Consider the following 57671-nt stretch of genomic DNA (forward strand, 5'->3'; position numbering starts at 1 on the left):
CAAAAGCAGCTGTTTAATTTTCAAAAGTTCAACAATCCAAAACGATTCATCCTCCTATTTGACCAATTTAAATTACTTATTACAACAAGTAATTTTACCCAAAACAGTTAAGCTTATGAATTGAAAGAACTATCAATGGGAAATTATGAATTTCTTTGAGTCCTTCCTATTTATCTCAAAATCAGGACAATTCGCGCCATAGAAGAGGCCGCTCTTGTCAAATAAGATCATTGAGGAAAACACAAATGTTACGCAAAATTACACATGGATTTAGTTATCTTTTAGTCGGCGCAGTACTTTTATCATCACAAAATGTATTGGCTTGGGGACAAAATGGCCACAGAATTGTCGGTAAAATTGCCGAAAATCACATAACAGACGCAACTAAAGCAGAGCTTAAAGAACTTTTAGAAGGGCAAAGCCTAGCGCAAATTGCTACTTGGGCTGATGAAATGCGCTCTGATCCGAGTCCTTTTTGGCAAAAAAAATCTTCTCGTTGGCATTACATCAACGCGCCAAGCAACTCAACTACATTTACTCACAACCACGATGAAAATTTAAATAAAGATAATGTAAGCAACATTCTTGAAGGGATGTATTTTGCCATCGATACACTAAAAAACAAAAACAGCTCAATAGATGCCAAACGTTTTAGCTTACGCTTTCTTGTTCATTTAGTTGGCGATAGCCATCAGCCGTTTCATGCCGGACGTGCAGAAGACAGAGGTGGTAACCGTGTTAACGTTACCTTTTTTGGCCAGCCAACCAACCTGCACTCATTGTGGGACACTAAATTAATCGAAAATGAGAACCTATCATTCACTGAATTCGCGCAGTTTATTGATACTAATAATGCAGAAATAATTGCTGAGTACCTAGCCAGTTCACCAGAACAATGGGTAACAGAGTCACACAATTTAGCTGACAAACTATACAAGCTAAATAATGACGAGATTGGCTTTAGCTACATTTACGAAAACACACCGATTATTAAAACTCGCTTACAACAAGCCGGTATTCGATTAGCAGGATTATTAAATACGTTATTTGATAGTTCAGCAAAACCGTTAGCAAAGGCACTTAAGATGTCAGCTAACACAAACAAGTAATAAACCTTAACTTTCCACGGGAATCAACAAAATGAATAAGCTTCGCCTTTCGAAATTAACTGGGGCTGTGATCCTAGCCTTAGGTGTTTCTACAAGCGTAATGGCAGCAGATACCTCATCCGCTATGCGTGGTAAAATTACTACACCTTCTGGCACTGCAGCTGCAAATGTGAAAATTAAAGTTATTCACCAACCAACTGGCACTGTAAGCGAATTAACAACCAATGAAAGCGGTACCTTTATTGCCAATGGTTTACGTGTTGGCGGCCCTTACACTGTGTTTATTGATTCAGACCAATTTACCGATACCATGCTTGAAAATATATATTTAGAACTGGGCGATACATATCGTCTTAATTCTCAGCTTCAAGCAGCTAACATCGAAAAAATTGAAGTATCAGGCTATAAAATTATTCAGCAATCTGGTGGTTCAAGCAGTACCTTTGGCGAAGATACAATCAATAACATGCCAAGCTTTAACCGTGACATTAAAGATATTGCCCGTCTAAATCCTTTAGCAAGTATCAATGGTAATGGCGAGTTAACTTTTGCGGGGAGCAACCCTCGTACTAACGGTCTAACTGTTGATGGTATTGGTCAAAACGATGACTTTGGTTTAAATTTTGGTGGCTACCCGACGTCTCAACCTCCCGTTTCACTTGACGCAATAGAGCAAGTTTCAGTTGACGTATCGCCTTTTTCAGCTTCTAAAGGTAACTTTGGCGGCGGTACAATAAACGCCGTAACGAAGTCTGGTACTAATGAATTCAAATTTTCAGGTTTCTATGAAACATCTACACCGGATATGGCCGGCGATGTTCAAACAATTAAAGAAGAAGATACTGATAAAGCCGGTTATAAAACTTATTCAACGAATAAAGTAAAACCGATTCAAACTGAACAACGTTTTGGTTTTAATGTCGGTGGCGCAGTTATTAAAGATGAACTATTTTACTTTGTAAACTACGCACAGTGGTCAAGTGAGCAGGATTTAGATTATGGCTTTAAGGATTCTGGTGCTGCAAATGAATTTAAAATAACAGAAGACAGCTACAATCGTTTTATTGCTATTTTAAATGACGAATATGGTTTAACCGATTCATTAGCAGGCGCGCCTGAAGACACCAACAAAAATTTATTAGTTAAACTTAGCTGGAATGCCAGTGATGAGCATCGCCTAGATTTCACATATCAATGGCAAGACGATCAAGCTGAGAAAAATGAGAGTAAAGGTGGAAATAGAGTAGTCTTAAAATCAAATACATATGCATATGTTACTAAGTTTAATAATTTTGCCACTAAACTTTATTCTGATTGGACTGAAGACTTTTCAACAGAGATTGGTATTGCCTATAAAGATGTGACCTCTGACAGTATTACTCGCTCAAACTTAGGTAGCATTACCGTAGAAGAAAATGGCAGAAAGGGCCCTAACTTTAATTTTGGTACTGATAGATATCGCCATGCGAACAAATCTGAAACTGAAAACTTAACACTGACACTTGATGCAACTTATCTAATGGACGAGCACGAGATAAACTTTGGTGCTCAATATGAATCACTTCGTTTATATAACTTGTTTGCTGAAAACTCATTAGGTACATGGAAATTTACTAGTCTAGAAAATTTTGCAAACCGCGAAGTAGGTGCTTATGATTTCTCTTATCAAAATGCGTACACTAATAATTCAGCAGATACCGCCTATGATGTAACTCGTAGTCAATTAGCTTTATATATTGAAGATACCTTTTACTTAAATGATGACTTAGAAGTGACAGCTGGCCTTCGCTATGAGCGCTTATCATCTGATGATAAACCGACTCTTAATGAAAGCTTTCTAAGCACCTATGGTTTTAGTAATCAAGAGAACCTTGATGGTTTAGATATTATTCTACCTCGCGTTGGCTTTAAATATTATGCAACTGAAGCATTAACTATTAACGGTGGAATTGGTCGTTTCCAAGGCGGTATTCCAAATGTCTGGTATAACAACTCATTTCAAAAAGATGGTATTACCCTCGTTTCTGCACCAAATAGTGTAATAAACGACTACTACCAAAATAACCCAGCAGATATCACTCAGGTCCCTGATGTTATTAAAAATTCGTTAGAGCAAGGCGCAGGAAGTACTGCTTACATTGATCCTGATTTCAAGTTACCTTCAAGTATTCGCGCTCAAGTTGGCTTTGAATATGAATTTGATTCTGAACTATTAGGTAATGGCTTTAAATGGCAGGCCGAAATTGCTTACCACAAAAAAGAAAATGAAGCTGTATGGCATAATACCTCTATCCGTCCTATCGGTTTAGCGGCTGACGGCGAGCGTGTAATTAATGAAACCATCTACAGTGGTGCATTGAAAGATAATGTTGATATTGCAATGACTAATTCAACCGACGATGGTCGCTCTATCATTATCTCTACTGGTATTGCTAAAGAATGGGATAACGGTTTATTTGTTTCTGCAAGTTATGCTCATCAAGATGTTACTGAGTCTTCTGTTGGATCAGCGTCGCAAGCCGAAGGTAACTATAAGCACAATATTACTGCTAATCGTAATCAAGATGTGGCAGCACGTGGCTTTTATGAAGTTGAGCATAGTTTCAAAATTAACTTAGGCTACAATGCTGAATTTATTGCCGGTTATGCGACTAAATTTAATATGTATTTTGAACGCCATTCTGGTCGTCCATTTAGTTATACAATGAATATGCATAAAGATGCTCACTTAGGTGACACAAGTTCTTTATTTAGTAGCAGTGCTTATTTGGCCTATATTCCAACGGGTGCTGATGATGCGAATGTCAATTGGGCTGATTCTGAAATGAATTGGGCACAATTAGCAGAGCGTTTAGATCGCGCAGGTATCTCTCAACGTGGCGGCATTATCGGTAAAAATACTGGAACGCAGCCTTGGGTTACCACCATGGACATCAGCATTAAACAAGAAATCCCTGGCTTTGCTAACGGCCATAGTGGCGAGCTATACCTTATGATTGATAATTTCGCTAACCTACTTAATAGCGATTGGGGTATAGAAAAAAGCTTGGGCTATTCAGACCAATCTATTTATGATTTTGGTGGTCTTGATGACCAAGGACGCTATATTATTGATAATAGCTTTGGTGGAGCTGATGTAAGAAACTATAGCCAAATAACGAGCTCATCAACATGGCAAGCTAAGATTGGTATCAGCTACAAGTTCTAATTTTTAAAACTCTATGTAAAACCCGCTTTTAGCGGGTTTTTTTATGCATAAAGCACTGGGTTTCATACTTTTGTCATATTTAATGAGTAAATTGACCCATGGGTACTAAATTGCTCGAAAAACCGCAATTTTGTTCTAAACTACTTTTATTACAAATTTATGTGCAATGTAACTTATTTGTAATGAAATAATAGGGTACAATTTAGCTGCTTGGAAAATCCGAGCAAATTAATACCAAAACTAAAAAATATTACACCTTACACGGGAAATAAATAATGAAAATTCAACTCCGCAAAACAGCACTTTCACTTGCTATCGCAGCTTGTGTTGGCGTAAGTGGCGCAGCGTTTGCAAATGAAACTGCATCATCTGTAAAAGGCCAAATCACAGGTCCAAATGGCAACCCAGCCACTGGTACTCAAATTACTATTATCCACTTACCTTCTGGTTCAACAAAAACAACAACAGTAAATGAACAAGGTAACTTTTCTACAAAAGGTTTACGCGTAGGCGGCCCATATAAAATCATTGTTGATTCTGATAAATATGAAGATACTCAACTTGATGATGTTTATTTAACTCTTGGTCAAACTTACCCAGTAACTGTTGCACTTCGCTCGCAACAAATGGAACAAATCGTTGTTAGTGGCGCACCAATTAGCGCTCAATCAGGCAGCACAGGTCCAGCTGCTTATTTCACTTTAGATGATTTAGAAAACAAACCAGCTATTAACCGTGACTTAAAAGATATTATTCGCGCTGATCCACGTATCTATATCGATGAAACAAACGCTGGTGCTATCAATTGTGGCGGTGGTAACCCACGTTTTAACAGCTTAACTGTTGACGGCGTTCGTATGAACGATAACTTTGGCTTAAACTCAAGTGGTTACCCTACTGAAAGAATGCCTTTCTCGTTTGATTCAATTGCACAAGTTGCAGTAGAACTTGCACCATTTGATGTTCAATACGGTGGTTTTACTTCATGTAACATTAACGCCGTAACAAAGTCAGGTACCAACGAAATCACTGGTGGTTTCTTCTATGATTATACCAATGACTCAATGTCAGGTGACTCAATTGAAGGCGAGAAACAAGAGCTTGGTGATTACTCAGAAAAACGTTACGGCTTTAACGTAGGCCTTCCTCTTATTGAAGATAAGCTATTCTTATTCACTTCTTATGAGAAGCTTGAAGGCGCTGAGATTTTCGAATATACGCCATTTGTAAACAAAAGAATTGACCAAGCAACTATAGATCATATTACCCAAATCGCTAAAGACACGTATAACTATGATCCAGGTACTATGATACCTAGCATGCCCGTTGAAGATGAAAAAATCTTAGTTAAACTAGATTGGAACATAAACGACGAACATCGTGCAAGCTTTGTATATAACTACAATGATGGCTTCTCAATCGCTCAATCGGATGGTGGTTCAAGCAGATTATCTCTGTCTAATCATTTTTATGAACGTGGCGCAAAACTTGAGTCATATGTAACGTCATTATACTCAGATTGGACTAATGATTTCTCAACTGAAGTACGTGTAGGCTATTCAAAACTTGATAACCGTCAAAATTCACTTGATGCAGCATCTGGTTTTGGTGAATTTAATGTGTTTACTGGAAGTGTTAATGTTTACTTAGGTCCAGATGATTCTCGCCAATCAAACGTATTAAGTTATGATAATTTATCACTCAAATTAGGTGGTACATATTACCTTGAAGACCATGAGCTATCATTTGGCTATGAGCGTGAAGAACTCGATGTATATAATTTATTTGTAGCGCATTCGGAAGGGGAATATCAATTCTTTTCAATTAAGGATTTTGAAGAAGGTCTAGCTCGCGTTTATTACGGCAATGCCGAAAGTCAAAACCCTGACGATGCAGCAGGTGAATTTAAGTACGCATTAAATACGTTATACTTCCAAGACAAATTTGATCTAATTGATTATGATGTAACATTTACTGCAGGCCTTCGTTATGATTGGTATACAAGTAACGATAAACCTACCCATAATCAAAACTTTGAAGACCGTTATGGCTATTCGAATAGCCAAAACCTTGATGGGGTTGACTTACTTCAACCACGCTTAGGTGTTAACTGGATATATAATGATCAGTTAGAATTGCGCGGCGGTATTGGCTTATATTCAGGTGGTAACCCTAACGTATGGATTTCTAACAGCTATTCAAACGATGGTGTTCGTAATGTCCAAGTTAATCAAAAAAATATGCAAATCCTTGGTCCGGATGCTGTCGCATTCAATGGCACAGGTCAACCTGGTTACGATATTCCACAAGGCTTATATGATAAAGTAGGTCAAGGTGGCGCAGATGCTCCAGTAAATGTGACAGATCCTAACTTTGAGATTCCATCAGAATGGAAATTCTCACTAGGTGGTACTTATATCACTGAAAGCGATTATGTGTTTAATGTTGATTATCTTTATACCGATAAGCAAGACTCAGCCATTGTTAAAAACATATCGTATAACAAAACTGGCACAGCACCAGATGGTCGCCCTATTTATAATGGTGGTTCTGACTTCTTGCTAACCAATGTTAAAGGTGATGATGCTTACTCGCATATTCTGTCTCTTGCAATGAATAAGTCATTTGATAATGGCATTGACTTTGCTCTTTCTTATGCATATACAGTGTCTAAAGATGTTAACCCGATGACTAGCTCTGTAGCATTTTCTAACTATCATTACGTTGCGGTGTCTGATTCTGAAAACCCAGGTGTGGCAACATCTAACTATGAAATTCCGCACCGCTTTACAATGAGTTTAGCGTATAGCCATGAGTTATTTGATGGTTACGAGACTAAGTTCAACTTATTTGGTCAAGCTCAACAAACCACGCCGTATTCTTATGGTTTTGATGACAACAATAACTATGCTCTTGGATATAATGGTGCTGCGCGGCAATTATTATATGTACCAACACTTGACGACAGCCAAGTTGTGTATGGTGCTGACTTTGATCAAGCAGCCTTTAATGAGTGGGTTGAAAGCGAAGGCCTAACTCGCGGTAAAATCAATAACCGTAATAGTATTGATGGTGATTGGTGGGTTACGTTCGATTTCAAAGTTGAGCAAGAATTTATGGGCTTTACTGATGATCAAAAAGGCTCAGCATACTTTGTTATCAAAAACATCGGTAACATGCTAAATGACGATTGGGGCGTGCTGAAAAGCGGCAGTGCATTACAAAGTGCTGTAACGACTGAAATTGTTAATGGTCAATACGTTTACACCAGCTTTAATGATCCAGCAGGTGCAAGTGTGGAAACTAAGCCGTCACTTTGGGAAATGCGTGTAGGTGTTAAATACACATTCTAATTTGCTAAGGTAACTTACAAATTAAATTAATTTTAAAGCCCATCTTTTGATGGGCTTTTTGTTTTATTCATCTAATTTACTAGTTAACTTATCTAAACAACTAAGCAAGGTTTGATACTCGGCTTGAGTTAAAACATCCAACAGATTCTTCTCCCACGCTATAGCAGCTGAGGCTAATTGCTGATACAAGCCCAACCCTTGCTCACTCAACGCTAACAAGCTGGCGCGTTTATCTGCTGGATCGATTAAGCTCACTACATAGTGTTTATCTATCAATCCCTTAATAGCCCGCGATACCGTGGATTTATCCATTGCTGCTTGCTCGCACAATGCTTTCGCGTTGCTTTGTCCAAACTGGGCTAAATTAAACAAAATACGCCACTGAGGAATGCTTAAATCACTTTGTTGTTGATACACGGGTGCAAACTGTTCACTCATTTTACTGGCTAAGTTAGCCAGACGATAAGGTAAAAATGTCTCTAAATCGAGAGCCATAACGGCTATGTCCTGTTAATTTACAATCATGTTTAAGTGTCCATAAATATGTACAGTGGCAAAAAGCATGATGTTTGAATTTAGTCTCACTTGAGAGTATCTTACAGTAAAACATAAAGGAGTCGAGTGATGACCAGCGAATTAAAATATATGACAGGATTTGGCAATGAGTTTGAAACCGAAGCTCTGCCTGGCGCATTGCCTATTGGGCAGTTTAGCCCGCAAAAAGTAAAATACGATTTATACGCTGAACAATTTAGTACCACCGCATTTACCGCGCCGCGTGCTGATAACCGCCGCACTTGGATGTACCGTATTCGCCCATCGGTTGTCCAAAGTGATTACAGCGCAATTGATAACGGTTTAATTCGCACCGCTCCAATTACCGAAGTCCCAACTCCACCTACTATGCTTCGTTGGGATCCAATTGATATTCCAACCACGCCAACCGATTTCATTGATGGTTTGATCACTATGGCTGCAAACGGCAGCGCCAATGGCCAAACAGGAATTGGCATCCATGTTTATGTAGCGAATAAATCAATGACTGATCGTTATTTTTATAATGCCGACGGCGAAATGTTATTTGTGCCGCAGCAAGGTCAGTTACTGCTGAAAACAGAATGTGGTAATTTAACGGTTAAAGCGGGTGAAATCGCAGTGATCCCGCGTGGCATTAAATTCCAAGTCGTTTTGCTCTGTGATACTGCTCGTGGTTATATCTGTGAAAATTATGGTCATGCTTATGTGTTAGCTGAGCGCGGCCCAGTGGGAGCCAACGGCTACGCTAACGACCGTGATTTTCAATACCCTGTTGCTGCCTTTGAAGATAAAGAAGGTGAGTTTGAGTTGGTTGCTAAGTTCAACGGTAATATGTTCCGCTGTGATATAGGCCACTCCCCTTTAGATGTTGTAGCCTGGACGGGCAACAGTGCACCCTATAAATATGATTTAGCACGTTTTAATGTAATGAATACAGTGAGCTTTGATCATCCGGATCCGTCTATCTTCACAGTACTGACATCCCCGTCAGGCACAGAAGGTGTTGCTAATATTGATTTTGCAATTTTTCCTCCACGCTGGATGGTGGCTGAAAACACCTTCCGCCCACCCTATTATCACCGCAATATTATGAGTGAATTTATGGGCTTAATTGAAGGCGTGTACGATGCCAAAGAGCACGGCTTTGTACCAGGAGGCATGAGTTTACATAATTGTATGTCACCGCATGGCCCAGAAGCTGATGTATTTGAAAAGGCCTCTAACGCAGAGCTTGAACCGCAACGCTACGAAAATACCCTCGCGTTTATGTTTGAATCACGTTACGTTATTTCACCAACAAAATACGCATTACAAGGCAAAGAGCGCCAACCTAACTACACTGACTGCTGGCGTACTATTAAAAAACACTACAGTGGCCCACAAGGATAATTGAACCATGAAACTTTATACATATTTTCGTTCATCTGCCGCATATCGCGTGCGTATTGCGCTTAATTTAAAAAATATTCAGCATGAGTTAGTAACTGTTAACTTACTAAAATCTGAGCAACAAGCACCTGAATACCTAGATAAAAACCCGCAAGGGTTATTACCTGCGCTGGAAACCAATGACGGTGTACTCGCACAATCGATGGCAATTTTAGAATACCTTGAAGAAACACACCCCGACACACCACTATTATTTGGTGATGCCTGGCAAAAAGCCCAGATCCGTAATTTATGTTATGCCATTGCCTGCGATATTCATCCTATTGATAACCTACGGGTACTGAAATATTTAAGTGGTGAACTTGGTGCTGACGATGCAATCAAAAATACCTGGTATCGTCATTGGGTAGAGGTTGGTTTTGAAAAAATTGAACAGCTACTTGATCATACAAATGAATATTGTGTGGGTGATAAACCTAGCCTTGCTGATGTGTGTTTAGTGCCGCAAGTATTTAATGCTTATCGTTTTAACGTCGATATGACTGCGTATCCGAAAATAGCAGCCATTTATGAACGTTGTAACAAGCTTGATGCATTTATTGATGCTGCACCACAAAACCAACCGGATGCAGCCTGATATTTTTTAATTACCCAACGCACTGTGTAGCACGGTTACGTGCTCTATCAGATCTAAGCCCAGATCGGTTAAGTAACCGCCATCTGGGCTATCTATAATACCTTTATCAAACAATCGTTGTGCCGCGCTTAATAAGCTTTCATCAGCATCACTATGTAACTTAATACCTTGCATTTTACTGGTTAATGGAAATTTTGCTAACAGTGTAAATTCGTCAATCATCGTTTGTTTAAATTGCATGTGTTCACCTTGTCTTTAGAAAATTATTTTTGTGGATTTTACCCTAACACATTTTATGGCCAAGTCACCCTAAAACCCTAAGTGGGCTGGTTTAAACGCATTTAATTGCAACTGAAACTAGTATTTTGGGGTAACTTAGGTATAAGCTTAGTGTAGTTATTTTTTAATGCAAAGGCTAAATATGCGAATTATAACGATTATAGGCATCTGTTTTATCAGTGTAATTTACTCGGCTAATAGTTTCAGTAATAATCAAAAACCAGCCTTGTTTCTTGACGCAAAAAATAAAGTTAGCGAGCAGCAACTATGTTGGTTTGAAGATCAACGCTACAGTGAAGGTGCGATTATTTTAATGGCTAATGTGCGGGTGATCTGTGCAGCAAAAAACCCTCATCACAATAATAGCGCGTTAAATTGGTTAATGCTCAACGAGCAAAATGAAATTATTTACCCAACCGCCCCTAAAACAATTCGCGTTAATTAATAGAATTGGTATCAACGCACAGTTACGTTACAATAGCAGCGACTTTTATCAAGCAATAGTGACTTATGAATCAGCAAGCAAACAACCCGTTACATGGCATTACACTCGAACAAATAGTAGTAAAACTCGAGCAAACACTTGGCTGGAAAGCAATGGGTGAGCATGTTGATATTCGCTGTTTTAAATCTGACCCAAGTGTAAAATCGAGCCTTAAATTTTTACGTAAAACACCTTGGGCGCGTACCAAGGTCGAGCAGTTATACCTCGATAACTGTGTCGATGCACAACCGCAAAACAGCGGTTTTGTGTGGCCTAGTATTAAAAAGAAGTAACAGCCATTGCGCGTTATAGCTTATAACGCGCAACAAGTTCAGTTACTCGACCTGCTCTGCACAGATCACCGCCAGTGATTGCGGAGTAATTTCAATGATCAATTTATCAGCACTTTTAACTTCACCATCAAGTACATATTTTATTTCCTGAGTCGCCGATATTGCAACGCGGCGCGCATTGGTATGATGTGAATTAATCGCAAAATGTGCTTGGGTAATACTGCTAAATACCAGCTCAGCAATACTTAATACATTGGCTGATGCGTCTTGGTTTGGAGTGAGCCAATTAACATCGAGCAAGCCATCGTAATGATCTGGCTGTCCCCCACCTTGCGCTAGTAAAGTAGTAAAAGGTGCAGCATTAGCGACAATTAAACTATTGGTATGTATTTGCTGCGGCTCGTTATCATCTAGCTGTACGGTGAAATCTTGGGCTTTTTGTTCACCCAAAGCTTGCCAGAAGCCCTGTAAATATGCGAACTGACCAAGCTCATTTTTAGTATCCCGATCGGCTTTTTCAATCATGTGTTGTTCAAAGCCAATCCCTGCTAACAACAACATCAACTCACCATTGCAATATGCTGTATCCATTTGCTTGGTTTGCCCTTCAATAATCAAATCACATGCTACTTCCACAGGGATCAACTTTGACTTAATTCCCATTAACACATGTGCTAGAGCATTGGCCGTGCCAAATGGGATAATACCTAATTTACAGTCTGTGTTTACCAAAACACTTGCCACTTCTGCCACTGTGCCATCGCCGCCGCAGGCGATGATCATATCTGGTTTATCAGCTATCGCTTGTTTGGCCAACACAATCCCATTTTGCTCGACTGATGTGATCATCACTTTTAAGTTATAATAAGCAGATAAACGCGCAACAATTAAATGCTCTTTTTGCTGCCATAACTTAGTGCCGGAAACTGGATTAGCAATTAATACCGCTTTATTTTTGATTAATAACTCACCCTTTTTATGGCGTTTAACTAGTTGACGCAGTTGGTGTTTATTTAAATTAGCGGTTTCGCGTGTTTCTTTTATTTGCGCAAGCACTTGATGTACATCAGCCTCCTTATTTTGACTGAGTAAATAAGCCGCCATCACAAACACTGAACGACCACGACCCAACGCACAATGCACCACCACACGACGATTATCTTTAATATGATGGGCAATCCAGTTAATCGCTTGATTAAGCTGCGAACGTGTTGGGACTCGATGATCAAGCACTGGGATATTTAAATAGTTTATGTTTTCTTGTGTTGATGACCATTCAAGTCCATCAAATTCACAGGTTACATCTAAAATCGCGGTAATACCGTTATCTTTTAAAGTATCTATATCTGAAGGGAATAAGCGACAGGCTAAAAATAAGTGTTCGTTAATTTGTTGTAATGGCGGTACTTTATCGTGCTTTCGGCTCCACGCGTTATAAACTTGTGCCCCCAATAAAAAAGGTATGAAAGCCCAACGAATGTAAAACGGGATAACACCGTTTTCTCGTTTACGAAAAATTTTTGCAATATTAAAAAAATAGGCACCGCTTACCAGTAATAGAGATAAAGCCGTCCAATAGAATAGCAGCGAAAAATAGCTAGGACTAACCTGCCACCCCATAATGATAAATACAATTGCCAGTAATAAGTAACTTATTGCGGCCCACATAAACGCTCCTTTTGTCGTTAGTTATACCCAAACAGAAATGCAATCTATGCGCCACTAATAAAATTTCACAGAAATAAATATTCATATATATTTCATAGCATTAAGATATCAACTGATTAGTTTAGTGATACTTCCTGTGTTTACATACGTTATTTTTACACACCTTTGCAGCTAACTTACACAGTTGAAAGTATAGATTATTAAATAATTTAGACCATAAAAAAGCCTAGGTTATAAATAACCTAGGCTTTTTATAAAAACATATCGTTTAACTTTACACGTCGATTTTGGTTAACCAGCCATGGGTGTCTGGTGCTTTACCCCATTGAATATCGTTAAGGGCTTGGCGCAAACGCATTGTCGTTGGCCCTGCTTCACCACTGCCCACTTTGTATTCTTTATCATTATGAATAAAAGTACCCACTGGGGTTAATACCGCAGCAGTGCCAGATAAAGCAGCTTCAGTACCCGGTTTTGCAGCACGCTCAAGTAATTCAGTGACTGTAAAATTGCGCTCGGATACTGTCATACCTAAATCTTTAGCTATGGTTAAAATACTGCTGCGCGTCACGCCATGTAAAAAGGTGCTATCTAGCGCTTTAGTAATAATTTCATTACCATCAATTAAAATAAAGTTTGCGGCACCAGTTTCTTGTACATCACCGCCTGGGCAGAATAGAATTTGGTCGGCTTGATGTTGCAAGCGTGCTGCCGTAATGGGTGCTAATGCACTAGCGTAGTTACCACCACTTTTGATCATACCCATGTGCGGGGCACAGCGCATACCATCTTCTTCTAGTAATACTCGCAGCGCAGTCGCGCCACCAGCAAAGTAATCACCCACAGGTGATAATAGCACATACAATAATGAACTTAATGACGGCACAGCCGCTTTACCAATGGCAGCTTCAGTACCGATATGAGTTGGACGAATATACATAGAGCCCGGTGGTAACGGCGTTTCATCAGCATACTGGCGGACAATATCAATGATCATTTTTTCAAGCTTGGCTCCATCAACTTCAGGTAAGCTTAATAAATGCGAGCTTTGTTTCATGCGGGCAATGTTAGCGTCCATGCGGAAAATATAGACTGAGCCGTCTTCATGGCGAAATGCTTTTAACCCCTCAAAACATGTACTTGAATAGTGAAGAACATGTGCACCAGCATGAAGTTCAATTTTATCTGACGGAACAACAGAGCTTTCGCTCCAAGCGTTATCAGTAAAACGTGCTTGAATCATCTGCGGCATAAATACGGTACCGAATGCGGCCATTTTAATCTCTCTTATGTGGTCTACTTTTACCCCATTGTATGACATTCATGCACTGTTTAACCATAACTAAAACAAGGCATTTATTGGAAGTAACAGGATTTTTTGCAATTTCGTCAGTATTTAACTTTGGTAGGTCCTATTATTCTGCTTTGCGGCGTCATTTCCAGCTCTCTAAACGATGAATGTAGGACTGCAGTCTCAGATATAAAACTGATCGCCGCAACTTGATAAGCCGTATTTTACTGCTAGGCTAACTGGTGGAAAAGCATGAAAATAATGATAAGCACCCATCATTTAGTTGGTTTTTTGCATCCATTTTACATCATCATACGTTTACTAACTGACAATAATAATAGGAACTCTATGGAAACCGACGAATTATTACCTCTACTAAGTGCAACCGCGCAGGGCAATAAACAGGCATTTGCTAAATTGTATAATGCCACAAGCGCAAAGCTGTTTGCGATCAGCTTAAAAATGTTAGGCAATCGTGCTCATGCCGAGGAAGCGCTGCAAGATGCATTTGTGAAAATTTGGCACAATGCATCTGATTATCAAGTAACCAAAGGCACAGTGATCAGCTGGATGATCAGCATTGTTCGTTATCGTAGCTTAGACTCTTTGCGCTATCACAAAGTGCGTAAAGAGCAATCCTTAGATGACGACTCTGCAATCTCAGATGATTTAACTGACTCACCTTTAGCTATTGATTACGAAGATAAAAGTAAACTCGTTGATTGTATAGAGCAACTAGATGAACAGCAAAAACAAGCGATCCACTTAGCCTACTACAAAGGCTTGACTCACAGTGAGTTAGTTGATCATATTGATACTCCGCTTGGCACAGTAAAAAGCTGGATCAGACGCGGCCTGCAACAGTTGCAAAGGTGCTTAACGTTATGAATTATGACAATCAAAAACTTATCGATATGTTGGCGGCTGAATACGTGTTAGGGACCTTAAAAGGCTCTGCTCGTAAACGCTTTCAACGTTTAATGCTCTCATCAAATCGTGTTCGAGAAGCAACCTGGATGTGGGAGCAACATTTAAATAATTTAGCCAGCTCAATTAAATCTGTGCCGCCAGATAGCCACGTTTGGGAAGCAATTTCACAGCGTATTGACCCACAGCAAGCAGTGGTACCAAACAATGTTATTCAACCTAAAACAAGTATTTGGCAAGCGTGGTCGTTAATTGCTACCGCAGCAAGTATCGTATTAGCTTTGATTATTTGGCAGCCACAAACGCCTGTCGGGCAAAACACTCAGCAAATTGCGCTATTTAAAGATGCCAGCGAAAAACCATTATGGTTTATCGATATCAACGAACAAGGTTTATCAATAAAAGCCAGCGACAAATTGACCGCCAGAACTGATAAGGATTATGAACTGTGGATGATATTAAAAGGTCAAGATGCACCTATTTCGTTGGGCCTTTTACCAAAAGATGGCGTTAAATCGCTATTAAAAGACTCACGTTTCAACGCGCAAGATATCGCATTACTTGCCATAAGTTTAGAACCTATTGGAGGCTCACCAACAGGCTCTCCCACCGAAGTACTTTACACAACTGAGTTAATTTTACTGTAAGTAAACCAACAACACGCAATAAAAAGCCAGCAAAAGCTGGTTTTTTATTCCATTAAATTCAACGAGGTAATTTTAAATATACATTTCATTAATATTTTTTACTTTTTATTGCATCCAATGGTAATTGCTTTGCGTATTAGTAGTGACCACTATCTAAAACTAAAGGACAAAGTCATGAAAGCTTTAACTCCCTCAATATTAGCAGTTGTAGTATGTAGTACCTTAGTAAGCGTCCCATCAGAGGCGTCAAGTCACCGTGAAGCTCCAAATATCAGTCGCTTCCCGACTTTAGATTCAACAGATTTTTATGCATTTAACAGTTATGAACAAGGCCGTGGTGATTATGTCACCCTGATTGCAAACTATATTCCATTGCAAGATGGCTATGGCGGACCTAACTATTTTGCCATGGATCCTGATGCAACCTACAGCATCCATATTGATAACGATGGCGATGCGATTGAAGATATTAGCTTCGCCTTTAACTTCAAAAGTATGCTGCCTAATGACAATCAAGGTGTTGCATTAACCGTTGGCCCTGAAGGCAACCAACGTACTGTTGCTGTACCACTCAAAAATGTTGGTGGTGTTGCAGCTGGCAATAATGCCGCAGTTAACTTTAGCGAATCATACACTATGACGATGATCGCTGGTGATCAGCGTACAGGTAGCAAAACCATGCTAACTAATACCATGACCAGCAGTAATGAATTCCACAAGCCACTTGATTATATTGGCGATAAAACGTTTTCATCAATGGATGGTTATAAAAGCTACGCAGCGCAATTTGTATATCAAGTAGCGATCCCAGGCTGTGACGGTATGGCAAAAGTATTTGTTGGCCAACGTAAAGACCCATTCGTAGTGAACCTAGGCAAAACCTTTGACTTAGTGAACTATGTGCCGGTAGAAGGCGACAGTGCGCCGGGCGCAGGTGATGGCGCGGGCTTCCCTGGAGGCATTACACAATCGGCAGATAATGATGACTTAGCAGATAAAAATGTGACCGCAATTGCTATCGAAGTACCTAAAAGCTGTGTAGTTGGTAATGGCAACGGCACTATTGGTACATGGACTACAGCAAGCTTACCGCAGGCGCGTATTCTAAACCCGAATGCTAAATTTGCTAACAATGCAGTAAACGGTGGTGCGCTTACTCAAGTATCTCGTTTAGGTAATCCACTTGTTAATGAGTTGGTAATTGGTTTAAAAGACAAAGATACCTTCTCAAGTTCACAGCCTAAAGACGATGCTCAATTTATTGATTATGTTACCCACCCTTCTTTACCAGAGCTTTTAAATATTCTGTTTAAAGATGCGGTTAATACCACCTTAGGGGCAAATCTAGCGACCCTTGCACCAACGAATTTTCCACGTAATGACTTAGTAACTGCATTTCTAACTGGTTTCCCGGGCGTTAATCAATTAGCCACTGTTACAGGTGCTGAAATGTTACGTTTAAACACAGCAATTGCAGCTAAAGCACAGGCAGATCAATCAGCATTTGGTGTTGCTGGTGATGATTTAGCCGGTTTCCCAAATGGCCGTCGTCCTGGTGATGATGTAGTTGATATTGCGCTACGTGTGGTAATGGGTCGCTTATGCTACCCAATTCCAGTAAATGGCACAAATACTGATTTAGGCCTGTGTACATCTGATGATGCCAGTGTAGGTAACGTACCATTTACCGATGGTGCACCAGTGAACGCTACGATGATGGATGCAAGCTTTCCATATCTAGCAACTCCACTTGCAGGGTCTAAATAAGGAGAACACTCATGCAACATTTTAAATTATCACATCTTGGGTTATTGCTTGCTGCGCTTACACTCAGCGGCTGTAGCAATGATGACGACCATAACACCGTCGAGATACCACCGATGGTAAATAAAGCACCTACAGCAACAGCTGATATGGTAACCACACAAACCGAAGTTGTAATTGAAGACATGCTACAAGGTTCTGATCCTGAAGGAGATACTCTTACCTTCAGTCTGGTTACTGAGCCAATGCTAGGCATGGTAGTGGTTAATAGTGATGGTAGTTACACCTATACGCCGAACCTTGAAACTACTGGCTCTGATAGCTTTACCTTTGCAGTCAGTGATGGGGTAAACAGCCAAGTTACTGCGATGGTTGATATCACTATTGAAGCACTTGAAGTCGATTTTGCACTACTAGGCCGTGCAGCATTTAACCAAGCGGCTACCGATAAGCCACTGAGTGTGAACGGCCGTACATTCACAAATGCGGATGAAAATGCCACATTTGACGATTTGTTAGGTAACAACTAAATCACACAATAATACTTGCAGGCCATGGATGGCCTTTTTAAGGAGAATGCTATGATCACCCGTGCTTTTACTTACCTTTGTTTATTGATCTCAGTTAATGCAGGGGCTGAACCTTATACGCCAGCAGATGACGAGATCATCGCAAAAGCCCGCGCAATAAATACCGCACACCTTAATCAAGACGAATTAATGACGTTACTGATAAATAGCCAACAAGTAGGTCAAACTGAGCTTCGCCAAGGCTTATTAAAAAACCAGTTACAGCAGCGCTATGCGCAATCTCCCACACCACAAATTGGCTACATGTATGCACGCGTTTTACAACGTGAACATCAATTTTCAGCAGCCTTAGCAATCACCGATGCAGTACTAAAACGCGATCCTAACCATGTTAACACCCATCTATTACGCGCCAATATGCTAATGGTTCAAGGTGACTTTAAAGCCGCTAAACAACAATGCTTAAAACTCTTGGGTCTAACAGCAATGGATGTAATTAATACCTGTACATTTGATGTACTAAGCCAAGACGGTCAATTAGCACAAAGTTATCAAAGTTTAGCGAACAGTATTACAAGTAATAAACAAAGCGATGATACCCGCCATGTATTGGCTGAAATGGCACTGAGACTCAATAAACCCGATGAAGCGCTCGCTCATATCCAGTCATTGCCATTAAAAACAGCCCCCGTCAGCCTTGTAGTGTTATGGGCAGATATTTATTTAGCGCAAGGGAATTATCAAAAAGTGCTAAACACTTTGCCTGCACTGGTAAATGATCAACAAAATTTAGAAGATGCCTTGTTGCTGCGCTTGGCAATTGCAGAGCAACACTACAACGATACCTCGCTGAAACAATGGCAAAATTTAATGGCGCAAAGAGTGGCGCTGCGTGAATTACGTCAAGACCGTTTTCATGCCAGTGATTTAGCTCACTATTATTTAGACATCAATAAACAGCCAGAAAAAGCCCTATACTGGGCAAAAATAAATTGGCAACAAGCTAAGCTTGATGCCGATCACCAATTACTTACACGTGCGCAAGGAGCCTCTTTATGAACGCATTTGTAACTGCGTTTTTTTGTAACCTGTGTTTATTTTTCATGTTACAAGGAACAGCTCAAGCACACCAATTAAGTACCAGCTATATTAATTTAAACGCAACCGATGACAGCCATTTTACGGGTAGTTGGCAAATCAACGTTGCCGATTTAGAGCAACAGGTGGCGTTTGATTTAAACCAAGATGGGGCTATAGCATGGCATGAGATCAGTGCAAAACATAGCGCCATAAGTGATTTTGTCCTGACCTCACTGACAGTAACATCAGCGGACAAGCAAGCATGTACGCTTACCAGCGACGCTCCGTTGCAGCTTGATAGTCATTTTAATCAACCCTATGTAGTTGTTCAATTGCAATTATCCTGCCCAGCTCTGGGCACCAACCACAGCGCCATAGCATTTCATTATCAGGCATTTTTCGATACTGATGCCAATCATAAAGCAATTGTCACTATCAATGATCAAACTCGTGTGATGAGTAAAAATAATACCCTTCAAACTTTTGATTTTACTAAAAGCAGTTACCTCACCACTTTTAATCAATATGTTTACCAAGGAGTGCTGCATATTTGGCTCGGACTTGACCATATCTTATTTTTAATTGCATTGTTGCTTACCTGTGTATTAGTAAAAAAATCAGCAAAATGGCAAGGTGTAGAATCAAAAGTCACGATCTTCAAACACACCGCATGGATAGTTACCGCATTTACTTTGGCGCATTCAATCACTCTGACCGCCACTGCAATGCAATTAGTTACACCTAACAGTCGCTGGGTAGAACTGGGGATCGCTATATCTGTGTTGTTTGCAGCTCTTAACAATATTTGGCCATTAGTTGTGCGTTTAGGCTGGGTCACATTCGCTTTTGGTTTATTACATGGCATGGGCTTTGCGAGTGTATTAGGTGAATTAGGGCTATCCAGTGACTATCAATTACTCAGCGTGCTAGCATTTAATTTAGGTGTAGAGATAGGCCAACTGGCTATATTAGCAGTTACATTACCAGTCCTTATTTGGGCAAGAAACTATCACTGGTATCAAAAATGGGTGATGCCTGCAGGCTCACTCGCCATCGCGATCATCGCGCTCCAGTGGTCAATAGAACGGATTTGAGGGTATTGATTTATAGCTGAAATCAACAAATTAATTGTAAAATTCACTGTGTAAGTTGCTATCATTGAATCCTTAAAGGATCATCTCTATGTACAAAACGTTGAGATATTAAACAATGGTTTTAGGAGTAAGGGAAATATATGCAGTGGTTAAAACCAATGCCATTGGTTGGGCACTTTATAACGCTTGAGGTGTTAAGCTTACATCATATAGATGAATTAAAACATGCGGTGCTTGATGGAGAGTCTTGGAAATTATGGTATGCCAATGTTCCTTCGCCAGAACAAATGCACAGTTATGTTGAGCGGGCAATTATTGAAGCCAAAAACGGCAATAGCGCCTTCGCCGTAAGGTGTAATAGTAGCCATAAAATAGTTGGCACAACTCGATTCTATAACGTAGACGCACAGCATCAGCGCGCATTACTAGGCTACACATGGTATGCCAAGGCTGTACGAAGAAGTCCTGTAAATACTGAATGTAAACTTTTGATGTTGAAGTATTTATTTGATACTCACAATGCCATTGCAGTTGAGTTTAGAACACACTTTTTTAATCAACAGTCGCGAAAGGCAATTGCAAGGCTAGGCGCTAAACAAGATGGTATTTTACGCAGCCATCAAATAACAAGAGATGGATCGATTCGCGATACTGTTGTTTATTCAATTATTGCATCAGAGTGGCCAGCCGTGAAGAATCATTTACTGAACAAACTAAAATATACTTAACTTATAATTTAAGGTTTGCGCTTTAAGCCCCAAAATAACGCAGCAAAGAGGATTAAACGACACCTCTTTGCGGTTAAGGCCTCGGCTCTAATTAGAACGGTATAAGCAACACCCGCATTGCCGGGCGAAGCGCTAATAATAGCGTGGCTTTATCAACATGTGGATTAAGGGTTTTGCGTATGGTGATCCCATTTATCATTGCAAACATCACTTCGATACGGCTTTCAAGTTCAGTTGCACTAAGATCTTTTATCAAACTGCGTTCACTCAATAAAAGATTTCGCATTTTCTCTCTGGCGTAACAATCAGACTTTCGCAACTGCTCTGCCACTTTATCGTTGCGCGCAGCTTCAGCGAACATCTCTAAATCGAGTGCTCCTTGGTTTACATCAGTATGATGTTCCACTGCATAGTCTAGACCATCGAGTAGAATCGTTACTAAGTCACCAGGTTGATCTTCATACTCCTGAAAAATAGAGAACAGCTTTTCCATATCCTGTTCTATAATCGATTCAATGATCGCTTCTTTACTAGCAAAGTAATTGTAAATATGTCCTGCGCTCATCCCTGCGGTCTTTGAGATCTCGGCCATTCCTGCGCCATGATAGCCTTTTCGTCTAAAACAATCGGCCGCAGCACTAAGCACTTGCTCACGGCGTGCTTGCACAAGTGCAGGGTCGGTTTGTCTTTTAGATTTTTCTTTCATAGTAACTCCGAAAAGCGCTGCTTTTCTTTAACCTAATAATTATCACTAGCTTATATGCCCTTTTACATCAACTTTGTCAGTTGCCACAAAGAACTTAATAAACTAGTGATAAACTATATAGTGGTGCAGCCTAGCGGCTATTCACTCTGTTGAGCCGATCGTTGCCAACCGCCTCCAACCGCTTTATACAAACTAATTTGGCTCGTAATATAGGCTTTTTTACCGCTAATGAGTTGTTGCCCTGCACTGTACCAATTACGTTGTGCATCCAGCACTTGTAAATAGCTATCGGCGCCTTTTTCAAAGCGAGCTTCAGAGAGTGTAAACGACACTTGATTACTGTTATACAGATCTTCAAGCGCACTTAGCTGCTGCATATAGCCTTCCCTATCGGCAAGCGCATCAGAGACTTCTTTAAATGCCTGTTGAATCGTTTGTTCATAGGTAGTTAGCGCAATCTGTTGTTGAGTTTGCGCAACATCTAAGTTTGCTTGATTACGACCCATATTAAATATCGGTATCGTGATCGATGGCATAAAGCTCCAAGTGCCAGTGCCACTTGAAAACAAATTATCTAGATCACTCGACGCACTCCCTGCATTAGCCGTTAAGCTAATGCTCGGAAAAAATGCCGCCTTCGCAACACCGATATTAGCGTTAGCAGCTAATAACTGAAACTCTGCTGCTTTAATATCAGGACGTTGCTCAAGTAACTCGGATGGTAAGCCTACAGGCACGGTCGGGAAATTTAGTACTTCATCTAAACTCTCAACAGGTAACAACTGCGCTGAAACCGGCTGACCGACTAATAAATCAAGGGCATTTTTATCACGCTTTAACAAGCGCTGATAGTTAGCAATATCAACTTTTGCGGTGGCTACAGTGCTCTCAATTTGTGCCAACGTTAACTTTGATGCCGCGCCAAGTGCATAGGTTTTTTCGGTTAACGCCAGTGATGCCTGCTGACTTTTTAGGGTTTGCGTAGCAAGCGCTAACTGCTCTTTATCAGCAGCGTAATTTAGCCACGCACTTACCAACTCAGAAATTAAGCTAATTTTTACACTCGTTTGAGTTTGCTCTGACGCGTACAAAGTTTGCAGTGCTTGATCAGATTGATTACGAATTTTGCCCCATATATCGAGCTCATACGCGGTCATCCCCACGGTAGCTTGATAGCTATCGCTAATTTGTGCATTACCGGTTGACGTTAAGTCTCCCGGTAAGCGCTGACGCGTGCCCGACGCAGCAAAATCGATTGACGGATATAAGGCAGAGTCTTCGATTTGATAAAGCGCACGAACTTGCTGCACATTAAGTGCGGCAAGTTTAAGGTCTTTATTATGAGCTAATGTTTGTTCAATCAAGTGTTGCAACTTTTCATTCGCAAAAAACTGCTGCCATCTTAAATCAGCCGTATTACCTTGTTCGCTCTGTATTGCGTAGCTATCAGGCACCGGCAACACGATATCTTCACGCGGAGGTGCCATTTGGCAAGCACTGAGCACAAATATGCTTAGACTCGCTAGGCTTAACGTTTTGAATGTCATTATGATTACTCCTGTGTCACAGTTTTATGTTTACCTGGAAAAACTCTGCGCACTAATACAAAGAATAACGGTACAAATATCACAGCCAATATTGACGATGCGAGCGTGCCACCTATGACAGAGATACCTAGAGCATTTTGTGCACCAGAACCAGCACTTGATGCAATAGCTAAAGGTAGAACGCCACAAATAAATGCCATAGAAGTCATTAAAATTGGTCGTAGTCGTAGCTTAACAGAGTTAATTGCAGCATCCACCAGCCCCATGCCTTCATCCATTTTATGAATTGCGAACTCAACAATCAAAATGGCATTTTTAGACGCCAGTCCTATGGTAGTCAACAAGCCTACTTGTAAGTAAATATCATTTGATAAGTTACCTATAAAGGCAGCCATTGCAGCGCCGAATACACCTAAAGGAACAATCATCATTACCGCAGCAGGCACCGACCAACTTTCATACAATGCAGCTAAGCACAAAAATACCACTAATAACGACAACGCATACAATAATGGCGCTTGACCACCACTTAAACGTTCTTCATACGAAATACCAGTCCATTCAAAGGCAATCCCGGTTGGTAACTGGCTAACCAATTTCTCCATTTCATCCATGGCTTGACCGGTACTATAGCCTGGCGCTGCTGCACCTTGAATTTCCATTGCCGAAAAGCCGTTATAGCGTTCAAGACGCGGCGAACCATAGGTCCAGTACGACTGAGCAAACGCGCTAAATGGCACCATATCGCCATTACTATTACGTACATACCATTTATCTAAATCTTCCGGCACCATACGAGACTCTGGCGTACCTTGTAAAAACACTTTTTTTACTCGACCACGGTCGATAAAGTCATTCACATAGCTACTACCCCACGCGGTAGACAAAGTACTATTGATATCTGCTTGGGTCAGCCCAAGTGCTTGCGCTTTTGCTAAATCAATATCTAGCTCCAGTTCTGGCTTATCTTCTTGACCATTAGGGCGAACGCCTGCTAACACAGGACTTTGTGAAGCCATCCCTAGTAACATATTTCGCGCTTCGAGTAATTTGTCGTGACCAAGCCCAACCCTATCTTGTAAAAACAAGGTAAAGCCATTGGCAGTGCCAAGCTCAACAACCGCAGGTGGTGGGAAAGCAAAAACAAAGGCTTCTTTAATCGTAGAAAAATAACCCATCGCTTTGCCTGCAACTGCACCAACCGATAAATCATCGCGTTGACGCTCATCCCAGTGTTTTAAACCAACAAAACCAAGCGCTGCATTTTGTCCAGAGCCTGCGAAGCTAAAGCCAGTTACACTAAACACAGAACGAACAGCTTCAGACTGATCTTCTAGGAAATGTTTTTCCATTTTCTCAACGACTTTTAATGTCTGCTCAGTGGTTGCTCCTGCTGGTAAACTTACTTGATTGAACAAAATACCTTGGTCTTCATCAGGTAAAAATGCTGAAGGGAGTTGTGAGAAAATATAGATCATGCCGCCAACAATTAAGCCGTAACACAATAAATAGCGCTTACTTTGCTTGATCATACGACTTACAAAGTTTTGTGCGCCGGTGTTGGTCTTTTCAAAGCCGCGGTTAAAGCCCATAAAAAAGCGACCAATAAATGATGAGTTATTATGTACGTGACTCGGTTTTAACATGGTTGCACACAGTGCTGGTGTTAAAATAAGTGCCACTAAAACAGATAAACTCATAGCAGTTACTAAGGTTACTGAGAACTGACGATAAATAACCCCTGTCGAGCCTGCAAAGAACGCCATTGGGATAAATACGGCCGATAACACCATAGCAATACCAACTAGTGCACCTTTGATTTCATCCATCGATTTTCGCGTAGCTTCAAGCGGTGAAAGTTTTTCTTCGGTCATCACCCGCTCAACGTTTTCAACCACCACGATGGCATCATCAACTAACAAGCCAATGGCCAGTACCATAGCAAACATGGTCAAGGTATTAATTGAATAACCGAGTACTTGCAGCACAGCAAATGTACCCAATAAAACCACAGGCACTGCAATAGTAGGAATTAGAGTTGCTCTAAAGTTTTGTAAAAACAAGTACATAACTAAAAACACTAACACCACGGCTTCGATTAATGTACTCACTACTTTTTCAATTGATAATGATACAAACGGAGTGGTGTCGTAAGGTACAACACTGGCTAACCCTTCAGGGAAAAAAGGCTCTAGTTCAGCCAATGCAGTTTTAACACCCGCAGCAGTATCAAGAGCGTTTGCACCACTGGCAAGTTTAATACCTAAACCTGACGCTGGTTTACCATTAAAGCGCGCCACAACACCGTAGCTTTCACCGCCAAGTTCGACTTTTGCGACATCGCCTAAGCGAACTACAGAACCATCCTCATTGTTTTTGACAAAAATATTGCGAAATTGTTCTGGTGTTTGTAAGCGACTTTGCGCAGTCACAGTGGCATTAAGCTGCTGCCCTGAAATCGCAGGTAAAGCACCAAGTTGACCTGCCGATACTTGCGCATTTTGAGCACTAATAGACGCACTAATATCTGCAGGAGTCAGTTTATATTTTTGCAGCATACTAGGGTCTAACCAGATACGCATCGCATACTGTGAGCCAAATAACTGCACTTCACCTACGCCATCAACGCGCGACACGATATCTTGCACATTGGATGCAACATAATCACCAATGTCGATATTATTCATGCTGCCATCTTCAGAAACAAAACCAACAACCATTAAAAAGTTACGTGCAGATTTAGCTACTGATACACCTTGGCGTTGCACTTCTTGTGGCAATAACGGGGTTGCCAAGGCAAGTTTATTTTGCACTTGAACTTGTGCAATATCTGGGTCGGTATCAGCATCAAACGTTAGTGTTAAAGTTGCCGAGCCATTTGATTCCGAGGTTGATGACATATACAACAAGCCATCTAACCCTTTCATCTTTTGCTCAATAACCTGCGTAACAGTATCTTCTAACGTACGTGCGGAAGCACCTGGATAATTAGCTTGGACACTAATTGCCGGAGGCGCAATAGACGGATACTGAGCAATAGGTAGCGCTTTAATTGCAAGTATACCCGCCAACATAACAATAATGGCCAGTACCCATGCAAAGATAGGCCGGTCGATAAAAAATCGTGACATTAAAATGCTCCGTTATTGAGTTTTAGCAGCTGAGTCGGCAGGCACTGCATTAACAGGTGCGCCCGGTGCTATTTTTTGTAAACCTTCAACAATCAGTTGATCGCCGTCGTTCAAGCCACTTGTCACTAACCAGTTAGCACCTACTGTGCGGTCAGTTTTTAATACTCGCGCTTCAACAGTATTGTCTTTACTCACCACCATCGCTGTAGGCTCACCTTTGCTATTACGACTCACACCACGTTGTGGTACTAAAATAGCATCAGACTTAACACCTTCAACAACCACAGCTCTGACGTACATACCTGGTAATAATAGCTTTTCTGGATTTGGAAATTCTGCTCGTAAAGTCACTGAGCCAGTGCTTGGATCAACAGCCACTTCAGAAAACTGCAAAGTGCCAGTGTGCGGATACACTGAGCCATCTTCCATAGTGAGTTCAACCTTTGATTGCGCAGTAAGATCTTTGTCAAGCTCACCATTGGCAATCGCTTTTTTCAAGCGAGTCAACTCACTACTTGACTGTGTAAGGTCAATATAAATTGGGTCAAGCTGAGTGACGGTTGCTAACACGGTTGCTTGATTAGCACTTACCAAAGCACCTACGGTCACGTTCGATTTGCCAATTTGACCACTAATAGGTGATGAAACCTTACTATAGTTAAAATTGATCTGTGCGGTTTTAAGCTGCGCTTGAGCCGTTAATAAATCAGCCTGGGCGCCTTTATAGCTTGCGTCGGCTTCATCAAAATCTTGTTGGCTGACCGCTTTTATTGCTAGTAACTCAGAATAACGCTCTGATTTAGCCTTTGCATTAGCAATGCTTGCTTGTGCCTTACTAATAGCGGCCTTACTGGTTGCCACTTGCGCTTCAAATGTAGCTGGGTCGATTTGATATAAAGCCTGACCTTTTTTAACTTCAGCACCTTGAGTGAATAAACGTGATTGAATAATACCGCTTACCTGAGGACGAATCTCCGCCACTTGAGACGCAGTTACTCGTCCAGGAAGCTCCTTAGTAAGTGTTAATGGTTGGCTTTTTAATGTAATTACGCCAACAGGAGCTGGCTGCGAAGCAGGCGCATTCGCCTGCTGAGTTTGATCGCAACCGGATAAAGCAACTGCACTTGCCAAAGCGGTGACAGTAAAAAGAACGACGCGAGAACGCTGCATGTTAACTACCCTTAATTTAGAATGAACGATCATTCTAAATTAAATTATTACATTTTCCAATGTTAATTGAGAATTATTTTTAAAAGATCTAAGAGCATGTAAAGTGATGTAAAAAGACTTGACGGTGAGCTAAAAAACAGAACAACTCGATTGCTAATTGCAGGTACAAAAAGAGTTAATTTTATCTTTAATGAGCATAACAATGCAGCTGCAGTAAACATTAAAAGTAGTCATTTTGAACGTATGGAACTAAAAGCGACACAGCAAGCAGTTGTTCAATCATCGGTTGTGAGATTTGAGGGGAAATGGGTAGCTAATATATCCAAATTGGTGTTTTTGACAATTTAACACATTACTTTGTCATTTAAAGAAAAGCTACTGTGAGTAACAGTAGCTCTACATCAAAGCATCATTGAATCGTCGTAATATTCACGCTAAGTCGTTCAATTGCACAGCCATAACTGCTTGAACTTATTCTCTGATACTGGGTATTTTTACTGGCATTTAAAGTCACTATAAACTCATCTTGCTGACCTACCGCTGACTGCTCATTAGCTAAACACATTGCTTGAGTAAGCGAGCGCAATTTAGCATCGGTGAGTATGTTATTAAAACGCTGCATTGGCAAAGGCGGTATTTTAATTGCAGGCAAAGCACTGTCTATAGTACGTCGGTTTAATTGGTAGCCTTGAGGTGTTACATCAATAATCGCACCAGCTGGCCAAAATGAATAATCAAAACTGTATTTATCTTTGCCCTTATTTAAATGCACAACCCCATGCTTACCTAGCACTGTCACAATCGTACTCTGTTGTGATTTTATGAACACTAAAGCTGTTGTTTCATCAACACCAAAGCCATACTGTTGCCCTGTTTTTGCAAGCAATGTCGCTAAACGCACAGTGCGATTTCGCTCACTAAAATGGGTGTCAACTATACCTGCACTAAAGCTGCCCAGCCCACCATTAGTTTGATAGGTTAATGTATCTGCGCTTAGCCCTTGATTACAATCATCTTCACAACGTTCACTCGGTGCAGGAACTGCGTGCGCACCATCGCGTAATGCAGCTAAACTAGTGCCATTAGTGATCATCGCAACACTACCAAACTGGTTACTGCCGCCACTTTGAATGGCTGTGCCTGCACTTGTACCTACCAATAGCGGACGTGAACGTATAGCATCGGTCCATGGATACGGCTTGCCCGTATCATCAAATAACACTTTTCGAGTTAAACTTTGATCGCCACCATTGAGCATAATACCTGTTGCAGATTCGATTTTTGCAACTAAATTATCAACACCCGCGTCGCATAGTTGTTGCTCAGCTTGAATACGGTCAGGATAGATTTTGTGGCGATTAAACACCTGCATGTTTTGCTGGCGAAATTGCGCTAGCTTTTCACATTGCCCAGTTGTGATTGCTTGCGCTAATGCCGGAGTTAATGCCAGCCATGAACTTTTAATATGATCAAAATCCAGTAAGCCTTCGTAAAAGTCAGCCGATTCATAAGGGTCGCGACTCGATGCTGTGATAGCTAATAAGCTCGGCTGTTTACTATTTACTTTAGCTGTTGCAGAAATAAAATTAACTATATCATTAGCAGCAGGCTCATTATTTTGTTTACTTTGCACCGTTTCTTTTATGCGCTGGCCTTTAGCATCAACAACCGCCACTTCCAGCATATCAGTGACAAAGTTATATTCTCGATCAGTTAAATTATTGAGCGAGCGGCTATCTAAATCCCGCCAAGCCCATAGCAAAGACCCTTTATCGATAAGATTAGGCTGTTGCTTGGCAATTTTTGATAAAACCCGCAAGGTTTCATTGCGGTTATTAGTACTATCATCAGGCCATTGGCTTTTTATTTCTTGTAGTGCTTTGCCCGTCAATTGAAATTGATTCGCTTTTTTTCCTATTAATGATGTTTTTTCAATGCAATTTTTAGGACTTAAACTTGAACAAGTCGTTAATGCGCCACCAATTAACAGCAAGGTTTGCTCAGTTTGATTTGCAGATATATTCGCCGAAAAAGCGGCCATTACCAGTGTAAAAGCAGCAAAAAAACCACATTTAGAGCTCTTTGTAAGATGTTCCCGAAAGTTTTCCATAATGTTATACTCATGTAAAAAATGATAAAAAATAGCTTGCAGTAAAACTTTATGCTTGCTATAAAAATAAGGAACTTTTAAATCGCGAGTAAGCTAGCACCCAAATACTAGCTTTGTCAAAAACCTTTTGGATTGGAATTATGTTTAAAAACGCAACATCGCTGTGTACATATTTCTACTCTCCTCACTACCTTTCGGAGTGGTTTGACGAGTAGCCACTACCTCACATTCTCTGTGAGGGGCTAACTGTGTCTATCGATCACGGCCCTGTCTAAATAATCAAAAAATAAGCACTGTGCAGTACACCTGTGCTTAAAATAAAGACAAAGGTAAACCAATATGTTTCGTCAATTAACTATTGCAACGGCAATAAGCGCAGTGCTTTGCCCAACTTTTTTGTATGCGCAAGAAAACACTAAAGCTGAAAACATTGAACGAGTAGAAGTCACCGGATCACGTTTAAAAGGCGTCGATCTTGAAGGAACGATTCCACTAACGGTATTAGACCAAGATGCCATCAAACGCTCTGGCGCCAACACGATTCACGAATTACTAAAGGATTTATCCGTGTTCAAAGGTGGTAGCGGCACTTTTTCCACTTCAGAAAGCGGTGGCACGTCCACTTCAACACCTGCGGGACAATCTGCAGCAAGCCTACGTGGCATGGGCCCATCAGCCACATTAACACTGATTAATGGTCGTCGTGTTGCGCCCAGTTCATTTGCCGCTGGCACGGAAAACTTTGTCGATGTGAACTCAATTCCACTTGCAGCTATCGAGCGCATTGATATTCTTGCAACCGGTGCATCAGCGGTTTACGGTGCAGATGCCGTAGCAGGTGTAATTAACTATATTTTAAAAGATGACTTTGAAGGCGCTGAAGTAAACGCATCCTACGCAAACAGCTTTAACAGTCATGATGAAGGTAAAAAACAACTTAACCTAGTATACGGTACAAACATTGGTGAGAGTAACTTAACGGTTTTTGCCGATATTTTTGACCGTAACGCATTTAAAGCAACCGATCGAGATTTCACTGCATCATCACCACTGGTGAATAGTTATTCGTACTTACCAAAACTTGAAAACGCGCCAAATATTTATTATTACAGCTCGCGTGATGGGAATGAATTGCCAGCGCCAAATTGCCAGACTGAATTAGTTACAACTGAATTTGGTGAAGACATTTGTGCCTATTACCCAAATCAAGACGATTATCTGGATACGCCATTTGAGAGTCTATCGACTGGCTTTATGTTCAATAGCAGCTTAGGCGGTCTTGATTGGCATACTGACTTTTTCTATAGCCAAACAAAGGCAAAAGCGTACTCGTCACCCTCACCGATTAATCAAATAAATGATGAAGATGGTCCTTTCATTTTAGAAGATGCGCTGTTCATTTATGATAATGCAGATGGCAGTAATGATTTGATGGATCAAGTGTTTATTGACCCATTTGAATTTGATACGCAAGCTGGCCGCGAAGTTTACGGCTTTGGCTTTGATGCGCGTTTTAATGCCCCACGTACTGTCGAAGTAGAAACTAAAAACTTCCGCTTAGTGAGTAGCCTTGCAGGTGATGTTGGTGACTGGAGCTGGGAGTCAGGCGTAACCTTTTCTCGCTCAAGCTCTGAGCAAGAAGCCATTGATGGTATTTACAATCGCTATCAATTTCATGCCGCCATTACTGGTGAACTATGCTCAGACGGTACATTAGCAAACTACGACGGCGCAAACCTTAACTGTGTATCAGGCGATTTACTGCCATTTTATAATCCATTTGTGCAAGGCGATGCCGCCAACGATGCGGTTTTAGCAACGGCACAGGCACGTCCAACACGCAGTGGCGAAAGCACCGTATACGGCTGGGATGTAAACTTTAACGGTGAGCTATTCACCTTTAATGATTTACCCGCTTATGCATCATTTGGAGTTGAAGCTCGCCGTGAAGAATTAACTGACATTCCATCACTTGACTCGCAAGCACGCCCTGAAAACGGCTACTTAGTGGATGTATTTGGTTTTGGCTCGAGCTTATCAGAGGCTGATCGCACTCAATACGCGGCGTTCGCAGAAATAAGTGTATCATTGACCGATCAAGTTGAGCTACAGGCGGCAGGACGTTACGATCATTATGACGATTTTGGCGGCACCTTTAATCCAAAAATAGGCTTAAGCTATCGTCCTAACGACTCGTTAGTGTTACGTGGCTCATGGTCTACGTCATTCCGTGCCCCTTCTCTTACGCAAGCTGGTGTTAAATTAAGAACCACTCAATCAACCTTCGATTGCGGTGCTAACCAAGCAGTATCTGATCTTTATTGTATGGGCCAAGGAACAGAGGTAAGTGTTAACTCACTCGAGCTTGGAAATAAAAATCTTAAAGCTGAAGAATCAGAAGCTATTAGTGTTGGTTTTGCTTGGAGCCCAAGCGCTGATACTAACCTAACCGTTGATTACTGGCAGTTTGATCACGAAGAAGTGATTGATACTAATATGACTGCGGTGCTAGATCGTGCCATTACTGATGCATCACTGCGCCATTGCGGTATTGTCCCAGAAGGTCAACAAGGTATTTCTTACGATAATGAGCTATGTGATATCAGTGACAATAGTGGTTTAAGTATCGAGCAAGATGGTGCCAACCTAAATGAAATTTTAGATAACTATATTACCGAGTTTAACCCACGTGATGATGAGCTATTTTTACCATTATTTCGTGACCATGTTATCCCACTTGAAAATACCGGCACACAAACATTAGCAGGGATTGATATTAAGTTTGATCACCGTTTTAGGCTTTCAGGTGGCGATTTAACTTTTGCATTTGATGGCACGCACTATCTTGAATTTGAGCGCAATAAACCAGGCTCTGATGCCATTGAAAAGTTAGTTGGCACGTATCGCTACCCTGAAAACATCGGTCGTATGTCAATCGATTGGGAAGCTCAAAGCTACTACCTAAACCTTGGCGCAAATTACACCAGCAGCTATGATGATGACATTGAAGGACTTAGAGGCCGTGAAATTGATGAACTGGAAAGTTTAGGTAAACTTGACTCACAAGGTAATCATCAAGTTGACGATTGGCTCGTATGGGATTTATCTGCAGGTTACTACGTAAATAAAGCCCTTACCTTAAGAGCGCGCATTGATAATATTTTTGACAAAGAGCCGCCACAGCTATACGGCTCAAGTCGTGGTTTTGATTCTATAAACCATAATGCTTATGGCGCGCGTTATACATTTAGTGTCAGCTATCGTTTCTAAAAATTATACGCGCCGTGCTAGTCGCTGTGCGTAACACCATCCAAATTGTACTAAGTGGCTTTGCTTTGTAGAGTAAGGTCACTTATTCAAATAAACTTCGTGTTAAAATAAGCAGGTGTGCGGCTTAGTCTAAGCAACCTATTTCTTTGCGAAAAGTGAAATTATGAAAAACAAACAATTTACTATGCCTGATGCAAGTATCATCTTGTTATCAGTTGCATTAATTGCCTACTTGGCAACCTTGTTTATTACTCCTGGGATGTTTAACGCCCAAAAAGATAGCCACAGTGTTGAACTTTCTCAATACCAAACAGTGGCTGTAAGCGAGCAAACGCCGCTGTTTGCTGAAGGCGGTGAAATTGGCCTGGCAAATGTGTTGTTTGAAGGTTTAGTATCGGGTGACAAGTACGGCGCAACCATCGGTGTCATGGCATTTATATTAATTACCGGCGGCGCGTTCGGTATCATTATGAAAACAGGCGCAATTAATAACGGTATTATGGCGCTTATCAATAAAACTCAGCGAGTTGAATGGCTGTTTCTACCATTATTATTTGTGTTATTTTCGTTAGGTGGCGCAGTATTTGGTATGGGCGAAGAAGCCATTGCTTTTTGTATTGTCTTGCTACCGATCATGAAACAGCTCGGCTATGATGCCAAAGTAACGGTTTTAACTACGTATGTTGCCACACAAATTGGCTTTGCAACGTCTTGGATGAATCCTTTTAGTATTGCAATTGCACAATCTATTGCTGAAATACCGGTTTTTTCTGGTGCTGGCTTTAGAATGATCGCATGGGTTGTGTTTACACTATTTGGTTTATTTTTTACTATACGTTATGCCAACTCGATCAGAACCATTAACACCGCGCAAAGCGACTCCCATACTGATATAAAATTAGATACCGCCGATAAACTTATCTTGATTACTTTTATAACGGGTATTACTTGGGTTGTGTGGGGTGTGATGGCGCGCCAATACTATATTCCAGAGCTCGCAGCACAGTTTTTTTGTATTGGTGTGATCAGTGCTTTTATAGCCAGTATTTTTAATAAACAAACAGCTAACCAAAGTGCTGATGCATTTAAACATGGCGCACAAGAATTGTTGCCCGCAGCCATGTTAGTCGCTCTTGCCAAAGGGGTGGTATTATTACTTGGCGGCAGTGATTTAAATGCACCGTCAACCTTAAATACATTACTTTATCATAGTGCTAGTAGTATCGCTGCGGTACCAGACTTTGTTGCGGCATGGGGAATGTTATTATTTCAAAGTGTGTTTAACTTTTTTGTTTCTTCAGGGTCCGGCCAAGCCGCTATCACTATGCCACTGATGTCTCCATTAGGCGATTTACTCAATGTCTCACGACAAATTGTGGTATTAGCTTTTCAGTTTGGCGATGGCTTAACGAATATATTCATTCCAACCTCAGCCAGCTTGATCGGTTGCTTAGGTATTGTAAAGCTTGATTGGAGCGAATGGGCAGCCTTTATTTGGCGTTTCACTTTAGCATTATTTACTTTAGCAAGCGGCTTCATATTTCTTGCTTATTTTATCAATTATCAATAAAAAGACTTCACTATGTTGACATTAATTCGAGGTGCAAACCTTTATACTCCAAGCCCTCAAGGGCAGATGGATGTACTCATCGCTGGTTCTAAAGTGATTGATTTTCGAACCGAGATCAAACTAGAAAGTAATACCGAAGTAAAGATTATCGATGGCCGAGGAAACATTCTAGTACCAGGCTTTGTTGACTCTTTGGTCCATATTACAGGCGGTGGCGGCGAAGCAGGTTTTACTAGTCGAACGCCAGAAATGAACTTAACTGATGCCACCTTAGCAGGTATTACAACCGTTATTGCAGCGCTGGGCACTGACTCAAGCAGTCGCACACTAACCAACTTAGTTGCTAAAGCGAAAGGCTTAAAAGAGCTTGGTCTTAATGTATTTTGCCATACTGGCTCTTATCACTTACCCGCTAAAACACTGACGGGTAGTATTACAAATGACCTAATGTATATTGACGAGTTTATTGGCGTAGGCGAAGTGGCAATTTCAGATCACCGTAGCAGCCAACCCACCGTTCAACAACTCGCAGAGTTGGCAGCAGAAGCAAAAGTCGCCGGCATGCTAAGCGCAAAAAAAGGCACCGTGAGCATTCATGTCGGCCCCGTTAATAGTCACTTAGCGATTCTGCATGAGGTTGATAAAAATACTGATATTTCATTGAGTCAGTTTTATCCAACACACATGAATAGAAATAAAGCGCTGCTTGACGCTGGGATTTTATTTTGTGAAGCCGGCGGTACAATTGATTTTACCACCAGCACAACTGAGTATGATCTTGCTCATGGCGAATATGCTGCCGCGCAAGCGTTAGCTTACTGTTTAACACACAATGTTAAGCCAACACAATTGACTATGAGTTCAGATGGCCATGCCAGCCTGCCAATATTTGACGAGCAATTTAATTTGCTCGGGCTTGAAATTGGTAAAGAAGCCTCTCTGTTAGGTGCTTTTCAACAAGCTGTACATCAATATGAGGTGAGTATAGAGCACGCATTAATGGCCATAACCACTAATCCCGCTAATGTACTGGGGATTAAAAAAGGCACTATTAGCAAAGGCTCAGACGCCGACTTAGTTTTACTTGATAGCAACACTTTAGCGCCACAACATGTATGGAGTAATGGCATTCATATGGTTGAGCAAGGGTTTGCAATAATAAAAGGCGCTTTTGAATAAATAATGAGGCGCATAGCGCCTCACGTTTTATTGTAAGACTGGTTCTACCGGTAGTATTTTAGACACCAATAATTGCTCAACTCGGATCCCTTCAACATCCACCACTTCAAATTTAAAACCTGCGAATTGAATATATTCTGCACGTTTAGGAATTCGCTTCATGGTATAAATTAAAAATCCGGCAACAGTTTCATAATGCATTTGCTCTGGAAATTCATCCACACCGAGCACTTTTGCCAGCTCAACGGCTGGGGTTAAACCATCAACTAACCATGAATTTGCATCACGTGCGATAATTAATTCATCACCATTATGGGTGATCAAATCTCCCATAAAGCCTTTCATAAGATCTTTAACTGTCACAATTCCCACGACAAGTGCGTATTCATTTACCACCACTGCGAAGGGTTTTGCTGCGCCTTTAAAGGCATTTAATGCCTCTGACAAACTCAGTGTTTCTGGTAGATAAAAAATCTCTTTTTCGAGCATTTCGTCGTTAATATTCGCTGCATCGCCTTTGAGCACTTGGCGAAGAATATCTTTTGATTCAACTGAGCCAATTAATTTATCTAAATTGCCATTGCATACCAAAAAATGATTATGTGGATGATCAATGATTTTGCCCGAAATACTATCGCTGGCTTCGTTAATATCAAAGTAGACTATTTGATCTCTAGGTGACATTACACTCGATAAAAAGCGCGCTTCTAAATCAAATACATTACCAATTAAATCATATTCTTGTTGTTGTAAGCTGCCATATTCTGCGCCTGCATCCATCATTGCGACTATGTCTTCGGTGGTTACAATGTCTTCACGCTCTGCCGGCACATTGAATAAGCGTAAAACAATGTTAGTTACACCATTAAAAAACAATACTAACGGTGTTAATGCATACGTTACCCAACGCATAATCGTGACTACGCGAACCGCAACAGCCTCTGGTAGGATCATAGCTAAGCGTTTTGGTAATAAATCAGCAAATAAAATAAACAATGAAGTAATTGTCAAAAACGACAGTAAAAAGCTAATTTGCGCCAGTAACGGTCCTTGATAAAATAACACAAGCACACTTTCAACATAAGGTGAAAGCGCTTGTTCGCCCACTATACCGCCTAAAATAGCAATTGCATTAAGGGCAATTTGGATCATGGCAAAAAAAGCACCGGGTTGCTCTTGCAGCTTTAACACTGCAGCCGCTTTAGCATTGCCTTCGTCAGCCATGACTCTTAATTTAATTTTACGTGATGCTGCGATGGCGATTTCCGACATAGCAAATAACGCACTGATCAAGATTAATAAACCAATCCCGATTAAGTCACCCATTTATAACTCCAAAAATAAGCGCTTTTATAAGCAAAAGCAGCTGGATTATAACCCCTTTTAAAGGTTGGGCAATTTAAATTTAATTAATATTAAAAGTAATTAAATATCAGTGCATTACCAACAATAAAAGCTTACTGATACGCGTTGAATGCGTTGCTGAGTTTGGTTTGAGTTGGCTTATCTAGCGCTTTGTTACAAGCAAAATACAGTGCTGGTTGCGTGATCTTGAGTCTTAAAATTGGTGTTAACTTGTCAGTAACCTGCCTTTTAGACTGTTCAAATTTAACGCGTTGTTCAGGTAATACGACGATATCGATAGTGCTTTGACGGCTTTGAACTATTTTAAAAATATTATCAAAACTATTCATCAGCATTAGATTTACACCTTCTTCAAAGCCCTGTGATAATAAAAAGTGATGGCTGTAATTATCTTTTAATACCGCAATTCGGTATTGCTTTGCTTGCTCTAGGGAATTGATAACAATGTTTTTTGAATTCAATGCATACAGATAAGTATTCAACTTTGCTAATTCTGCAATCCAAATAAATTGCTTTTCACGAGAAGTTGAGCGCGCCATAGAAAAAATGCACGTTTGCGGATCGCGCAGTACCATATTAAATGCAGTACTCCAACTATGCACTGAAATTGTATAATCGAGTGTTGAAGAAGCTAACACCATTTGAACTTTATCAGCGATATAGCCAACAAGTTGTTCGTTTTCATCAAGATATTGAGCAGGCGGAAAATATTCCGTCACCACATTTAATTTAGCGAGACTTTGATTACTTAAGATTATAAATAAAAAATAACACCACTTAGCCACTCTTGCCCCACCGATTATTACTTTAAGCATCTGTTGATGTAAATTAAATATAACGGCAAATAGCTGATTTGTGAATTTAAAAAGCAGCATGCCGTAGCAGGCTGCTTAAATGAACTGTTATTGACTATGCGCGGTTCATGGCATTAATTAAAAATGCTGAAATTTTTGCACCTTCTCTAAGCGTTGTATCTGAACTCGATTGACCAATCAGTGAACTGTCAGTAAATGGGGCAATTTCCATCATATCAGCGCCAGTGATCGGAAATTCATCAGCCAAAGCAACCAAGATATCCAAAGCATGCTGCGGCGTTAAACCGTTCCCTTCGGGTGTGCCTGTTGCTGATGCAAACTCTTCATCGAGGGCGTCAATATCAAAGCTGACGTAGAGTTCATCAACATTGTCAGCTTTAAGCTGAGCAATGACTTCTGCGGCAATTGCCGGCGCGCCTCGTTCGATGATCTCATGGGCCCAATGTTGTTTAACGCCAAAGGTAGATTCCCAGTGCTCTTTTGGCTTACCGCTTGAACGAATACCAAATTGGATCAGATGATGCGGTGCAGGTAAAAACTCTAAAATATGAGTGCACCACGAGCCAAAACATAAATCGATACCTAAACGTTCAACGAGTAAATCGGTATGCGCATCAAAGTGAATAATCGCAGTGCGTTTACCTTGCGCACGCTTTGCCTTCAAATACGCTTTAGTTAACGGGTAACTAATTGAATGATCACCACCAATACCAAAAATGCCTTTATCAGTAAACGTTGCATAAAAGCTATCGCATACATCTTCAGTGATAGACAACGGGCTGACATAATACTCACTGCTTGGATTATCATATAATGCCTGTTGGCAATTACTGATAGTCGCGTCGTTTAAATATTTATCATGCAGTAAATGTGGGATAACCCTTACATCACCTAAATCAAACGACTTTGCCTGAGGCTGCTGATCAATCAATGTTGAGCGTAAAAACAATGGCCCCCAGTTGGCGCCGCGTAAAATGCCACCACCACAGTCAGAGCTAATACCTAAAGTCACCGCTTTATGCTCACTTTGACTAAGTGTATCGAGTGATGCACGCCATAGCGTATCGATATTATCTTCTTGCCCATACAGTTTCATACGCAGCGCCGCTTTACGTTCTTTTGCAGTATTAACCGTAAAAACGCCATCGCCCGGCGGACATAAACAGTGCTCAACTTTACTTTTAAATGTGTGCCATTGTGTGCTCATTGCAATTCCTTACTGTGTGCTTTTGCGTAGTTATGCAAAAGAGCGTTGTTGAAAATAAAATTAATAAAAGATTAACGCGCCGATTTTCACTCGCAATTTTATTACTCTCGCCGCTTTAGCTACATTTTAAATAACTATATAAACCTTTAAAATAACAATTGGTTATACTTATTTATCCAACAACGTATAAACTAAAATAGAGTGCCTAGTAGGATTGATATAGTGTCTATGAATACAAGTCAACTACCGGCGATGACACAAATTAAAGTCAGTTGCTTGAATATTCAAAGAGAATGAATAAATTTGATAACGGACATCCGTCCTGTACAAGGCAATGCATTGTAGTAATTATGCTAAATTGACAACAACTCTTTATAAATTAGCGTTATTAACTGACGTTAGAACAAAAGTTATAAATAAGGCCCCGCTATGGAAAAGGTATTTCACTTAGGACTCACCCGCGACGATCTACACGGTGCAAAACTTGCAATTGTACCGGGCGATCCAGATCGTGCAGCACGTATTTCAACTTTTCTCGAAAACCCAACTTGCCTCGTCCAAACCCGAGAATTTCATGCTTACTTAGGTCAACTTAACGGTAACTCTGTGGTTATTTGCTCAACCGGTATTGGTGGTCCTTCAACCTCCATTGCAGTAGAAGAGCTGGCGCAATTGGGAGTTGAAACATTCTTACGAATTGGCACAACTGGCGCTATTCAACCTCATATTAATGAAGGTGATATTTTAATCAGCCAAGCATCTGTGCGTTTAGATGGTGCGAGCCAACATTTTGCGCCATTGAACTACCCTGCGGTGTCTGACTTTTTCGCCACTCAAGCGATGGTAAATGCGTGCGGTAATTTAGGCATTGATTTTCATATTGGTATTACTGCATCAAGCGATACTTTTTACCCAGGTCAAGAACGTTACGACACTTACTCGGGTTATGTACCAAAAGCATTTCAAGGTAGCTGTGAAGAATGGCAAAAGCTGGGCGTGATGAACTATGAAATGGAATCAGCAACCTTATTTACAATGTGTGCAGCACTGGGGCTAAAAGCCGCCTGTGTAGCTGGTGTGTTGGTTAATCGTACTCGCCAAGAAATCCCCAATGTAGATCACGGCGAGATTGAGAAAAAATCAGTCGCCGTGGTACTCGAAGCCGCTAAACTGCTGTTGGCTTAATATTTAAACTAATACTTTGTAGTACTGGCAAATCAGTGTAACTTGCCAGTACTGCTTGACTGACACTTAACTGATTTCCCTTACCATGCGTTTGTAGTAACTCAATCCCTTTGACAACATCTTTAGTCATTGCCAAACCGGCTAAATGCAATTGACTCACCGCACTTTGCAGTGGTGATAAGCTCGGGCTATACGCGGCATTTTCCGCATAACAACCATAAAAATTACCATTTTCGAAAGTACTAATTTTCACTGCGCTGTAATTTTCAGAGTAAGGTACATATGCAGCCAACGCATAACTTAACAACGTTTTATCCAGTTCATCAGTTACAACAAATTCATGCTGTTGTGGAGCGGGGTTAAACAAGCTATAAGAATTACCTAAATCTTGCGGACCAAATGAGTGAGGGAGTAAATCAGCCAGCTTGAATTGCTGCTGCGGTAATAAAATATCAAAGCTCTGCGCATCAGCCAACTCATTCATAAATTGACGACAATAACCACATGGCGCATCACTGATAGCAATTTTAGCTATTTTTTTCGCGCCATTGAGCCAAGCGTTATTAATTGCCGATTGCTCAGCATGAACCACTAAGCTTAATGCTTGTTGTGCAAATTCAACATTCGCCCCAAAATAAAAATGTTGCTCACCGTGTTTATCGTAGCCAACTACAATTGCCCCAACAAAAAAATGTGAAATAGGCACAACTGCAAATTTTGCAGCAATAGGTAAACAGGCACGCAGTATAACCTCGACAGGTTGCTTATATTGCGCGCACAAAGCTGTGATATCAGCGGTATTTAAAATACCCTTGTGCTGTTTTACGTGAAGATATAACTGCTGCTGTTGTTTTTCACTGAAGCTAAAAACGCAGCTAGTTTGAGTACTTACTGTAGGCGTTAATGAAGACATAGACTAGTTTTATGATTTAATGGCTAACTAGTTTAGAAGGTTCAACGCTTAAATGCTAGGTTGATTTACTAACCAATTTTTCGCGCTGTTAAAACAATCAAAATTTTCTGCTTTTATATCAAAGCGCTGTGCTTTTTGCAAAAACAAATCGTGCATAAAACCATCAAAACTAACGACGCGAGCAATAAAGCAACTAGCTAACCACTGAGATACTGCTGGCATAATAGTCAGCAGTTCACTTGCCGGAAATTTATGCGTTAATTCAGACACATCAACGAGTAATTTATTACTGCCGTAAATAGATACATACTGCTGCGCAATTTGATAAAAGTTCATCACATCCTGTGCACTTGCCGTCCCTCTAAGCGTCATCATTATTAATGACGTAGATGCATCATACGTGATGCAAGTAAACACATTTGACATAATTACTACTCGATTATTAGTACAATTGCCATAAAATGACAAAACAACCGACATTCTAGATAAAAAAAACAGACAGTCAATATCTAGTAGCAAATCAGGTCTGACCAGAGCGTTAATACAGAATAAAGGATGGTTTTTTTTGCTAAAATGATACCAAAAAATACCTTGTTGTAACTAAGTTATAACCTGAAACAGCTTAACGATAGGAAGTAACTGTATTCAATACATCTAAGCTGAACTAAGATTAAATAAGATGTTTAATGCGGATAAATATAACTTACTTGGTAATATATGCGCCGAACCTTACCAGCACAGCGCACTGTTAGTGCTCAATTAACTAATTAATGGACCTCTCGCTGCTAAACACAGCAAAGAAGTCCACACTTAATTATTGGATAATCAACCGGTATTACGCATACCTGCGGCAATCCCAGTCATAGTAATCATTAACGCGTTATCAATGTCACCAGAGCTGCCTTCTGCCGCTTCGCGCGAACGTTTTAACAACTCAACTTGAAGCACATTCAATGGATCCGTATACGGGTTGCGCAAACCAATAGACTCTTTTATCCAAGGTTGATCGGCAAGCAAACTTTGCTGTGGACTTAACGATTGTACCAGTGAAATAGCCTGCTTGAGCTCTTTACGCAGTTTTTCACCTAGTGGTTTATATTGCTCTTCAACTAAAGCGTCGTCGTAATGCGCACTTAACCAACAGTCCGCTTTACTGAATACCATTTCAAGCATTTCTAGACGGGCTCTGAAAAACGGCCAGCGTTGACTCATCTCATTAAGGGTGTCTATGCCGTGTTTTTCAAGTGCAGCTTGTAAACCAGTTAGTGCCCCAAGCCATGCTGGTAGCATTAAGCGATTTTGACTCCAAGCAAAAATCCAGGGAATAGCTCGCAGGCTTTCAACACCACCATTGGGATTACGCTTTGCTGGACGCGAACCAAGCGGTAATTTTGATAGTTCCTGCTCTGGTGTTGCCATTCTAAAGTACGGCACAAAGTCTTCATCAAAACGCACTACATTACGGTAATGCTCACATGACTTTTCACTGATCAACGCCATTACATCACGCCATTCATCTTTTGGCTCTGGTGGTGGTAACAAATTACTTTCAAGCACAGCACCGGCATAGATGTTTAGACTTTCCAGCGCCACATTAGGTAGGCCAAACTTAAAGCGGATCATCTCCCCTTGTTCGGTAACACGCAGGCCACCTTTGAGTGAACCTGGTGGCTGTGAACGCAAGGCTTGCGCAGCAGGTGCGCCACCACGGCCAACAGTACCACCACGGCCATGGAATAATATCAGCTCAATACCGCGTTGCTCTGCCAATTGTACAAGCTTATCCATTGCCTCGTATTGCGCCCACCCGGCAGCCATCATCCCAGCATCTTTGGCTGAATCTGAGTAACCTATCATAACATTCTGTATGCCCTCAGCTTGGCCTCGATACCAGTTATTATCTAGCAATTGAGTAATAACATCGCTGCCTGCATTTAAGTCATCTAAGGTTTCAAATAATGGCGCAACAGGCAGTTTAAAACTACAACCACTTTCTTTTAATAGCAGTTGTACTGCTAATACATCAGAGGCTGTGCGTGCCATTGAAATAATATATAAACCAAACGTCGACGCATCTTGCTTGGCGATTACATCAAAGGTGTCGAGGACTTCTTTTACATCAGCGCTTGGTTGCCAATGTTTAGGAATAAGCGGGCGACGAGAGTTAAGCTCGGCTAATAAAAATGCCTGCTTATCTTCTTCTTGCCATTGGTCGTAATCACCTAAACCTAAATAACGAGTGAGCTCTGAAAATACCTGACTGTGGCGTGATGAGTCTTGGCGCACATCTAGTTTAGCTAAACGAATACCAAAGCTATTAATACGACGTAACACATCTAATAATAAGCCATTGGCTACCACCGCAATGTTACTCTTAAGCAACGAACGGTAGCATGCCTCAAGCGGCTGCTTTAACTGCTCAATGTCAGTGACGATGTCTTGTGCATCGGTGCGCTTATTCATAATTTTAGCGCCAAGATGAGCAACGGTTTCACTCACTTGCGCTTTGAGTACTTTTAATACCGCACGATACGGTTCAAAATCTTGTCCAGCGAGCTCGACTAGCTCATCACTGGCTTGTGACATAGAAAGCTCAGTGCTTAAAGTGTCGATATCGCGACTGTATAAATCCAGTGCCATCCAGCGCCCATGATCCAGCACTTGCTGCGTCACTAATGCTGTTACAAATGGATTGCCATCGCGATCGCCCCCCATCCATGAGGTAAATTCAACGGGGCTGTAATCGTTTGGTAACTCTAAATCAAGGTGCTCTTTTACTTCTTTATTAAAGTCTCGTAAAAAACGCGGAACGGCGTGCCAAAGGCTATTTTCGATAACTGCAAAACCCCATTTTGCTTCATCAATTGGGGTTGGACGTGAACGACGGATGTCGTCTGTATGCCATGCTTGGCTGATCAACTGTGCGATACGGTTTAATATATTTTCACGCTCATAAGGCAGGTTATCGGTACGCTCAAGAGCTGCTAAACAATCACTTAATTCAACGTGTTTGTTAATAATTGTACGGCGAGTTACTTCAGTTGGGTGTGCAGTTAAAACTAAATTGATATGCAGTTTAGCTAAACTTTCTGCGATTTCATTGGGATTTATTTTACCCTGCTGTGCGTGGCTAGCTAATGCTTTTAAAGTTTGTGTTAACGGGCTTAGCTGACAAAAACCCACGTCATTAAAACGAGAAATAGTATGAAACTGCTCTGCAACATTGGCTAGATTCAAAAAGTGATTAAAAGCACGTGCCACTGGCAGTAACTCTTCATCGGTTAAAGCATGCAGAACATTAATTAAGGTATGGCGGTCTTGCTCGTTTCCTGTGCGGGATGACTTAGCTAAAGCTCGAATTTCTTCTACTTTATCTAAAATCGCTTGTCCTTGGGCGTCTTTGATTGTTTGGCCTAATAATTGCCCCAATAAATTAACGTTCCCACGCAAGGCGGCATATTGTTCACTCATTCCTGATACTCCATTGTTGATGTTTATACCATAAAGGTACTAATAATAAGCCGTGTTCAATTTTTAAGTGTGGAGTGTAAAATGCGGTAAAAAATCGACACTTTGCTTACCTTTATATTTGTAAGACTCTATTAATATCATCCAAATGGATAATTTAACAGATCCAAGGCTTATTCTATTTCGTAACAAGACATAATGAATCGATGAATTTTGAGTAACTATGATTATTTTTTACGATGGTAATTGCCCGCTTTGTGTTAAAGAAATGGATTCACTTAAGCGTGCTGACACACACAACAAAATAATACTCGAAGATATAAATAAAGATGATTTTGAGCAGCGCTTTAAAAACATAAAACGCCACGATGCCATGGCGTTTTTGCATGGCCAGCGTGATAACGGTGAAATGATTTACGGATTAGATGTCACATTTGAAGCATGGCAAACTGTTGGCCGTCATTCATGGCTAAAGCTGCTACAATTGCCCATAATACGCTTTATTGCCGATCTAGGTTATCGCCTGTTTGCTAAATACCGCAGACAGATCACACGCATTTTCTGTAAATCAAGTTGTGGGATAAAATAATGACTAACGCTTATATTATTTTCGGTGCAAGTAGTGAAATTGCAAATGCGTATCTAAAAGAAATTGCCAAACACGATCCACAGGCTATGGTTTTTTGTGTAAGTCGCAGCTGTATTGACACATCCGCTGTCGGTATTGCTGTTGAGCAGTTTGTTTGTGACTATTCCAAAGCACGCTTAAGTGAATTAACAAACTTACTTAAAGAGCGCGCAATATACCCAACTCAGGTAGTTATTTTTAACGGCCAGCTACATTATGCGCAATCTATGCCTGAAAAAAAACTCGACGATATCGATGAGCATTATTTCAATACCTTACTCAACACCAATACATTGACTCCTATTTTGTGCCTGCAAGCAATAGCGCCGCTACTTAGCCACAAAATACCTTGTACCATAACGGCCTTAAGTGCGCGAGTAGGTAGTATTACAGACAATAACTTAGGCGGCTGGTACAGCTACCGCGCCTCAAAAGCAGCACTTAATATGTTATTCAAAACAGCAGCTATTGAACTGCAACGACGCGCAAAACAAACCCGTTTAATTCTTTTTCATCCGGGCACAACAGATACTAATTTATCTAAGCCGTTTCAAAAAAATGTACCCGCAGGTAAGCTCTTTACACCTGAGTTTGTAGCATCACAACTTTATACTCTTTTACAACAACCTGAACAGCTCACTGAGGTAGGTCAACCCGCCTACATTGATTGGCAAGGTGAGCACATACACTGGTAAGGATAAACCATGCACTTTACAACAGACGCCATTAGTCAGTTAGATAAACACTACCGTACGCATTTAATAAACTCACTATCTGGTTTTAAAAGTGCCAACTTAATTGGTACTCAAGATAGTGCAGGCAACACCAACTTAGCAATTGTAAGTTCGGTTATTCACCTTGGCGCGCATCCACCGCTTGTAGGTATGATTATGCGCCCACATAGTGTACCTCGTCATACTTTCGAGAATATTTTAGCAACCGGTGTTTACACTATTAACCAAGTGAATAGCGAGATTGTGGAACAAGCTCACCAGACTTCTGCCCGTTACGATAAAAATGAATCTGAATTTGATGCTACAGGCCTTACAACCGAGTATCTGGCTAATTTTTCGGCTCCGTTTGTTGCTCAAAGCCGTTTAAAGTATGCAGTTAAATTTGTTGAACATCAACACCTTGCCGTAAATGGCACTGAGTTAGTAATCGGTGAGATTATAGACTTACATGTTGAAGACTCAGCAATTTTAGAGGATGGTTTTATCGATTTAGAGTCAATCAACACCGTCACCATTAGCGGCTTAGATAGTTATCACAAAACACACGCTATAACGCGTCTACCCTATGCTAAAAAACCTCGTTAAATAGAGCAGCTGAGCTTTGAAAATGATTGTTAAGAGTGTCATATATACTTTGAATAATTAAATATCATACTTTGATATGGTTGTTAACACTGCGCTATGGAGTAAACCTCAGCAGCAAGTGCAACGTATTATATTGAAAGTCGCAACTACCTTACAATAGACTGTTTTGGTAATTGCGACCCACACTTAAAATATTATTTTAAACATTTCTAATGAGCAAGGATACATTGCATTACAACCTATAACTGTAGGCAGAACATTGGTTCCAAAACCACCATTATTGACCGCTTGTACGTAATAACCATTAATCGATTTAAGCGCGATGTTGTCACCATTTTGAATTAATGCACCAGGGTTATTTGGTAATTCTATAGTGAACGTTTCCCATATGGATGCCGCAGTTCGGTTTGCATTAAGTGCAGCCCCACCACCTTGCTCTGCCACAAAATAGTATCCTGATGTTGTTTGGATATGTATTTCATCACCACTTAGCAAATCACCGCCATTAATATCTATTAAATTAAATTGCTCCCATGGACCAATTGCAAGACGATTTGCATTCACTGTATCCCCCCCATTATTCTCAGCCACAACGTAATATTGGCCACCTGTTTCTAGGGAGATATTGTTTAATATAGTGGGGTTACATGGTAGCGTGGTAAAAGTGAGATCTTCACCTTGCAGTGTTGATCTGGGCGGTTTTGGATCACCATGAAACCGAAAATGATACTGCGTTCCACAATCTAAATTAGCTACTTGCGCACTCACAGGGCCATTAACTCCTGCGGGTGTGACTAAAACACTAAAGCCATAGTTTGTGGTTTCACCATAATCAATTATTTCACCACTTAAGCCAATAGTAGATGCCGAATAACCATTTAACTGCGCCGATGTTGTCGTAATATTGCTTGCAGGTTGTGTTGTGTACTGCGTACCAGCATGCGCAATCGATGCCGTACCAAGTAAAACCACAAATAAAAGTTTTGAAGTAATCATTGTCGAGTTCCTGTGACGTTTACGCTGCTAGGATTAACAGCTCTATAAGCGTAAACGTCGACATGAAATAAAACATTACACCTCATTACAAGTCGCATAATGATAAAAAATTTACATGACACCCACTTAAATCTAAATTCAACAACTGATTCCAATTCAAACCCATCATAAAGTTGCAGTCCTATATAAAGTGACTAGTATTTTTATAGAAACACAACATTGGAGGTTTTATGGCAATCGCTCGAAAAAGACAAATTAGCCTAAGTGATACTCGCTACTATCACTGTATATCTCGTTGCGTAAGAAAAGCTTATTTATGTGGCATAGACAAGCATACGGGCCAATCGTATGAGCACCGCAGAGAATGGGTTGAAGATAAAATTATAATGCTCGCTTCAATATTTTGTATTGATGTATGCGCCTATGCTGTGATGAGTAATCATACACATATCATCCTTCATGTAGCTAATAATAAAGCTAACCGCCTAAATGATAAAGCCATTGCTTTACGCTGGCACAAAGCATTTAAAGGTACTTTATTAACTCAACGCTTTGTGAAAAATGAGGTACTCTCTTCTGTCGAACTGCAATTAGTAAAGTCTAGCATTGGAGAATATCGTTCAAGGCTAATGGACATTAGCTGGTTTATGCGATCACTTAATGAGTACATTGCTCGCAAAGCTAATAAAGAAGATAATTGTAAAGGTAGATTTTGGGAGGGACGCTTTAAATCTCAAGCTTTACTTGATGAGTCAGCACTAGTGGCTTGTATGGCCTATGTCGATCTAAACCCAATCCGTGCTGGAACCGCTTCATCACCTGAAAACTCAAATTATACAAGTATTAAAAAACGTATTGCAGCAGCACAAAATGCCAAACAACCTAGGTCCTTATTTCGCTTTGCAGGTTTAACAACAAAACACACTGTAAATGGTTTGCCTTTTGAACTGAACTCTTACCTAAACCTTGTTGATAAAACAGGGCGCTGCATAAAAACAGATAAAACAGGTTATATAGATCATTCTTTGCCACCGCTACTAGAGCAACTAAACATATGCCCTGAAAACTGGCTAAAAATCACCAGTAGGTTTACTAAAGTCTTTCATGGTGCAGTTGGTAAACCAGATGCAATTGACCGGTATTGTGAACACCAACACTTTAAACGACGAAGTAACCGCAAAAATTGCGAAAAACTATTAGCGTAATACCATATAAAACAACTTTTTACTTTTTATCAGCTCAAGGCTGAAGCTTGTGCTGCCAGTTATTTGCTATACTCGCCCAAAAATGAACATTTACTATTCTGAGAAGAGTTTTTTAATATCATTAGACACATAAAAACTCTTGTAACTGTATTGAAGTTAGGTGTCATTTTAATTTTTAAAAGTAGTGGATGTCTTTTAACTTACTCGCATTGGCAGACTGTGCAAAATACTTTGCGATGCCAACAATCTTAACCACCAGCTTTGAAGAAGGCCCCAACGGCCCGCTAGTACCTGAGTTAAAAGAAATGTTTCCAGATTCGCCCTACATTGCTCGGCCTGGACAAATTAACGCATGGGATAATGAAGAGTTTGTTGCCGCTATTAAAGCTACAGGAAAAAAACAAATCATTATTGCTGGAGTAGTAACTGAAGTATGCGTTGCATTCCCAGCTTTATCCGCTTTAGCAGAGGGTTTTGATGTATTCGTGATCACTGATGCTTCAGGCACCTTTAATGTAATGACTCGTGATGCAGCTTGGGATCGCATGTCAGCTGCTGGCGCACAACTTATGACCTGGTTTGGCGCAGCTTGCGAATTACATAGAGACTGGCGCAATGATGTGGAAGGACTGGGGACTCTATTCTCAAACCACATTCCAGATTATCGCAACCTAATAAATAGTTACTCAACCTTCCAACCTAAATAACATACTATTTAACAAGGGGCTGGCCCCCTTTTTTTATAACTAAAAACTAAACAATATAAGTGAGTTGCATACCAAGCATGCTCGTTTACCTCACGTTAAAAAATAGCTCCCCACGCACAAACTTAGACCGCTAACCAACCAAACTAATGCATAGCTTTGCCATAGTTGTGAGTTGTTATAAACCTTTTGCGGGTTATTTTTATCAACCAATACACTGCAAGGCTCGCCTTGTTTGAATCGTGTGAGCAGGGTGTTGTCGTGACTGACCAATACGCTATACAAATGATTGTTAAATCTAAAGCTAACTAACATTGACTGTGACGGCAATAGTTCATGAGCACCAATACGAGTATTAACCGCATTAGTGATGTTATCAATCACACACACGCGCCAGTGATGTTTGCTTATTTTACACTTTAACCACCTAAAAAGAGGCAGTAACCCTGCAAAAATAAAACACACACCCAATATCAATAGCACAGTATTCATCTTTCACTTACCTTATAAAACTAAAACAGACACACAGCACACACATTAAAAACTCACCACAAATTATCTATTAGTTCTGTAGAGATTGATAAACTTGATTTGCAGCAATCAAGTCACTCAGTGCTGTACCAACTGATTTAAATACCGTTATATCCGTTTCGTTAAAACGGGCTACGGTATTTACCTTCGCTAAATCAGCTAATTCAGCACATACGCTTTGCTCGCAAAATACACCTTCACTTATTGGTATTAATAATTCACCTGCTTCTCCTAATACATTGGTTTTACTATCAACATAAACGCGGCTACGAGTAATTGTGGCGGTGTCGCATTCGCGATGGTCACTCTGATGATTACCGATTAGGTCAACATGCGTGCCTGATTTTAACCAGTTGCCATCAAATAATGGCACTTGAGAGCCGGTCGCGCAGCTGATCACGTCAGCACTGTAAATTACTTCTTGCGTACTTTGCCCAATGACAAACTCAACATCAGGATATAACTGCTCTAAACAACTTTGCAGGGCGACTACTTTTAAATGATTACGCGCCACCAGCGTTACTCGTTTAAAATTACGAACAGCCAAATGCGCACGCACCATATACTCGGCTAAGTTACCACTGCCAAAAAATACTAAATGATTACTATTCTCTCGGGATAAATAACGACTCGCAAGCGCCGATACGCTTGCCGTACGCCATAAAGTAATACTCGTGCCATCTACCAGTGCCAACGGTTCGCCGTGCTCGCGCGAAAACAACATTATTTTAGAATACAAAGAATCAAAGCCCGCCTCGCCATTATTAGGAAAATAAGTAAATGCTTTTACGCCAATCACTTGTTCATTCCATGCAGGTAACACAGCAAACGCATCCCGGCTACCGCTGTTGCTATCTAACTCATAGACGTTACGCTTTGGCATAGTAAAATCGAGGGCAAAACCTTGCTGCATAGCAGTGATTAACGAGTCAAAATCAAGGGCGTTATCAATGTGTTTTTTATCAATAACTTGCATTTTATAACTCCAGTTCGAATGGTTTAGGTGCGTGAGTTAAAATTTCATAACCCGTGTTGGTGATCAAGATGTCCTCCTCTAAACGCACCCCGCCATATTCAGAGATATAAATACCTGGCTCTATGGTGATCACATTGCCCACTTCTAATACGTGCTTAACGTTGCTATTGATAAACGGCTGCTCGTGTAAAAATAGCCCTAAACCGTGGCCAAGCCCTTGTCCTGCCCATTTTCCAAAACCAGAGCCATCCAATACTTGTTGTGATGCATTTTGTAAATCAATGCAATCAACCCCTGGCTTAATTAAATTAATAGCAGCTTGTTGTGCAGTCGCAACTGCATTGTAAATTTGAACTTGTTTGCTTGACGCTTTACCTAATACATAACTACGTGTCATGTCTGAGCGATAGCCATTAACAACAGCGCCAAAGTCTAGGGTAATAAAGTCGCCTTCTTTAAGTGTTCTATCACTGGGGCTACCATGGGGCAGCGAGGTACGCTCTGCGAACATTAAAATCGTTGCAAATGACATTCCTTCAGAGCCTAATTTTTGCATTCTAAACTCTAGCTCTAAGGCTAAATCACGTTCGCTTACACCTACTTTAAAATATGGAATAGTGTGTGCAAGTGCTTCATCCGCAATCGCAGCCGCAGCTTTTATTTGTGCTACTTCCCAGTCATTTTTGATCATGCGCTGACGTTCAATTACTCCTTGAATTGGCATTAATGTGTGACCACTCAAATCACTAGCAATTTGCTGCCACAATGCCACATTAATAAATGCCGCATCAAAACCTAAATGGCTGTTAGCAGGTAAAAAACGGTTAATACAACAGCCTAAACTTTCGCTATCACGGTCGCGGCTGATCACTTCAAACCCTTGGCACTCAGATTGTGCGCGCTCAAAGTAACGATAATCAGTAATAAGTATGCATCTAGCTTGCGTCACAATTGCATACGCGGCATTACCACTAAACCCGCTCAAGTAGCGAATATTCTCATGCCCTAACACTAATAACGCCGTTAAGTTTTGCTCTACCATACGTTGTTTTAGTAATTGTTGGCGTACTAAAAAATGATTATTCATCGAAAAATAAATCCTTGTTTTAGGGGATCTGTTGGATCAATTAAAAAGGTATGTTTACCCGTCACAAAGGCTGTACCCGTAACACGAGGAATAATCGCAGACCGTGCTTTAACCTCACATGTTTGCTTAACCATTACATTAAATGCTGAGCCTAAAATGCTCTCAATATTTACACTTTGTCCTACCGCTAATTCGCCTTTGGCAAAAGCTAATGCAGCACGAGCGCTTACGCCCGTGCCTGTAGGGCTTCGATCAAGTTCACCTTCGGCAAATACACACACATGACGGCTAAAGTGGTTAATTTGTGATAACTGGCTATTGGAGTAAAAAATAACCCCATATAAAAAACCCAGTGCCTGATCGGTTGGGTGCGTTGGCTGATATTGATTAGTCACTTGCTGTTTAATGGCTTTCCCAAGGCTAATTATATGTCCATGATTGTCAGGTGCTAAGCTTAAATTAAGAGTATCTGCATCAACAAATGCGTAGTATGCACCGCCAAACGCTATATCACAGCTAACCGAACCACACATCGGCAAGCTTATTTTAACGTCTAATTTATCAACAAAACTGGCGACATTATCAAAATATACTTGCTGTAACTGATTATTGTTAAGTTCAACATACGCTTTTATAAGCCCAGCTGGAGTGTCTATTCTTAGTTCATTATAGCCATCTTTAAAGTCAACAAGTGCGCAATCTTTTGCAGCGGTAGCCAGTGCAATAATCGCATGCCCGCACATGGTGCTATAACCTTCATTATGTAAAAAAAGTACGCCAAAATGGCTATCTGAGCGCACAGCACAAGTGATCACTGCGCCATACATATCGGCATGACCACGAGGTTCAAACATCAATGCTTTTCGTAAATAATCAAAACGCGCTAAACAATCGGCACGCTTTTCAAGCATCGTATCACCTGTAAGTTGCTCAAAGCCATCAACTATAATACGCAATGGTTCACCACCAGTGTGCATCTCTAAAGTATGTATTTGTAACCAATCATTATTAGGCTGCTGCCAATGGGAAAATAAAGTCTGGGTCATAATTAACTCCTTCACTTTTGTATACAATATATCTCAATATTTTTTAGTGCAATAACTTTAATAAAAAATGCTGAGCAGTTACCTACTCAGCATCAAGGCTGTGTTACTCTTAATGAGAATGTGCTTAAACATTTTGTCAGTTTTAGTTTTCGCTTGTTAGATACTATTTACTAAAACGACAATTTACAGCCACTTACCAGGGAACTTAAAATTCTATACGTGCGGTTAACGATATATATCGAGCACCTTGGCGGCCAGTTACTAAACCATAATCTGGGTTGAGCTCTAAGCCATTATCGCCATATTGAGCTCGCTCCTCGTTTATCGATACCGCGCTATCTCCATCGAATAAGTTATATACCGTGCCTTTTAAGGTCATGTCAGAGCCAAAAAAGTCAGTATAATAAGTCAGTGACATATCCACATTAGTTAACCACGGTAAGTTACCTTTGCTTCCGCGTGGTGCCGGGTTACCATTTTCATCATAGTGCGATGCTTGGTCATAGTATTTACTCACACATGCATCCCACGGGCTTCCTTGCTCGCAGCTATCAACACCTTCAGGGTGAACTGAGAAGTAGCTCTTTGGACGACCCGATGTAGTTCGCGCAACTAAACCTACAGTCAGTGAATCGGTAATATTATACGCGCCACTAAATTTGATTGCGTGGCGGTGGTCATTTGGTAAATTACCATAGCCATGATCCATCAAATCGCCATAGTCGTAAGAGGTCGTCCAACCAGGATCTGCTTGGTCGTTATCCGTTTTAACTAAACCTTCCGTATTACCGTAGCTATGTGACCATGTATATGAAGTATTGATACGCAAGTCATCGGTTACATTGCCATCTAAGGTAAACTCAAGGGCCAAATATTTGCGTTGTGCTTCGGCAAGTGCAAGCTCATCAGCACTTAAATTAACGTTATCTATTTCTCCATCACCATCAAAGTCATACGACATTTGAATCGCTTCACCAGGATTATTAAGCACATAATATGAACCCTGCCCTACGTTATCGGTGATCCCCATTTCGGCAAGTTTCTTGGCAAGTATAGGGCCTACATCCGTGTCTTCAACACTGCGCCCAAGGTCGCGGTAAATAGCACGTACGCCGGCAGACATAGAATCAAAAACTTCTTGTTGATACCCTATTGTGAACTCATCGCTGTACATTGGTTTTAAAGAAGACGAGGCAATTAACCCAGGTTCAGTAATACCACGCTGGCGCCAGCGTCTATCTCGTAACATATCACCTCTGCTAGGTGAGCCGTCAGCTAATAAAGTAGGCGAGCCATTGCCTTCTAATTGATCTAATTCAAAATACTCAAACCATTCAATTGATGCAGAGCCTTGAGTGATATTCATGTTCGCAGATACTGGCTGAAAATAGCGCCCGTAAGTGGCAAATATTTTAGCGCTACCGTCACCCGATACATCATAAATAGCCTGTAAGCGTGGCGCTATTTGATTATCAATATCAACAAATGCTCGGCCATCTGTCACCGTATTTTCAAACTGGCTATAACGCAAACCCATATTAAGGACTAAATTATCAGTTGCTTGCCATGAGTCATTAATATAAAACGCCAGTGAAGTTGTATCTGAATCGACCTCACGGCTACGGACCCGCCTTTCGATAAAGTCACTCCCCAGCGCAGCACTTGATATATCATTTTCACCAGCAGTTTTTATAGTCCACCAGCCTTGTGCATCCCCAATACCATTTTGGCCTTCAAAATAATCAACCTTCACATTGGTGTAATCAATACCAAATTGAATTGAATGCATATCCAAGTCCCAGTTAAAATCAATTCTGGCTTGGTCACGAATATACTCTTCTTCCGTTATACCGGAATTTGTATGCTGGCTTAGAGTTACAAAACCGTCACGTTCATCCCACACGCCGGGATTAGGTGATGCTACAACGTTCTCAACATTTTCAGTAACACGACCAACAACGGCTGACACTGAAAAAGTATCTGTGAGGTAGCCATTGTAGTTAATACTGTATACATTGCCGCCATCTTCGCCTGGTGCATCGACACCTTGTTGATCACCTACCACATTATCTTGCCAACTATACGCAAACGTTTTATCAGTCCAAGTACGTTTATTGTTCATTGCAGAGAAACCAATAGAGTGATCTTCATTAATAAACCAATCCACTTTGGTGAACCAACGGTCTTCATCACGCTCAAAATCAGAAAAAGTGGTTTGCCCTGCGCTATTAGACTCTTCTCTGCGTGGTGCAAATAAACCATAAAAGAACAGGGTATCTTCAATAATTGCACCACTTGCCCATAGCTGTACTTCTTTAAAGTCGTAACTGCTTTGCTGTGTATTAGTGTTTATTGTCCCACTATCTTGAAATATTGAATCATGTTGACTACGAAGGCCATCAGGATCCCAGCGCACCTCTGCACCGAATTTAAAGTCGTTATCGCCCGATTTAGACACAGCGTTTACAATGCCGCCTAATGCACCACCAAATTCAGGGCTTACACCACCGGTTTTAACTTGAGTTTGGGATATAGCTTCCCAAGGAAGGCGAATGGAACCTAAACCAGTACGAATACTCGTTACATTTAAGCCATTAAAATAGTAGCCATTTTCAGCAGCCGATGAACCACCAAAACTTGATGCGCCTTTAAAATTAGAGCCACCAGGTGCAGCGGTACCTGGCGCAAGTAAAGCAATGCTCTCAAAGCCTGTATTAACCGGCATTGCTTTAAGCTCAGCATCACTAAACGTTAAACCGGAGGTAGAGGAAGCCATATCTACACGACGAATTGCCGAACCTGTTACCGCGATACGCTCTATATCAGTACCAGCTTTATAAAGTTGTACATCGAGAATGATTGATTGACCAATGGTCACTGCTACATCTTCTTCAATTAGTGTTTGATAGCCATCTTTTACAATCGTTACATCGTACATACCCACCGGTACATTACGTAATAAGTAATCGCCTTCAGCATTACTCGTAATAGTGTAAACAAGCCCTTTACTCTTGTGTTTAAGTGTAATTGTTGCGCCAATCAAATCATTACCAGAGTGTGCAACAATATGACCTTTTACAATACTACTACCATCTACGGCCTGCGCAGCTGGTGTCATTATTAATGCAGCTGTAACAGCTGTTGCCAGTAGGGTTTTAACACCCACTCCCCGAGTTTGCTTTTTATTATTCGTAAACATGAAATGTTCCTTTGATCCTGTTGATTTTTTGTTGCCAGGCTAACCTTGACGTAAAAAATATACACTCTTTACATATTGTATACAATATGTAATATACATTTAATTTACGTAAAATTAAAAAACAAGATGGTTCATGTCAAACTTATTCAAAAACAATATTTATAATCAATTGCTTGCAAACTCACACTGAACACCTAAAAAGTAACAGAAGTGAGCAAAGTAATTAATACAGGGTTTAGTTTATTTTTATTCCGGCCTTGCCGAAAGCAATTTAGCTGATACAATCTAAATGTATAATGTATACAATATGTATTTATAAGAGGAAATATGATGCAAACGAACAGTAAAGATTGGCGATATACAGTTATGCCGGCCGTATTTACATGGCTAAAAGAGTCAGAGTCCGGAGCCCTGGAAATAGACCTTGATACAACAAAAAAATACGCTGCAGATATTTTAAAAGTGCAAGGAAAGGGGGGTACTCGTATGGGTGGACTTGTTGGCTCTGGTACGCTGGGTGAAAACAGCTACCTAAGTGCTGAGCAACGCCTTTCTTTACTAAAAGCCCTTTCAAGTGTTGCTAAAGAACACAACGTTCCTTTAATCAGTGGCGCAGCGGCAGAAACCAAAGAAGAACTAGCCAAAATAGTAAAAGAACTCGCAACGGTCGGCGTAGATACCGTTATGGTAATGCCACCAAAAACCAAAGAAACACCTTGTGATGAACAGATGTATGCTTACTACGCGCTTAGCGCCTCAGCGGCAAAAGAGGCCGGCATAACAATAATGCCCTATAACAACCCTGACGCAGCGGGCTACCATGCGCTTTCAACTGATCTGCTTACAAGGCTTGCAGCTCTACCAGAGGTAACTGCGCTTAAAATATCAACTATCGATGTGTCAGTTATTGAAACAATGATGTTAGAGAACAAAAATTTAAAAGTATTGGCCGGTGTTGACACCGTTACTGTACATGCAGGACTCGCAGGCGCATGTGGCGGCATTACAGGTGTGGGCTGCATATTCCCAAAAGCGAGTATTACAATGCAAGAGTATGTAAATAACGGAGAATGGGCCGAGGCAAACAAAATCTCTCAAGCGATGAACTCTATATCCTATCTTGATGCACAGCCGTTACTTTTAGAATACCTTAAGTTTGCTTTTGGCATTCATCATAATGATCTAACAGGTGGGCTTCGCACCTTTGGCAAGAAGTTAACCCAACAGCAAATTGATGACGTGCACACACGGTATGCCCTAGCAAAAGAACGACTTGAGGTCCTCGATTTACTAGACTGATGTTTTAAAATATTCAAATAGCAAAAA

At 40.7% G+C, this 57671-nt stretch carries 45 protein-coding genes and 1 pseudogene (1 of these 46 only partly in view); 24 read left to right on the forward strand and 22 right to left on the reverse strand.

What is annotated here, in order from left to right:
* Window positions 1–24, reverse strand: the 5' end (the start) of a protein-coding gene (locus tag H5154_RS04950) for a PhnD/SsuA/transferrin family substrate-binding protein (protein ID WP_182717580.1). 873 nt of this gene lie to the left of the window's left edge; the window shows 24 of its 897 coding nt (coding positions 1–24); the start codon lies at window positions 22–24; the stop codon falls past the left edge of the window.
* A 221-nt stretch (window positions 25–245) separates the two neighbouring features.
* Between H5154_RS04950 and H5154_RS04955 the strand changes: the two genes are divergently transcribed.
* The 3 genes from H5154_RS04955 (at window position 246) to H5154_RS04965 (ending at window position 7670) form a co-directional block, all read left to right on the forward strand.
* Window positions 246–1109, forward strand: a complete 864-nt coding sequence (locus H5154_RS04955; protein WP_182717581.1) for a S1/P1 nuclease — start codon at window positions 246–248, stop codon at window positions 1107–1109.
* Window positions 1110–1140: 31 nt separating this feature from the next.
* On the forward strand, window positions 1141–4317 hold the full coding sequence (locus H5154_RS04960; protein WP_182717582.1) for a TonB-dependent receptor: 3177 nt from the start codon (window positions 1141–1143) through the stop codon (window positions 4315–4317).
* Window positions 4318–4592: 275 nt separating this feature from the next.
* Window positions 4593–7670 (forward strand): carboxypeptidase regulatory-like domain-containing protein, encoded by a 3078-nt coding sequence (locus tag H5154_RS04965; RefSeq protein ID WP_182717583.1) that lies wholly within the window; start codon window positions 4593–4595, stop codon window positions 7668–7670.
* Between the two features lie 63 nt (window positions 7671–7733).
* On the opposite strand, the gene H5154_RS04970 is transcribed toward H5154_RS04965, so the two are convergent.
* Complete coding sequence (locus H5154_RS04970) at window positions 7734–8165, reverse strand: MarR family winged helix-turn-helix transcriptional regulator (protein ID WP_182717584.1); 432 nt, start codon at window positions 8163–8165, stop codon at window positions 7734–7736.
* A 129-nt stretch (window positions 8166–8294) separates the two neighbouring features.
* On the opposite strand from H5154_RS04970, the gene hmgA reads away from it, so the two are divergent.
* Window positions 8295–9596 carry a homogentisate 1,2-dioxygenase gene (hmgA, locus tag H5154_RS04975; RefSeq protein ID WP_182717585.1) on the forward strand — a complete coding sequence of 434 codons (1302 nt, stop codon included), beginning with the start codon at window positions 8295–8297 and terminating at the stop codon, window positions 9594–9596.
* Window positions 9597–9603: 7 nt separating this feature from the next.
* Window positions 9604–10233, forward strand: a complete 630-nt coding sequence (gene maiA, locus H5154_RS04980) for a maleylacetoacetate isomerase (protein ID WP_182717586.1) — start codon at window positions 9604–9606, stop codon at window positions 10231–10233.
* Window positions 10234–10239: 6 nt separating this feature from the next.
* Here the strand turns inward: maiA and H5154_RS04985 are convergent, their stop codons facing one another.
* Window positions 10240–10473, reverse strand: coding sequence for a TIGR02647 family protein (locus H5154_RS04985; RefSeq protein WP_145234371.1), 234 nt, complete (start codon window positions 10471–10473; stop codon window positions 10240–10242).
* A 181-nt stretch (window positions 10474–10654) separates the two neighbouring features.
* Between H5154_RS04985 and H5154_RS04990 the strand changes: the two genes are divergently transcribed.
* Together H5154_RS04990 and H5154_RS04995 are read left to right on the forward strand one after the other, a co-directional pair.
* Window positions 10655–10957 (forward strand): DUF1496 domain-containing protein, encoded by a 303-nt coding sequence (locus tag H5154_RS04990; protein ID WP_182717587.1) that lies wholly within the window; start codon window positions 10655–10657, stop codon window positions 10955–10957.
* 65 nt (window positions 10958–11022) lie between these two features.
* Window positions 11023–11289, forward strand: a complete 267-nt coding sequence (locus tag H5154_RS04995; RefSeq protein ID WP_145234376.1) for a VF530 family DNA-binding protein — start codon at window positions 11023–11025, stop codon at window positions 11287–11289.
* Window positions 11290–11331: 42 nt separating this feature from the next.
* Here H5154_RS04995 and H5154_RS05000 read toward each other — a convergent pair whose 3' ends face one another.
* Window positions 11332–12957: a diacylglycerol kinase family protein gene (locus tag H5154_RS05000; RefSeq protein ID WP_182717588.1), complete on the reverse strand. Its 1626-nt coding sequence runs from the start codon at window positions 12955–12957 to the stop codon at window positions 11332–11334.
* A gap of 274 nt (window positions 12958–13231) precedes the next feature.
* Window positions 13232–14233, reverse strand: coding sequence for a branched-chain amino acid aminotransferase (locus tag H5154_RS05005; protein WP_182717589.1), 1002 nt, complete (start codon window positions 14231–14233; stop codon window positions 13232–13234).
* Window positions 14234–14596: 363 nt separating this feature from the next.
* Here H5154_RS05005 and H5154_RS05010 point away from each other — a divergent pair, with 363 nt between their 5' ends.
* From H5154_RS05010 to H5154_RS05040, 7 genes are all read left to right on the forward strand, one after another.
* Window positions 14597–15136: a sigma-70 family RNA polymerase sigma factor gene (locus H5154_RS05010; protein ID WP_182717590.1), complete on the forward strand. Its 540-nt coding sequence runs from the start codon at window positions 14597–14599 to the stop codon at window positions 15134–15136.
* Window positions 15133–15822 (forward strand): anti-sigma factor domain-containing protein, encoded by a 690-nt coding sequence (locus H5154_RS05015; RefSeq protein WP_149979977.1) that lies wholly within the window; start codon window positions 15133–15135, stop codon window positions 15820–15822. The genes H5154_RS05010 and H5154_RS05015 overlap by 4 nt, the downstream gene beginning before the upstream one ends.
* Before the next feature lie 174 nt (window positions 15823–15996).
* Entirely contained in the window at window positions 15997–17589 is a 1593-nt protein-coding gene (locus H5154_RS05020; protein WP_149979976.1) for a DUF4331 domain-containing protein, read from the forward strand.
* An 11-nt stretch (window positions 17590–17600) separates the two neighbouring features.
* Window positions 17601–18116, forward strand: coding sequence for an Ig-like domain-containing protein (locus H5154_RS05025; RefSeq protein ID WP_149979975.1), 516 nt, complete (start codon window positions 17601–17603; stop codon window positions 18114–18116).
* A 51-nt stretch (window positions 18117–18167) separates the two neighbouring features.
* Window positions 18168–19175: a hypothetical protein gene (locus tag H5154_RS05030; protein ID WP_182717591.1), complete on the forward strand. Its 1008-nt coding sequence runs from the start codon at window positions 18168–18170 to the stop codon at window positions 19173–19175.
* A complete protein-coding gene (locus tag H5154_RS05035) occupies window positions 19172–20290 on the forward strand; it encodes a HupE/UreJ family protein (RefSeq protein WP_182717592.1) in 1119 nt (372 codons plus the stop codon). Before H5154_RS05030 ends, H5154_RS05035 begins: the two co-directional genes overlap by 4 nt.
* 140 nt (window positions 20291–20430) lie before the next feature.
* Window positions 20431–21018: a GNAT family N-acetyltransferase gene (locus H5154_RS05040; RefSeq protein WP_145234394.1), complete on the forward strand. Its 588-nt coding sequence runs from the start codon at window positions 20431–20433 to the stop codon at window positions 21016–21018.
* Between the two features lie 91 nt (window positions 21019–21109).
* On the opposite strand, the gene H5154_RS05045 is transcribed toward H5154_RS05040, so the two are convergent.
* The 5 genes from H5154_RS05045 to H5154_RS05070 all read right to left on the reverse strand — a co-directional run bounded on the left by H5154_RS05045 (window position 21110) and on the right by H5154_RS05070 (window position 29682).
* On the reverse strand, window positions 21110–21724 hold the full coding sequence (locus H5154_RS05045; protein ID WP_182717593.1) for a TetR/AcrR family transcriptional regulator: 615 nt from the start codon (window positions 21722–21724) through the stop codon (window positions 21110–21112).
* Window positions 21725–21861: 137 nt separating this feature from the next.
* Complete coding sequence (locus tag H5154_RS05050) at window positions 21862–23271, reverse strand: efflux transporter outer membrane subunit (RefSeq protein WP_182717594.1); 1410 nt, start codon at window positions 23269–23271, stop codon at window positions 21862–21864.
* Between the two features lie 5 nt (window positions 23272–23276).
* Window positions 23277–26402: an efflux RND transporter permease subunit gene (locus H5154_RS05055; RefSeq protein ID WP_182717595.1), complete on the reverse strand. Its 3126-nt coding sequence runs from the start codon at window positions 26400–26402 to the stop codon at window positions 23277–23279.
* 12 nt (window positions 26403–26414) lie between these two features.
* Entirely contained in the window at window positions 26415–27572 is a 1158-nt protein-coding gene (locus tag H5154_RS05060) for an efflux RND transporter periplasmic adaptor subunit (protein WP_182717596.1), read from the reverse strand.
* A gap of 409 nt (window positions 27573–27981) precedes the next feature.
* Window positions 27982–29682, reverse strand: coding sequence for a cyanophycinase (locus H5154_RS05070; RefSeq protein WP_182717598.1), 1701 nt, complete (start codon window positions 29680–29682; stop codon window positions 27982–27984).
* A gap of 339 nt (window positions 29683–30021) precedes the next feature.
* Here H5154_RS05070 and H5154_RS05075 point away from each other — a divergent pair, with 339 nt between their 5' ends.
* From H5154_RS05075 to iadA, 3 genes are all read left to right on the forward strand, one after another.
* On the forward strand, window positions 30022–32952 hold the full coding sequence (locus H5154_RS05075) for a TonB-dependent receptor domain-containing protein (protein ID WP_182717599.1): 2931 nt from the start codon (window positions 30022–30024) through the stop codon (window positions 32950–32952).
* Window positions 32953–33115: 163 nt separating this feature from the next.
* Window positions 33116–34522: a putative basic amino acid antiporter YfcC gene (yfcC, locus tag H5154_RS05080; RefSeq protein WP_182717600.1), complete on the forward strand. Its 1407-nt coding sequence runs from the start codon at window positions 33116–33118 to the stop codon at window positions 34520–34522.
* Window positions 34523–34534: 12 nt separating this feature from the next.
* A complete protein-coding gene (gene iadA, locus H5154_RS05085; protein ID WP_182717601.1) occupies window positions 34535–35701 on the forward strand; it encodes a beta-aspartyl-peptidase in 1167 nt (388 codons plus the stop codon).
* A gap of 27 nt (window positions 35702–35728) precedes the next feature.
* On the opposite strand, the gene H5154_RS05090 is transcribed toward iadA, so the two are convergent.
* From H5154_RS05090 to H5154_RS05100, 3 genes are all read right to left on the reverse strand, one after another.
* Window positions 35729–37027 (reverse strand): hemolysin family protein, encoded by a 1299-nt coding sequence (locus H5154_RS05090; protein WP_182717602.1) that lies wholly within the window; start codon window positions 37025–37027, stop codon window positions 35729–35731.
* 131 nt (window positions 37028–37158) lie between these two features.
* Window positions 37159–37941, reverse strand: coding sequence for an ABC transporter substrate-binding protein (locus H5154_RS05095; RefSeq protein ID WP_259398455.1), 783 nt, complete (start codon window positions 37939–37941; stop codon window positions 37159–37161).
* Between the two features lie 34 nt (window positions 37942–37975).
* Window positions 37976–39088: an arginase family protein gene (locus H5154_RS05100; RefSeq protein ID WP_182717603.1), complete on the reverse strand. Its 1113-nt coding sequence runs from the start codon at window positions 39086–39088 to the stop codon at window positions 37976–37978.
* A gap of 429 nt (window positions 39089–39517) precedes the next feature.
* Between H5154_RS05100 and udp the strand changes: the two genes are divergently transcribed.
* Window positions 39518–40273, forward strand: a complete 756-nt coding sequence (udp, locus tag H5154_RS05105) for a uridine phosphorylase (protein WP_149979966.1) — start codon at window positions 39518–39520, stop codon at window positions 40271–40273.
* Here udp and cdd read toward each other — a convergent pair.
* From cdd to ppc, 3 genes are all read right to left on the reverse strand, one after another.
* Complete coding sequence (gene cdd, locus H5154_RS05110; RefSeq protein ID WP_182717604.1) at window positions 40254–41186, reverse strand: cytidine deaminase; 933 nt, start codon at window positions 41184–41186, stop codon at window positions 40254–40256. The two genes, udp and cdd, sit on opposite strands and share 20 nt — an antisense overlap.
* A 48-nt stretch (window positions 41187–41234) precedes the next feature.
* A complete protein-coding gene (locus tag H5154_RS05115; protein WP_182717605.1) occupies window positions 41235–41612 on the reverse strand; it encodes a hypothetical protein in 378 nt (125 codons plus the stop codon).
* Between the two features lie 399 nt (window positions 41613–42011).
* On the reverse strand, window positions 42012–44657 hold the full coding sequence (ppc, locus tag H5154_RS05120; RefSeq protein ID WP_182717606.1) for a phosphoenolpyruvate carboxylase: 2646 nt from the start codon (window positions 44655–44657) through the stop codon (window positions 42012–42014).
* A 220-nt stretch (window positions 44658–44877) separates the two neighbouring features.
* Here ppc and H5154_RS05125 point away from each other — a divergent pair, with 220 nt between their 5' ends.
* Genes H5154_RS05125 through H5154_RS05135 form a run of 3 tightly spaced genes read left to right on the forward strand, consistent with a single transcriptional unit; the run spans window position 44878 to window position 46601 of the window.
* Entirely contained in the window at window positions 44878–45243 is a 366-nt protein-coding gene (locus tag H5154_RS05125; RefSeq protein ID WP_182717607.1) for a thiol-disulfide oxidoreductase DCC family protein, read from the forward strand.
* Window positions 45243–45977 carry an SDR family NAD(P)-dependent oxidoreductase gene (locus H5154_RS05130; RefSeq protein ID WP_182717608.1) on the forward strand — a complete coding sequence of 245 codons (735 nt, stop codon included), beginning with the start codon at window positions 45243–45245 and terminating at the stop codon, window positions 45975–45977. The genes H5154_RS05125 and H5154_RS05130 overlap by 1 nt, the downstream gene beginning before the upstream one ends.
* Window positions 45978–45986: 9 nt before the next feature.
* Window positions 45987–46601 (forward strand): flavin reductase family protein, encoded by a 615-nt coding sequence (locus H5154_RS05135; RefSeq protein ID WP_145234432.1) that lies wholly within the window; start codon window positions 45987–45989, stop codon window positions 46599–46601.
* 186 nt (window positions 46602–46787) lie between these two features.
* Here the strand turns inward: H5154_RS05135 and H5154_RS05140 are convergent, their stop codons facing one another.
* Window positions 46788–47597, reverse strand: a complete 810-nt coding sequence (locus H5154_RS05140) for a peptidase S8 (RefSeq protein WP_145234434.1) — start codon at window positions 47595–47597, stop codon at window positions 46788–46790.
* A gap of 230 nt (window positions 47598–47827) precedes the next feature.
* Here H5154_RS05140 and H5154_RS05145 point away from each other — a divergent pair, with 230 nt between their 5' ends.
* Window positions 47828–48802, forward strand: coding sequence for a transposase (locus H5154_RS05145; protein ID WP_182717609.1), 975 nt, complete (start codon window positions 47828–47830; stop codon window positions 48800–48802).
* A 197-nt stretch (window positions 48803–48999) separates the two neighbouring features.
* Window positions 49000–49509: pseudogene (gene ycaC / locus H5154_RS05150) on the forward strand (isochorismate family cysteine hydrolase YcaC); the annotation flags it as partial.
* A 90-nt stretch (window positions 49510–49599) separates the two neighbouring features.
* On the opposite strand, the gene H5154_RS05155 reads toward ycaC, so the two are convergent.
* The 5 genes from H5154_RS05155 to H5154_RS05175 form a co-directional block, all read right to left on the reverse strand.
* The gene (locus H5154_RS05155) at window positions 49600–49998 is read right to left on the reverse strand and encodes a hypothetical protein (protein WP_145234441.1); all 399 of its coding nucleotides are present in this window, start codon (window positions 49996–49998) and stop codon (window positions 49600–49602) included.
* 70 nt (window positions 49999–50068) lie between these two features.
* On the reverse strand, window positions 50069–51013 hold the full coding sequence (locus H5154_RS05160; RefSeq protein ID WP_182717610.1) for an ornithine cyclodeaminase family protein: 945 nt from the start codon (window positions 51011–51013) through the stop codon (window positions 50069–50071).
* 1 nt (window position 51014) lies between these two features.
* Window positions 51015–52100, reverse strand: coding sequence for a Xaa-Pro peptidase family protein (locus H5154_RS05165; RefSeq protein WP_182717611.1), 1086 nt, complete (start codon window positions 52098–52100; stop codon window positions 51015–51017).
* Window positions 52097–53146, reverse strand: coding sequence for a proline racemase family protein (locus tag H5154_RS05170; protein ID WP_145234449.1), 1050 nt, complete (start codon window positions 53144–53146; stop codon window positions 52097–52099). Before H5154_RS05170 ends, H5154_RS05165 begins: the two co-directional genes overlap by 4 nt.
* 205 nt (window positions 53147–53351) lie before the next feature.
* Window positions 53352–56345: a TonB-dependent receptor domain-containing protein gene (locus H5154_RS05175; protein ID WP_182717612.1), complete on the reverse strand. Its 2994-nt coding sequence runs from the start codon at window positions 56343–56345 to the stop codon at window positions 53352–53354.
* Between the two features lie 330 nt (window positions 56346–56675).
* Between H5154_RS05175 and H5154_RS05180 the strand changes: the two genes are divergently transcribed.
* Window positions 56676–57644 carry a dihydrodipicolinate synthase family protein gene (locus tag H5154_RS05180; protein WP_145234584.1) on the forward strand — a complete coding sequence of 323 codons (969 nt, stop codon included), beginning with the start codon at window positions 56676–56678 and terminating at the stop codon, window positions 57642–57644.
* Window positions 57645–57671: the final 27 nt, after the last annotated feature.

It is taken from the genome of Pseudoalteromonas sp. SR44-5, assembly GCF_014163675.1.
GTDB classification, from domain to species: domain Bacteria; phylum Pseudomonadota; class Gammaproteobacteria; order Enterobacterales; family Alteromonadaceae; genus Pseudoalteromonas; species Pseudoalteromonas rhizosphaerae.

Bases quoted from the DNA above. Each gene is read 5' to 3' on its own strand.
- H5154_RS04965 (WP_182717583.1), top strand. From the start codon at position 4,593: ATGAAAATTCAACTCCGCAAAACAGCACTTTCACTTGCTATCGCAGCT.
- H5154_RS05020 (WP_149979976.1), top strand. From the start codon at position 15,997: ATGAAAGCTTTAACTCCCTCAATATTAGCAGTTGTAGTATGTAGTACC.
- yfcC (WP_182717600.1), top strand. From the start codon at position 33,116: ATGAAAAACAAACAATTTACTATGCCTGATGCAAGTATCATCTTGTTA.
- H5154_RS05075 (WP_182717599.1), top strand. From the start codon at position 30,022: ATGTTTCGTCAATTAACTATTGCAACGGCAATAAGCGCAGTGCTTTGC.
- H5154_RS05140 (WP_145234434.1), bottom strand. From the start codon at position 47,597: ATGATTACTTCAAAACTTTTATTTGTGGTTTTACTTGGTACGGCATCG.
- H5154_RS05175 (WP_182717612.1), bottom strand. From the start codon at position 56,345: ATGTTTACGAATAATAAAAAGCAAACTCGGGGAGTGGGTGTTAAAACC.
- H5154_RS04960 (WP_182717582.1), top strand. From the start codon at position 1,141: ATGAATAAGCTTCGCCTTTCGAAATTAACTGGGGCTGTGATCCTAGCC.
- H5154_RS05060 (WP_182717596.1), bottom strand. From the start codon at position 27,572: ATGCAGCGTTCTCGCGTCGTTCTTTTTACTGTCACCGCTTTGGCAAGT.
- H5154_RS05090 (WP_182717602.1), bottom strand. From the start codon at position 37,027: ATGGGTGACTTAATCGGGATTGGTTTATTAATCTTGATCAGTGCGTTA.
- H5154_RS05015 (WP_149979977.1), top strand. From the start codon at position 15,133: ATGAATTATGACAATCAAAAACTTATCGATATGTTGGCGGCTGAATAC.
- H5154_RS05145 (WP_182717609.1), top strand. From the start codon at position 47,828: ATGGCAATCGCTCGAAAAAGACAAATTAGCCTAAGTGATACTCGCTAC.
- H5154_RS05095 (WP_259398455.1), bottom strand. From the start codon at position 37,941: ATGCTGCTTTTTAAATTCACAAATCAGCTATTTGCCGTTATATTTAAT.
- H5154_RS05070 (WP_182717598.1), bottom strand. From the start codon at position 29,682: ATGGAAAACTTTCGGGAACATCTTACAAAGAGCTCTAAATGTGGTTTT.
- H5154_RS05180 (WP_145234584.1), top strand. From the start codon at position 56,676: ATGCAAACGAACAGTAAAGATTGGCGATATACAGTTATGCCGGCCGTA.
- maiA (WP_182717586.1), top strand. From the start codon at position 9,604: ATGAAACTTTATACATATTTTCGTTCATCTGCCGCATATCGCGTGCGT.
- H5154_RS05010 (WP_182717590.1), top strand. From the start codon at position 14,597: ATGGAAACCGACGAATTATTACCTCTACTAAGTGCAACCGCGCAGGGC.
- H5154_RS05170 (WP_145234449.1), bottom strand. From the start codon at position 53,146: ATGACCCAGACTTTATTTTCCCATTGGCAGCAGCCTAATAATGATTGG.
- cdd (WP_182717604.1), bottom strand. From the start codon at position 41,186: ATGTCTTCATTAACGCCTACAGTAAGTACTCAAACTAGCTGCGTTTTT.
- udp (WP_149979966.1), top strand. From the start codon at position 39,518: ATGGAAAAGGTATTTCACTTAGGACTCACCCGCGACGATCTACACGGT.
- H5154_RS05050 (WP_182717594.1), bottom strand. From the start codon at position 23,271: ATGACATTCAAAACGTTAAGCCTAGCGAGTCTAAGCATATTTGTGCTC.
- H5154_RS05055 (WP_182717595.1), bottom strand. From the start codon at position 26,402: ATGTCACGATTTTTTATCGACCGGCCTATCTTTGCATGGGTACTGGCC.
- H5154_RS05115 (WP_182717605.1), bottom strand. From the start codon at position 41,612: ATGTCAAATGTGTTTACTTGCATCACGTATGATGCATCTACGTCATTA.
- H5154_RS05040 (WP_145234394.1), top strand. From the start codon at position 20,431: ATGCAGTGGTTAAAACCAATGCCATTGGTTGGGCACTTTATAACGCTT.
- iadA (WP_182717601.1), top strand. From the start codon at position 34,535: ATGTTGACATTAATTCGAGGTGCAAACCTTTATACTCCAAGCCCTCAA.
- H5154_RS05155 (WP_145234441.1), bottom strand. From the start codon at position 49,998: ATGAATACTGTGCTATTGATATTGGGTGTGTGTTTTATTTTTGCAGGG.
- H5154_RS04955 (WP_182717581.1), top strand. From the start codon at position 246: ATGTTACGCAAAATTACACATGGATTTAGTTATCTTTTAGTCGGCGCA.
- H5154_RS05135 (WP_145234432.1), top strand. From the start codon at position 45,987: ATGCACTTTACAACAGACGCCATTAGTCAGTTAGATAAACACTACCGT.
- H5154_RS04985 (WP_145234371.1), bottom strand. From the start codon at position 10,473: ATGCAATTTAAACAAACGATGATTGACGAATTTACACTGTTAGCAAAA.
- ppc (WP_182717606.1), bottom strand. From the start codon at position 44,657: ATGAGTGAACAATATGCCGCCTTGCGTGGGAACGTTAATTTATTGGGG.
- H5154_RS05100 (WP_182717603.1), bottom strand. From the start codon at position 39,088: ATGAGCACACAATGGCACACATTTAAAAGTAAAGTTGAGCACTGTTTA.
- H5154_RS04990 (WP_182717587.1), top strand. From the start codon at position 10,655: ATGCGAATTATAACGATTATAGGCATCTGTTTTATCAGTGTAATTTAC.
- H5154_RS05035 (WP_182717592.1), top strand. From the start codon at position 19,172: ATGAACGCATTTGTAACTGCGTTTTTTTGTAACCTGTGTTTATTTTTC.
- H5154_RS04970 (WP_182717584.1), bottom strand. From the start codon at position 8,165: ATGGCTCTCGATTTAGAGACATTTTTACCTTATCGTCTGGCTAACTTA.
- H5154_RS05005 (WP_182717589.1), bottom strand. From the start codon at position 14,233: ATGGCCGCATTCGGTACCGTATTTATGCCGCAGATGATTCAAGCACGT.
- H5154_RS04995 (WP_145234376.1), top strand. From the start codon at position 11,023: ATGAATCAGCAAGCAAACAACCCGTTACATGGCATTACACTCGAACAA.
- H5154_RS05130 (WP_182717608.1), top strand. From the start codon at position 45,243: ATGACTAACGCTTATATTATTTTCGGTGCAAGTAGTGAAATTGCAAAT.
- H5154_RS05030 (WP_182717591.1), top strand. From the start codon at position 18,168: ATGATCACCCGTGCTTTTACTTACCTTTGTTTATTGATCTCAGTTAAT.
- H5154_RS05125 (WP_182717607.1), top strand. From the start codon at position 44,878: ATGATTATTTTTTACGATGGTAATTGCCCGCTTTGTGTTAAAGAAATG.
- H5154_RS05160 (WP_182717610.1), bottom strand. From the start codon at position 51,013: ATGCAAGTTATTGATAAAAAACACATTGATAACGCCCTTGATTTTGAC.
- hmgA (WP_182717585.1), top strand. From the start codon at position 8,295: ATGACCAGCGAATTAAAATATATGACAGGATTTGGCAATGAGTTTGAA.
- H5154_RS05000 (WP_182717588.1), bottom strand. From the start codon at position 12,957: ATGTGGGCCGCAATAAGTTACTTATTACTGGCAATTGTATTTATCATT.
- H5154_RS05165 (WP_182717611.1), bottom strand. From the start codon at position 52,100: ATGAATAATCATTTTTTAGTACGCCAACAATTACTAAAACAACGTATG.
- H5154_RS05025 (WP_149979975.1), top strand. From the start codon at position 17,601: ATGCAACATTTTAAATTATCACATCTTGGGTTATTGCTTGCTGCGCTT.
- H5154_RS05045 (WP_182717593.1), bottom strand. From the start codon at position 21,724: ATGAAAGAAAAATCTAAAAGACAAACCGACCCTGCACTTGTGCAAGCA.